Origin of the sequence: Cognatishimia sp. WU-CL00825, assembly GCF_040364665.1 — a bacterium.
GTDB lineage: Bacteria > Pseudomonadota > Alphaproteobacteria > Rhodobacterales > Rhodobacteraceae > Cognatishimia.
In genome coordinates this window covers 114128-170009 of sequence record NZ_BAABWX010000003.1, presented here as the reverse complement: position 1 = coordinate 170009, position 55882 = coordinate 114128, and the positions used below count along the sequence as shown (strand labels likewise).

Sequence of the window (55882 nt, the reverse complement as noted above, 5' to 3'; positions counted from 1 at the left end):
GCATGATCCGCCATTTGGCGAAAAACAAATGGGGTTTAACGATTGCAGCGGCCAATGTGCGGTATCGTCGGCGCATTGTGATGTTTGAAAAATTTGAAATGCGCAGCCGGGCAATTGGCTGGGACGATAAGTTTTTTTATATGGAACAGTCGATTTGGAAGCAAAGCGGTGAATGCGCCAATCATGCAATTTATCGAACGGCGATTATCAGCAAAAAAGGCATGGTGCGCGCGCCCTTGGTGATGCAAAGCTTTGCACCTGATCTGGCGGCCCCTGTTTTGCCAAAGTGGGTGCAGGATTGGATCGCTGCCGAAGAAATCCGCCCTTGGCCGCCCATGCAAGAAAACCTCAACCCACAATTGTCTGTAGTGAATTCCTAGGAAAGCCTTGCGTTGATCGCTTGCCCTTGCGTAAGTCCCCCAAGACATTGGGGATTGTCATGACACATTCTGTTGAACGCCGGCGTATTTGGGGCTGGTTCTTTTTTGATTGGGCCAGCCAGCCATACCATACACTTTTACTGACCTTTGTTTTTGGCCCCTATATCGTTGGGGTGGCCGCAGACAGCTTTCTTGCCGAAGGTTTTGCCGAAGGCGAAGCCAAAGCCAAGGCGCAAACGCTTTGGTCTTATATGTTGACCATAGCTGGTTTGATCATTGGCTTTTCGGCACCACTGCTGGGGGCACTCGCGGATTCTGCGGGGCGACGCTTGCCGTGGATACTGGCGTTTTCAGCGCTTTATGTCATCGGTGCCGGGTCATTGTGGTTTGCACTGCCTGACGGTTCCAATCTCACCCAAACTTTGGTGATGTTTGCGATTGGCTTTATTGGCGCAGAATTTGCGCTGGTGTTCGTGAATGCGCAATTGCCGTCGCTTGGCAGCGACAATGATGTTGGCGAGATCTCTGGATCTGGCTTTGCGTTTGGATATTTGGGCGGTATCGTCTCGCTGGTAATCCTGTTGCTGCTGTTTGTCGAACAGGGCAATGGCAAGACGCTGATCGGGTTGGATCCTGCCTTTGGATTGGACGCAAGCCAAAAAGAAGGCACACGGGCCGTCGGCCCGATTGTGGCAATCTGGTTTGTGGTCTTTATGGTGCCTTATTTTTTGTGGGTGCGCGAAGACACAAGCAAAAAACGTCGCCCCAGTCTCGGCATCGCCATTTCAACATTGGGCGGCACGCTCAAAGCGTTACGTCACCGCGTTTCGCTCAGTTCCTACCTTGGGTCGTCAATGTTTTACCGCGACGCGCTGGGCGGGCTTTATGGGTTTGGCGGCACCTATGCGCGGCTGGTGTTGGACTGGACCATCGTCCAGATCGGTGTTTTTGGCATCATCAGCGCCATTGCGGCGGCGATTTTCAGTTGGATTGGTGGCAAGCTTGATCGCAAATTTGGCCCCAAGCCCGTTATCAAATACGCAATCTGGGTGCTGATTGCTGTCTGTATTGTTGTGGTCAATATGGACCGCACGCAGTTTTTTGGCATGTCCCTGACCGAAGCCTCCAAACTGCCTGACATGGTGTTTTATGGCTGTGGCATCCTGATTGGCGGCATCGGCGGCATTTTGCAATCGGCCAGCCGGTCTTTAATGGTGCGTCACTGTGATCCGGCCAACCCAACAGAAAGCTTTGGGCTGTTTGGTCTCTCGGGGCGCGCTACATCGTTTCTGGCACCGGCGGCCATTGGCGCAGTTACAGCGGCAACAGGCAGTGCCAGAATTGGCATTTCTCCGCTGATCGTTCTTTTCCTTTTAGGATTGTTCCTGCTACGCTGGGTGAAACCAGAAGGGGACCGGGCAGTATGGGACGCACCCTCGCAATCATCGCAGCAATCACCGTATTAGCCGCGTGTAAATCACCACCAGAAACCGCGCGCGTGTCGTCCAAGCAGGCGATTCCAGCTGCGATGCAAGGCGTAGAGGCCAAGCAGCTATTTGGCGCGCATGGTCATGCATCCGATCAAAGTGCGGCCCCCTTTGGCGGCTATGCCAAAGGTTGTATAGCTGGCGCAGTGCAATTGCCCGAAACCGGCCCAACCTGGCAAGCGATGCGCCTGTCGCGCAATCGTAATTGGGGGCATCCTCAAACCGTCGATTTCATTCGCACGCTTTCGGCTAAAGCCGCCAAACAGCCCGGATGGGAAGGCCTGTATATTGGCGATATGAGCCAGCCTCGTGGTGGCCCTATGCTCACCGGCCATCGCAGCCATCAAATTGGCATGGAAATCGATGTATGGATGCTGCCCCCAAAGCGGCTTGATCTGAGTGCCACCGAGCGTGAAAACATCAGCTCTATTTCGATGCGCCGCGCCAATGGGGCCTATGTGAATTCCAAATGGACGCGCCAGCATCACAATGTGCTGAAAGCCGCGGCCCAAGACCCTCGTACAGCGCGCATTTTTGTTTTTCCTGGGGCCAAAGTGCAGATGTGTAACGACGAAAAAGGCGATCGCGCTTGGCTGAACAAGATCCGCCCATGGTGGGGCCATCATTACCATTTTCATGTGCGGCTCAATTGCCCAGACGGCGCTGCGGGCTGTGTGAACCAGGCCCCCCCACCCGCTGGGGATGGTTGCAAAGATGCCGAAGTTTGGGTGAATAATATTTTGAACCCTCCCCCTCCGGATCCAAATGCGCCAAAACCCAAACCACGTAAAGAACTCACAATCGCGGATCTGCCCAACCAATGTATAAACGTCTTGCAATCGCGCTAAGCGCGGCATTGGTCCTAGGTTTGCAAGTGCGTGCAACCCCAACAGGGGTGGCGCAATTTGTGTCCGAAACCAAATGGCAACAAAACGAGGACTGGTTTGGCGGGTTTTCTGCCATCGAAGTGCTGAATGATGGGCGGAAATACATTGCCTTGACCGATCATGGCCGACTGGTGCAGGGCAGGATGGTGCGTGAAAACCAAGATCTGCAATCTGTGAAGATTGACTCGTCAACCGCACTGAATAACAGCAAGGGCATAGCGCCAAAAAATCAGCGTCAAGACACCGAGGGCCTTGCGGTGCGCCGCGATGGCCAATTGTTCATTTCGCTTGAGGGCATCCATCAGGTGCGCGCCTATGCGCGGGCAAGCGGCAATGCGATGGAATACCCACGCCACGCCGATTTTGCAAAGCTGCAAGACAATGGTTCTCTCGAAGCCCTGGCGATCGATGACAGAAACCGGCTTTATACCCTACCGGAATCGTCCGCGACGGATGCCCGCGGCATGCCGGTCTATCGCTTGGAAAATGGGGTCTGGAGCCAACCCTTCTTTTTGTCGCGCAGCCGCCGATACGAGCCAGTTGGCGCGGATTTTGGGCCTGATGGAAAATTCTACCTGCTGGAACGCAAGTTCACACTCTTTGGATTTCGCTCGCGTATCCGCAGTTTCGTCTTTGACGCCAACGGGGTTGCATCCGAACAAGCTGTTTTAGAAACCGCAGCTGGCGAACATGATAACCTCGAAGGCCTGTCGGTTTGGCGCGATGACACAGGCGCGTTGCGCCTGACAATGGTTTCCGATGACAATTTCATGTTCTTCCAAAGCACCGAAATCGTCGAATACCTGGTTCCGGGAAAAGCTTGATTTAGCGGCAATGCCACTATAAAGACCCTTTGTCTTGCCACGATGGCAGGGCCGAGTCGCCGCCACCTTGTAAAACGGTTTACAAAATGAAAACGATCTATCTTCCTGGCATTCTTGCCATGGCCGCTATTGTGGTGGCCTCAAATATCCTTGTACAATTCCTGTTTGGTAACTGGCTGACCTGGGGGGCGTTCACCTATCCGCTGGCCTTTTTGGTCACAGATGTGATGAACCGCGTCTATGGCGTCTCGGCCGCCCGTCGGGTGGTGCTTGTGGGCTTTGTCGTGGGCTTGCTGTGTTCCTTTGTTGGCACGCAAATTCAGGGCGATTTTGGTCCGCTGGTGACCCTGCGCATCGCGCTCGGCTCTGGTCTGGCTTTCCTGACCGCGCAAATGCTGGACGTTTCGCTGTTTGATCGCCTGCGCGGCGGCGCATGGTGGCGGGCCCCCTTGGCCTCGACTTTGATTGGCTCTTCTGTGGACACTGCCCTGTTCTTCACCATTGCCTTTTCTGGCGCTTTGACTTTCCTTGAACCGGTAAATGACGTAAGCTGGGCCGCAGATATGTTGCCCTTGTTGGGCGCAGGACCCGTGGTGCCGCTTTGGGTCTCTCTTGCAGTGGCTGACTGGCTGGTGAAACTTTCGTTGGCATTGCTTGCCCTAGTGCCTTTCCGCATCATCGTGGGTAAACTATCTGCACAAACCACATGATTTTGTTTTGACTTCTAGAAAATTTATGGCACGCTTTCCTTACGCGAAACAAATTGAAGGGAGGTGCCCATTGTCTAGAGAAGTCATGGAGAGCGGTGTCGGAACAGTTTTAGTAGAAGCAGCGCAGGCAGTCCTAAGCTGACAAGAAACTAAAATTGGTTGCTGCCTAACCGGCGCACCTCCCTACATCTCGAAGGGCTGTTCCCGCGCGTGGAACGGCCCTTTTCGTATCTGAAATGAACATTTGATGATTGTTGTTAACGAACAAATCACCCTGCAGGACTGGGAATTGACCGAGCAATTCATCCGCGCTTCTGGGCCGGGTGGCCAAAACGTCAATAAAGTTTCTAGCGCCGTTGAACTGCGTTTTGAAGCGGCCAGATCCCCGCATATTCCAGACCCGGTAAAGAGCCGCCTAAAGCGCCTTGCCGGACGGCGCTGGACCAAAGACGGGGCGATCATCATCCAATGTGATGAAACCCGTAGCCAGGCTCGCAATCGCGATATCGCGCGGGATCGGCTTGCTGACCTGATCCGCAAAGCCCTGGTCAAACCCAAACGCCGCATTGCCACAAAACCCACCTATGGCAGCAAACAACGCCGCCTGAAGGCCAAGAAAGTGCGCGGCGAGGTGAAATCTCTGCGCGGCCGTGTGGAGGACGACTGAAGGTGTGGATTTGGGTATTTGGATCAAGAACAAATCCATAGTTGTGCTTGACATAAATACCCTGGGGTGAGGGTCGAAACTCTGTTTCGACGCGAGGGGCAACGCCCCTAAAGCACCCGGATGACCTCTTTGTCGATGCCCAGCATATAGCCGCGCCGGGCGATGTTTTTCACTAAGAGTTCGCTGACCATTTGATTGCCCAGACTGTCACGCAAGCGTTTGATGCGGGTGGCACCGGCGGCCTCTTCACAGTCGGTTTGCGGCTTGCCAGAAATCATCGCCTCGATTTCGATCCCCGACAACACATCGTCATCCATGCGGGCCTCGGCCAGAACAGACAAGGTCTCCAGCGCAGCATCGGTGAGTTTAAAGCCCATGTTGTTTAGATAGACTTTCTTTTCATCGCGGCTGATCAACAGCGAATTGACCTGAATGCCCGAACGCTCGATCTGCGCCATGCGCCGGTTCATAGTGATCAACATCACTAAAAAGATCAGTGCCGCGATCATCATGCCAGTGGCAAAGATCAGCAGCACAAAGATCACCATGCGATAGCTGACCAAAGTATCAGCGAAGGCGGTGCCTGATTGTGCTAGAATTTCCAGTAATTTCAGGTCGGCCTGCCGTGTCAGGTCATCGTTCTCGACAAACAATTGTTCGACGCGGTAGTTAAACGCATTGGCATCTGGCAAGGTCAGCAACAGCAAAGCGCCAGCACCCAGCAAAATGGCCACGATGGCGATGATACCAAACGTGACCACACGGCCGCCAATTTGGCGCGCCTCAATAGCGGAGGTAGAATTGTCCTGCATCGGCTTTCTTTCCCTCAAGGCCAGATCCGTCAAAGACTGACAGAACATTCAACAAAACCCAACCGCCTGATTTCAAGCGCGGCTGCAGATCGATTTCTGCGGCGGCTTTTGTGCAGGTGGCATTGATCTGGGCCACGCCATAATGCAGGCGCAGGGGATTGTTTTGTTTGGCTTTGTAATCGGCATAGCAATTCTCGGCCAGAGCGGGCGAGGCCAGCAGCAAGCTGAGTGCAATCAGGGATATGTGGGCTGTTATACGCATGGGCTCACTCTGCGGTGGTTTGCGCAGATATTCAATAACAACAGGCGTTTCCACCGATGTTATTGGATAACAGCGCCGCGTTATTGCCTGACTTTCGGCGCTTGGGCCAGTCTGAGGTCATCAGCCTTGCCCTCAACGCAGGCCACAAGAATCGCAACCTTAGCCGCAGAAAGATCATGCCATGTCCCGCAAATTCATCTCGTCCATTTTGATCGCCGCCGTCACTGTCACAGGGATCTCGCTCTCTGCGGCCCCAGCCAAGGCTGGAAATGATGATCTGGCAAAATTTTTGTTTGGCGCAACAGCGCTGATCATCATTGGCAAGGCCGTCAGCAACAACCGGGCCCATGCAACACCGCGCCATGAACCACGTGTTGTGCGGCCTCAGCCCCGGCATCGCAAAGCGTTGCCATCAAGCTGCCTGCGTTTACATCACACTTGGGATGGCCGCGTGCGCATGATGAGCAATCGCTGCCTTGAGCGCAAATACCGCCATGTGGACCGGTTGCCGGCAACCTGCAAAACCCGCCTGCGGACAGATCAGGGGCTGCGCAAGGGATATAAGATGCGTTGCTTGCGTCAACATGGCTATCACATCGCTCAGAGTTAATCAGTCGAGCACAGGGGCATAAGTGCATCCCCAGCCGCCCCGGAGAGCCGGCGCCCGTTTAGTGGGTGCCGGTTTTTTCTCTTGCAGCCATGATGGAACTGCGCTTTCTGAGGCCATGACACATCCAAATTATGATCTTGAAACGGCGGCCTTGACGCAGGGTGCAACCATGGTTGCCGGCGTTGATGAAGTTGGCCGCGGCCCTTTGGCCGGGCCTGTGATGGCGGCGGCAGTGGTTCTGGACCCCGATAACATACCGGCCGGGCTGAACGATTCCAAAAAGCTCACCGCAAAACGCCGCGACGCGCTTTATGATCAAATCCTTGAAATGGCCCAAGTGGGGGTAGGGTCTGCCAGCGTGGAAGAAATCGACGAGATTAACATTCTGCGTGCCAGCCATTTGGCGATGTTGCGGGCAGTGGGCAACCTGCCCACGGTGCCAGATTTTCTGTTGATCGACGGAAATATGATCCCGCGAGACTTGAATGTTTCAGCCGAGGCGATTGTCAAAGGTGACGCAAAAAGTGTTTCAATTTCAGCGGCTTCAATTGTGGCAAAAGTGCGGCGCGATTGTCTTATGATGGCTTTGTCGCAACAGTATCCGGGCTACGGTTGGGAAAAAAACCAAGGCTATCCGACGCAACAGCACCGAGATTCTATCCACAGGCTGGGGATAACCCCACACCATAGACGTTCATTCAAGCCAATACACAACATCTTGTATCAAGCTAAAAACCTAACATCCTGATTCAAAAAAGAAATTGACCTCGAATTGGCTTTAGTTGATCCTGTGGATAACCATAGAGCACATAAGTGCCGGTTATATAGAGCGCATAAGCGCCGCACATACTGAGGCAGTAAAATGACGAATAAACCAAAGAAAAAGGGCTCGCCAGAGCTCCCTTTAAACACGATCCTTGCTGGTGACTGCATCGAAATGATGAACAGCCTGCCAGAGGAGTCCGTTGACCTAATCTTTGCAGATCCCCCTTATAACCTGCAGCTCAAAGGTGATCTTCATCGCCCTGACAATTCCAAAGTCGATGCGGTTGACGATGAATGGGATCAGTTTTCTTCGTTTGCAGCCTACGATAAATTCACTCGAGAATGGCTGAAAGCCGCCCGCCGTTTGCTCAAGCCAAACGGTGCGATTTGGATGATTGGCAGCTATCACAACGTGTTCCGCATGGGAGCCGAGCTGCAAAACCAAGGGTTCTGGATTTTGAACGACGTGGTGTGGCGCAAATCCAACCCCATGCCGAACTTCCGTGGCAAACGGTTCACGAACGCGCATGAAACCATGATTTGGGCGTCAAAATCCGAAGGTGGCAAATACACCTTTAACTACGAAGCCTTAAAAGCGCTGAACGAAGGCGTGCAAATGCGCAGCGACTGGGTTTTACCAATCTGCACCGGCCACGAGCGTTTGAAAAACGATCAGGGCACCAAAGCGCACCCGACACAAAAACCAGAATCCCTTTTGCATCGCGTCTTGGTTGGCTCGACAAATCCGGGTGACGTCGTGCTTGATCCTTTCTTTGGCACAGGCACCACCGGTGCAGTGGCCAAGATGCTGGGCCGCGAGTTCATTGGCATTGAGCGTGAAGAAGAATACCGCAAGGTGGCTGAAAAACGCATTGCCTCTGTGCGCAAATATGACCGTGAAGCGCTGGAAGTCAGCACATCCAAAAGGGCGCAACCCCGTGTCCCTTTCGGGCAACTTGTCGAGCGCGGTATGCTGCGCCCTGGCGAAGAGCTTTGCTCGATGAATGGCCGCTATACCGCGAAAGTGCGCGCCGACGGCACATTGGTGGGCAAAGACGTTAAAGGCTCGATCCATCAGGTCGGGGCCGCCTATGAAGGCGCGCCAAGCTGCAATGGCTGGACCTATTGGACATTTAAGAAAGAAGGCAAGCAGGTGCCAATCGACTTGCTGCGCCAGGAAATTCGGGCCGAAATGGAAACAACCCGCCCGAACTAGGGTTTCAGAACACAGAGATTACGGGTCAGCAGGCTGCTGGCCCAAAGCCGAGGTACCGCCGGTGCCTGTGGTCTGACTTTCACATGGCACCATAACTATCCCCCGCCTTTTGGCGGGGTTTTTTTGTCGCCTCACAGCCGCGCTTCACCTGTCTACGCTTCGGGTATGTCGCCGCGTTTTATGATCTCCCTCGAGAAATCCGCATAGGCCTGTGTCCAGGCCTCGCGCACCTCATCGTTGAATTCATGGCCAAGGGTGCTAGCAAGCGTGTCCATCAGCGCCACGCCCATCGGAGCAAAATCTTGGACTTTGACCCCCAATGCGCGATGGCCAGCACCCAAATACTTGTATCGCTGTTCCATGGATTCTGGCGCGTGCAGATTACCGACAATCGCCCCCAATGTGGACATGAACCGCATGCCTTGTCCTGCCATATCATCTTCGCGAAACATGGGTTTTAGATGCGGCGCATGTTCAAACAAAGATTGATAAAACGCGATTGATTTTGGCTGCAAGTCTCCGCGCAGCTTTTCAAAACTGTCGCGGATCAAATCCATTTGGTGTTCGCTGAGTGGCATAGGCAGCTCCCCGGTCTAAAACCGTTCGCGCGCAATAGATTATAGCATATTTTCAGAAATTTGCGACATGCGTCATCTCGGAGCAGGATTGCTGGCTTTGTTGTAAGCCTGCCAGTCTTCGATTTGAGGATAATAGGTGCGGCGCCACTCCCGCACGCGCGGGTTCATAAAGCGCCGCCATAGCGGGGGCACCATCGCGACCATTGTCATGATCGGGTAGCCATAGGGCAATTGCGGAGCCTCATGGGCATCATAGTTCTGCAGCAAAGGGAATCGACGGTCAGGTTTGTAGTGGTGATCAGAATGGCGCTGCAGGTTGATCAACAACCAGTTGCTCGCCTTATGCGCCGCATTCCAACTGTGATGCGGTTTGGTATGTTCGTATTTGCCTTCCCCCAAATGTTCGCGGGTCAGCCCATAATGTTCAACATAATTGACGAGTTCCAGTTGCCATACCGCGATCCAGGCCTGCCAGACAAACAAGCCAACACCGGCCCAGCCGCCAATCACAAAGGCCAGTAACAGCATGCCGGCCTGCAACAGCCAATACTTAAAAAACGGGTTGCTGCGGTGGGTCCATGGCAGATCTTTGCGCGCCAACATTGCCTTTTCCGCCCGAAACGCGCTGAACCAGCTTTGGCGTAACACCCGCGGGAAAAAGCGGTGAAAGCCTTCGTTATAGCGGGCAGTCACCGGGTCTTTGGGGGTCGCAACATAGCGGTGGTGCACCAACAGATGTTCGCTGCGAAAATGCGAATACAGCACCATGGCCAGCAAGAAATCACCCAGCCCGCGTTCCCATTTGGGCTTTTGGTGCATCAACTCGTGGCTGAAATTAATCCCCACTGTGCCGGTGATCACGCCGATGCCAAAAAACAGACCAACCCGTTCCCAAAACACCAAATGGCCGGCGTTCAGCGCATAGGCCATCAGCCCAAATAAGGTGATGAATTGCAGTATGGGCCAAACCAAAGTGATCAAACGATACCAAAACAACTCAGATTCGTCGGTCTGCGGGTCATTATTGGCCAGATTCAACCCAATGGCTGCGTCCAGAATCGAAAACAAATACCAGGTGCACAGCGGCACGCTCAGCAACCACCAACCGCCTTGCATGGCGCTGAACCAGATCAGCGGCACCAATAACAAGGGCAATGCAAACGGCAATGCATTTCTAAATTCCGCGGTGGGGCGTGACCCTGGCATTCTGCTCTCCAAAACTTTGGCTTTTCCAGCGCGTTCCCGGGCATCATGGCGCGCAAAGTTTGCAGGTGCAATGATCGCTTAGCTTAACGCCAGGTCAAAGGCTTTGCGCATGGCCGTTGGCAAATCAGAGCGGTCAAATTCCGATATTGGAATAAACTGCCCTTGATTGGGGGTGCGGTCCATTGGCACCAGCGCGGTTTTGATGTTCAGGCGCAGATGAAAATGCGTGAACGTGTGGCGGGCCTCACCTGCAACGTCTTTCCATTCTGCGCGAATAGGTGCGTCGTGATCGGCAACCAAGCCTTCAACCCAGTCAGATCCGGGCCATCCCAGCATGCCCCCCAACAGCCCCTTGTCCGGGCGGCGTTCCAGCAAATAAGCCCCATCTACGCGCCGCGCGATATAGACCGTTCCCAGCCGAATGGGTTTGGGCTTTTTGGGGGTCTTTTTGGGCAGCAGGGCGGCCGTGCCCTCGCGCCGCGCCCGGCAATTGTCACGCCAAGGGCATATACCACAGGCCGGATTCTTAGGTGTGCAGATCGTTGCCCCCAAATCCATCACAGCCTGCGCATAATCACCGGGGCGCAGATCGGGTGTCAGGGCGGCAGCTTTTTCAGTCAATTCCGGCTTGGCCGTCGGCAAAGGCGTGTGAATGTCATAGATCCGCGCCATCACCCGCTCGACATTGCCATCCACAACCGTGGCCTTTTGATCAAAAGCAATCGACGACACTGCGGCGGCCGTATAAGGCCCGACACCGGGCAGGTTCAGCAAGCCTTCTAGAGTGTTAGGAAACACGCCACCGTGGGCTTGAGCCACCACACGGGCACATTTCAGCAAATTCCGCGCCCGCGCATAATAGCCAAGCCCGGCCCAGGCCGCCATGACATCGTCATCCTTGGCTGCGGCCAGATCGACCACCGTGGGCCAACGCGCGGTGAATTTCAGAAAATACGCTTTGACGGCGGCAACAGTGGTCTGTTGCAACATGATTTCCGACATCCAGATCCGATAAGGATCAGGTAATATGCCCGCCGCGCGATCAGCCGGCCCGACGCGCCAGGGCATTTTACGCGCATGTCTATCGTACCATTCCAGTAATTCAGCGGCTTTCGGCTCATCACACAAGTGTTATATCCTCGACATCATGTCTCGCTGGTCACAGCAGTTTAAGGCACTAAGATAACGCCAAACGAAAGGATGCAAGTCCCCATGCGCAGAAGGTCCTACAAAGGGTTCCAACGCACCTCGTCTTTGCTGCGTGATAAGATTCGCAAAGCAGGCGAGACCCGAGGTTTTGCCGTGACCCGCGTGTTGACCCATTGGCCCGAAATTGTTGGCGAAGAAACCGCCGCTATTTGCAAGCCAGTCGACGTGAAATATGGCCGCAAAGGCTTTGGGGCGACCTTGACCGTTCTAACCACCGGTGCCCATGCGCCGATTTTGGAAATGCAAAAAGAACAGCTGCGCACCAAGGTAAATGCCGCCTATGGATATAACGCCATTGAACGGCTGCGCATCACCCAGACAGCACCAATCGGGTTCGCAGAAGGTCAGGCACAGTTTCAACCCGCGCCCAAAAAGGCCCCCAAACCTGTAAACCCAGCAGTGCAAAAAGAGGCCAATCAGATGGCTGCCCCAGTTAAAGACGAGGGTCTTAGACAAGCGCTTGAACTGCTGGCCAATAACGTTCTATCAAAAACAAAAACCTGAGGACACTTTCCGCAATGAACCGTATTATTCCAATCGCCCTCGCGGCCGTGGTCGCCATTGCAGGCGGTATCTATTACTTTAGCAAAAGCGGACCAACAGCGCCGGTGCAAACCTCGGTTGCCACGCCCCAGGCTTCGGATGTTGATACCACAGGTATCCCCGATATGATTCTAGGCGAGGCGAGCGCCCCAATCACCATGATTGAATACGCCTCTTTCACCTGTCCGCATTGCGCCAATTTCCATGCCAGCACCTATCCAAAACTCAAGGCGGATTTCATCGATACCGGCAAAGTCAAATTTGTCTTCCGAGAAGTCTATTTTGACCGTTTTGGCCTTTGGGCTTCGATGATCGCCCGTTGCGGTGGCCAAGAGCGGTTCTTTGGCATCACTGATCTGCTGTTCAAAGATCAGGCGCATTGGTCCGGCGCCGGTGATCCGGTGGCAATTGCCGACGCGATCCGCAAAATTGGCCGTTTGGCTGGTCTGGGTGACGAGGCCCTGCAATCATGCCTGAACGATCAGGAAAACGCCGAAGCTTTGGTGGCTTGGTATCAAAACAACGCTGCGGCTGACGAAGTCACGGGCACCCCGTCTTTTGTGATCAACGGCAGCAAATACAGCAATATGAGCTACAGCGAACTCAAAGACCTTTTGAACGGCATGCTTTAAGAAAACCAATTCTGACAATCCCCAAGGCCCGTTCAACAGAGCGGGCCTTTTGTGTTCTGATCTGCGGTCTATGAATGATCTGGTTGCGGCAAGATTTGGTGCAATGCCGTATCAAGCGCCGACCAATCCGCGATGTTCAGACGCACCGGCAGGGTCAGAACAGATTGCCGATAGGCGGCGGGCAACCGCACCGCGTCTTTTTCAGTGGTCACCAGTTGCGCGCCCAAACGCCGGGCATCGGTATCCAGCCTTGCCAACAGACTTGCAGAAAGTGGTTGATGGTCATCCAGCGCATGGGTTTGCAGCAAAGTTGCGCCCAGCCCGCGCAATGTGCTGAAGAACTTTTCGGGATACCCAATGCCTGCAAACGCAAGGAACGGCGTGCCTGTCCAGTCCATACCGGTTTCTAGCGGCGTAACTTGTCCGATGACATGCGGCACAGAAATCTTATTGGCCCAGTTCTGGGCAAACATATCCTGCGCCTTTTCCGCGCCGATCGACAGCAATATATCTGCCCGCGCCAGTCCCTGCTCGACTGGCTCACGTAACGGCCCTGCTGGAATGCAGCGCCCGTTTCCGAACCCACGCTGGGCATCGACCACAACAATCGACATATCCTTGTGCAGGCTGGGGTTCTGAAACCCATCATCTAGCAAAATAACATCAGCCCCGGCCTTTTGGGCCGCGCGCGCCCCAGCCGCGCGATCCTTGGCAACCCATGTTGGGGCAAAAGCCGCCAGCAACAATGGTTCGTCGCCAACATCTTGGGCACTGTGGCTGCGCTCTTGAACCAGCATTGGTCCGTTTAGCGTCCCGCCATAGCCCCGCGACACAACATGTGGCACCAGCCCTTTGGCTTGCAAATGCATCAGCAGCGCCATTGCTGTGGGGGTCTTCCCAGTGCCACCCGCATTCAAGTTGCCGATACAGATCACCGGCACATCCGCGGCAAAGGGCGTGGCGCGCGCCAGACGTCTTTGCGTGGCCCGCCCATAAAGCTTGCCAATCGGAGACAAGACGCGGGCTTGCCAAGTCGGCTTGTCGACCGACGTATTCCAAAACAATGGCGCGCGCACTACCGCTCTCCCTTTTTGTCCAAGGCGTCGCTCACCTGGTCGACAATCCGGTCCACGACCAATGCCCCTTCAGACACAGTCTCCCATCCAGCGTGAACCATCTGGGCGACTTTGTCAGGTGCCATCAGTTGCGCCAATGCGGCAGACAGGGTGTTGGTGTCTTTTACAATCCGCGCGGCCCCAGATTTGGCAAGCCGCGTATAGGCATCCAGATGACGGCGCACACCGGGCCCATATAATATGGCAGAGCCCAAAGCGGCGGGCTCTAGCGGATTACGCCCCCCCTGGCCAGCAACCAAGGAACTGCCCAAAAAGGTGATCGGTGCGATGCGGTAAAACAAGCCCAGCTCCTGCGGGTTTTCCGCCAGTAAGATCTGGGTTTTTTCCTCTGGCAGATCCCCGTCATCCCAACACCCCAGTCGCCAACCCTCGTCCTGACATTTGTCCCGCAATGCGGCCAAATTTGCTGGATCATCCGGCACAAGAATCAGCAACAGACGCGGCGATAAACGACTGGTGTTGCGATGGGCATTCAGCAACAAATTGACCTCATCTGGATGCACCCGCGCAGCCAACCAAACGGGCCTGGTCTTAAGACATTCGCTCAGCTCATCCAGATCGCTTTCATTGCAGCTCAAGGCCGGGCTGTCCTCTAACAAGGGGCCACTGTCCTCAACAACCGTGTCGTTGCCAACCGCCTTACGCAGACGAAATCCACTGGCGGCATTGCGGGCAAATATCTGGGTGAACATTGGCAAAGTGGCGTTCAGAGAATCCGGCAACCACCGCCAACGCTTGTTTTCCAACCCAAGCTCATCGGCATCAATCAAAAACAACGGAATCTTGCGGCGCTGCGCTTCGAAAATCAGCGCCGGGCGCACCCAGGGGCCAATCCACAGGCCCACATCTGGGCGCCAATGGGCCAAAAACGAAAGAATGTCAGCAGGGTTTTCCGAAGGAGCCTGCACCAAAATCACTCCATCAGGCATGGGGTTGCTTTGAAAACGTCCAGGAGACAAGCTCAGAACCACTTGATGATTGCCGCCGCGCTGCGCCGCCAAACGCAAACCAAGCTGCGCCATGGCTGTGGCACGCGCCGGGTCTGCGCAATGCAACCAGATCACAGTGCCCGCAGGTCTTGGCTCTCGTTGGATTGGCGCGCTCAAAGGTTCGCGCCGTGCAAAGGCCAAATAGGCGGTCAGGGAAAGCGAAGAGGCCATTTTGTCAAATAATTCAGTCGGTTCGGGCCAAGCTTTGGCATTGGACGCACGCGGGCGTTGCTGCAAATTAAGCCTTTAACGAAGCCTCTACAAGGGTGCGCCGCGACGTCGTTTTTCGCAACAGTTGACCTGAGCGCAGCGATCGGGCAACCAAAGGCATAATCTAGGTGGGAAAGAAACCGATGAAGCCTTTTTTGATCTTGCAATTGCGCCCCGAACCAGAGGTGAGCGACAATGAATTTCAGGCGATTTTGGACAAGTCGGGCCTTGCCCTCGAAGAGACCCACCGCATTCAGTTAAATGCGCAAGACCTGCCGCAGGATCTGGATCTTGAAAGCTATTCTGGCATTATTGTGGGCGGTGGTCCGGGCTGCGTCAGTGATGCGCCCGAAAACAAGTCAGCGGTTGAAACCAAAATCGAGAACGCCATTCTGGCCCTGTTGCCGCGTATCACTCAGCAGGATTTTCCATTTATGGGCTGTTGCTATGGCATCGGGGTTCTGGGTCACCATTTGGGCCGGGTTGTGAACAAAGATAACTATGCCGAAAGACCTGGTACCGCAGATTGTCAGCTGACCGAGGCTGGCAAGATCGACCCGGTTCTACAGGGCCTGCCGGATCAGTTCCAAGCCTTTGTCGGTCACAAAGAAGCCATGCAGCAACTGCCCAAAGGCTGCACCCATCTGGTCAGCGCGCCAACTTGCCCGTTTCAAATGGTTAAGTTTGGCCAGAATGTGTATGCCACGCAATTTCACCCCGAAGCTGACGCCGCGGGCTTTGAGGTGCGGATCAATGTTTACAAACACAAGGGTTATTTCGCACCCGAAGATGCCGAGGCCCTGATCAAAATGTGTGAAGCCGCAAATGTGTTTGCACCGGAACGCATTCTCAGAAATTTTGTCGACCTGTATCGCGGTTAGGCAGCCACCTAGATCAGTGCGTCCAGAATCTGGCCATGTAAGGCCCCATTGGCCGCCACCATACCGCGCAGGCGTGGGTCGGGATTATTGAAAATCAACGGTCTGCCAAACTTGTCTGACGTGCTGGCCCCAGCCTCGCGCAAGATCAAATCCCCCGCTGCAATATCCCATTCCCAAGTTTTGCGCAGTGTCAGCATGGCGTCATAACGCCCCTCAGCAACCAACGACAAACGATAGGCGAGCGAGGGGCGATGATGCCGTGAAATCTCGGGAAGTGATTTCCAGTTCTTGGCCTCCATTGCCGGGCGCGCGGCCAAAACATCCGCGCCGCTCAGGTCCGCGCGTGACCCAACCGTCAACGCGCCATCGTTCAAAAACGCGCCCCGCCCAGCCTCTGCACAATACAGCTTGTCACACATGGGCAAATAGACAACCGCCGCCGTGACCTTGCCTTGCCTGGCAATCGCCAATGAATGCGCCCAGGTCGGTGCCCCGGCGATAAAGCTGCGGGTGCCGTCAATGGGATCAATGATAAAAACCCGGTCCGCGTCCTGGCGCGCGTCGTTGTGGGCGCTTTCTTCTGACAACCAACCATAGTCAGGCCGTGCCGTCAGCAGCTCCGCTTCCAACATCTTGTTCACCGCCAAATCAGCTTCGGTGACCGGGCCAGCGCCGTCTGGCTTGTCCCAAACCTGCGCAGTTGGCCCACTGAATTTGGTGGCAATACGCCCAGCCTCTTTGGCCGCCTCTATCAAGAGCGTCAGGTCAGCTCCCGGCAAGGATCATATCCTCGATCAACAGGGACGGCACCACGCGGCTCAGATGTGCGCGGGCGTCGTTTGCCGGAATGATCCGCCGCAGCATGTCACGCAGATTGCCCGCGATCGTGCATTCGTTCACCGCATGGGTGATTTCGCCATTCTCTACCCATAGCCCCGATGCCCCGCGTGAATAATCGCCAGTATTGGGATTGATCGTGGATCCCATCATAGAGGTCACGATCAGGCCGGTTCCCATATCTTTGATCAGCGCCGCGCGGCTTTGATCTCCTTGGGTCAGGGCAATATTCCAGATGCTCGGCGAAGGAGGGCCGCCGACACCACGCGCCGCATTGGCGGTGCTGTCCATGCCCAACTTGCGCCCATTTGCCAAATCAAGCGTCCATCCGGTCAACACACCATCCTGCACAATCGCGCGCTTTTGGGTCGCCAGACCTTCGGCGTCAAAGGGCCGAGACCCCGACACGCGCGCGCGATACGGGTCTTCGATAATTGACAGATGCTTGGGCAATACCTCTTGGCCCAAGGCGTCCAGCAACCAGCTTGATCCGCGCGCCACCGAGGCCCCGTTGGCGGCGCCCAACAGATGCCCGATCAAAGAACTGGAAATGCGCTCGTCAAACAATACCGGAAACGTACCGGTTGGCGGCTGCTTGGCATTCTGGCGCGCCAAAGCCCGTTCCGCGGCGCTGCGGCCAATATCGCGTGCGGCGCGCAAATCAGACTGAAAGATCCGGCCATCGCCATCGTAATCTCGCTCCATTTCGGCACCCGTGCCAGCAATGGCCACGCAAGAGGTCCCTCGATCTGTGCGGGCATATCCGCCGGAAAACCCATTGCTCGCGGCCAAATGCACCTGTGTGGCCCCATAGCCCGCAGAAGCAGACTGAACCTGTGAAATGCCGGCAACAGAAAGTGCGGCGGCTTCTGCTTCTGCCGCATCGCGCTGTAACGCTTCCGGTGCAGGTTCGGGGGCTGGATCACACAGTTCCAGCGCATCAAGATCCCAGGATTTTACCAACTGGCCGGGGTCAGCCAAGCCGATATGTGGGTCTTCGGGGGCTTCCTTGGCCATCGCTACTGCGCGTTCGGCCATGGTGGTCAAGGTTTCGTCGCGGGTGTCAGAGGCCGACACATTCGCTTGTCTTTGGCCAACGAAAACCCGCAAGCCGATATCTGTTCCTTCGGAACGTTCTGCGTTTTCTAGTTTGCCGGCACGCACGTCTATAGACACCGAAGTGCCCTGTACCGCCATCGCGTCAGCGGCATCTGCGCCAGCCAATTGCGCCGCCTTCAAAAGTCGCTGCGCCAAGTCATCCAAAGTTTTGCTCATCCTGCCTCCGCGGATTTCTTGCTCTTCACGTAGTCTGCAGCCTCTTACAAAGCAAGCCCACGCAAAAAATTGGGCCACCCAACTTACAGCAAGGCAGCCCAAACATCAGTCTTCTAAGCGCTTATTTGATACGCTGCCCATTGGCCAAAACATGCCCTTGCTCGTTCACTTCGATCCGTGAATTCAGCTCGTCTTCGGCTGGTCCAGCAGTGGCAAACAAGCCCATCATCATCCGCGCACCCATCGCATCTTGTTCTGCGACAAAACCCATCTGGATCAGCTTATCCAACAACCCGTTGCCGCCCATCAAACGGAACGCCGCCGCCCCCAGTGGACGTGGCAAGCCGTCAAAGCTTTCCATGTCGCTGTTGTCAAAGGTAAAGTCACCTGATCCGGTCAGATCAGCTCCGGCAACCGACACTTGCAGATCGCTCAGGGTCAAAGCGTTCAATTCACCCGGAAACTCATCTGCCTGTTCAATTTCAGGGTCCACTAGGTCTGTCATCAATGTGGTCTTGCCGGTCACGTCAAACCGTAGGGTTGCAGGATCACGCGGCAATACATTGGCCGGATCAAACAGGTTCCACAACACATCAGGCACAGCCAGCCCACCCAGGTTGATGCCCAGTCCAAAGTCTTGCGCATCAGCCTTGGCCAAAAGCGGCATCATCAATTTATAGCCAACCTCCTGCATTTCAAACGACAGGGGGAAGGGGATATCAGCCCCTGCAATATTGACGGTCAAGCCTTTGCCCCCGCCGTCATAGCGCAATGCACCCTCTGTCAGCCCAATTTCGACTTCGCCAGACGCAGATGCGATCTGTGCGCTAAAAGGCTTTCCATCATCCGAGCCGGTGACCTCTGTTTTTGAGGCACCCTGACTGAATTTCCCTGCAAAGTTAGCACCGCCTTTGAAGAAATTCGCCGGGTTCTCCGTATCCATCACAAGCGGCAAAAGGCTTGTGCCATCAAACACGATATCTTCGCTGCTGCCTGTGACAACCAGGCTGCCCTCTTCGTCGGGCACAACAACGCGTAAATCATAGCTCAGTGTTTCCGCGCGAATTTCTTGTGAAATATCGCGCATATCGGATTTTTTCATCGCGGTATTGCCGCTGATGTCGCCAAGGTTCAGGCTAAAGCTGATGTTCCCCATCACCTCTTCATCAACCACCAGCTTTTCCAATGTGATATCCGCAGAGGTTGCTTGATAATCAAAAACCATATTATTCGGTTCGCCTGACGCAACATATTGCGCCGTGCTCAGATCCACAGAAACACTGGCTTCGAAGTCCTCATCGTCCTCGGTTTCGATATCCAGCAAGACGTGCGCGATCTCGGGGACCTGCACCAGAACTGTGCCATTGCCTTGATTGGTCAGAGTCAAGGCGGGGATCTGCATCATGACCCGACCTTCGTTTTCCGGTATCTCCATGGCCAGCTTCAAATCAGCAACGGTCAGCGTGTCACCAGATGTGGTTTCCGTCGCGGTCACTTGATATCCATAATCGGTAAGATAGCTGCGCCAATCGCTCCAGACATCCTGTGCTGTGACATCAGCGCTTGCCGCCGAAGCCCAAAAAACGCAGCCCAATGCCGTGGTCCCTGCAAATTGAGTCCAACGTGTCATAACAAACCCTTCCAAATAAATTCTAAAGTAATTTCGGTGCTGCGGTACGGCGGGTCAAGGGTAGACCCGAGCAATTCCTGTCTTTACCAAGGTTTCAAACACAGGTTTTTGGGGTGCTTATGACAAATATGCAGGGAAAAACTGTTCTCATCACCGGTGCGAGCCGCGGGATCGGAGCAGCTTGCGTGCGGGTTTTCGCCGAGGCTGGGGCCAATGTGGCTTTGGTTGCGCGCGATCACGAGGCGATTGCGGAACTGACAAGCGAACTGGGCAACAAAGCCATGGCGATTCCCTGCGATGTCAGCCGTTATTGGGAAGTGCAAAAAGCGGTTGATGCCTGCATGCAGGCCTTTGGCGGCCTGGACGTGCTGATCAACAACGCGGGTATCTTGAAACCAATCTCGCATTTGTCGACTGTTGATCCTGACGATTGGGCGCATGTGATTGACGTCAATCTTAAGGGCGTGTTCAACGGCATGCGCGCCGCCCTTCCAGCTATGATTGAAAACGGTGGCGGTACAATACTAACCATCGGCTCTGGGGCCTCTGAAAAACCCTACGAAGGTTGGAGCGCCTATTGCGCCTCAAAAGCCGGCGCATTGATGCTGACAAAATCGGTGGATGTCGAAGCACGCGCCAAAGGCATTCGCGCGATCAGCCTGTCGCCGGGCACGGTTGCCACCCAAATGCAGCGCGACATCAAGGTCAGCGAGATGAACCCAGTCAGCCAATTGAACTGGGAAGACCACATTCCGGCAGACTGGCCCGCCAAGGCGCTTTTGTGGATGTGTGGCCCCGGCGCAGACCCCTATTTGGGCGGTCAAGTGTCCCTGCGCGATGAAGCCATTCAGAAAATGGCAGGCCTGGTATGATTGCCCTGAGCAAACCAGAAGACGGCGTTTGGGTGGTCACGCTTGATCGCCCTGAAAAAGCAAATTCTTTGACCGAAGCCATGTTGAGCGAACTGGCAGAGATCGCCGAAGCTGCCACCGAGGTGCGTCTGTTCATCCTGACAGGCTCTGGCAAAGTGTTTTCGGCCGGCGCGGATCTGGACGCGGCCCGCGCCGGCCTTGCCACCAGCCCGCTTTGGGAGCGCTTATCCGTCGCCATCGCAGAGCTGCCCGGTCTTACCATTGCGGCCCTAAATGGCACTCTGGCAGGCGGGGCCATGGGCATGGCGCTGGCCTGTGATCTGCGCATTGCCGTGCCAACCGCCAAAGTGTTTTATCCAGTTATGAAACACGGGTTTTTACCGCAGCCTTCAGATCCCAAACGTCTAGGGGCCTTGGTCGGCCCCGCTCGGACAAAACTGATACTGATGGCCGGGCAGAAAATATCGGCCCAAGAGGCGCTGACATTTGGGCTGGTCGACCGGATTGTGGCCCCCGAAGACCTGATGCAAACAGCGCTGTCATTGGGTGCAGATACTCTGTCGGCCCGGTCAGAGATCGCGACTGCGATCAATGCCATGTGCCGTTAAAGCTGTTGTTGCCTGGGGGTTTCACCCCCAGACCCCCAGGGTATTTAGATCAAGAACAAAGTGGACCTTTGCGCCTGCGGCGGGCATGAGGGAGAGCAGTCGTTCAGTGTAAGAGGGTGGGCATGGAGCAGTCCGAAATAATGCAACAGGCGCTGGCCTATGGGCAGCAAGGCTGGGAGATCGCCAAAGGCTGGCTGTTAAGCCCAGCCGCATGGTCGCAATTTGCGCTTTTGGTAGCGGCGTTTCTGGTGGCGCTTTGGGTGACCCGCCGGCTGCGCCCTATTCTGACAAAACTTTTAACGCCAGCCGAAGATCAACAGGGTCTGCTGGCCAAGGCCCGGCGGTTTATTCTGCAATTTGTCCCGTTGCTGTTGCCTTTGCTGGCCTATGGGCTGACAGGCGTCGGCGAGAATATCACCCGCAGTGTCTTTGGGTCTGGGGCTGTGATCGCTTTTGGCAATCGGTTGATCTTGTTTTTGGCGGTGCGCATTCTGGTCAAAGACGTGGTGCAAGACAGCTTTTTGAAGGTCTTGGGCAAGTATCTGTTGCTGCCAGTTGCCTTGATCCACGCGCTGGGTTTGTTGGCCCCGACCATGGCCAAACTGGATGCCACGGTTATTCCGCTGGGCAATCTTAGTTTTTCGCTGTTGTTTCTGGTGCGCTTTGCCATCGTTGGTGGGGCCATCTTTTGGCTGGGCCGCTGGTCAAATGCGCAATCAACCGCGCTGATCCAAAGCCAAAAAGAAATGCGTCCGGCCATGCGCGAATTGGCCACCAAAGCCGCAGAGATCGTGATTTTTGGCATCGCCTTTTTGTTGCTTATGAACATCATGGGCATATCGCTGACCTCGCTGGCGGTGTTGGGCGGTGCGATTGGTGTGGGGCTTGGCTTTGGTCTGCAAAAGATCGCGTCTAACTTTATCTCGGGTGTGATCTTGTTGTTGGAAGGTCAGGCCACCGTGGGTGATTACGTAGAGCTGGATGGCGGCGAAGCGGGTACAATTGTGAAAATGACCGCCCGCGCGGCAATCCTTGAAACCTTTGATGGCCGCTGGATTGTGGTGCCCAACGAAGATTTCATCACCACCCGCGTGGTGAACTATTCAGACAGCGGCTCTGCCAACCGTTATGAGGCCCCGTTTTCAGTTAGCTATGACACCGATATCAACTTGGTGCCGGATATTATCGAGGCGGCTGTAGCCAAGCTTGATTTTGTGCTGCAAGACCCCGATGGCCCCGATTGCGAGTTGCGCGGCTTTGGCGACTCTGGCATCGATTTTGCGCTGGAATTCTGGGTGAACGGCATTGACGACGGCAAAAACAAATTCACGCCCAAGGTGTTGTTTGCCATTTGGAACGCGTTGAAAGAGCACAATATTGAAATCCCCTATCCGCATCGCACAGTTGAACTGCGTGGCGAATTGACAACGAAATCTGGGTGAATTCCGCATGAAAACCGCGTTGATCATTGGGGCTGGGCCCGCAGGGCTGATGGCCGCAGATGTGCTCTCGGCCAAGGGCCATCGCGTGGTGGTAGCCGAGGCCAAGCCAAGCGTTGGGCGCAAGCTGTTGATGGCGGGTAAATCCGGCCTGAATCTCACAAAGTCCGAAGGGTTTGACGCCTTTCTGGCCGCTTATGCAGAGGCCGCGCCAATGCTGCGCCCGATGCTCTCGCAATTTGGGCCCCAGCAGGTGCAGGACTGGGCGCAGGGTCTGGGCCAAGAGGTGTTTACCGGATCTACCGGCCGCGTGTTTCCCAGGGCGATGAAAGCCTCACCGCTGTTGCGGGCCTGGCTGACCAGATTGGCGGCGCAAAGCGTAGAGATTCAAACGCGGATGCGTTGGATTGGCCGCTCTGATGGATTTCAGTTTGACACCCCAGAAGGCACGCGCTCCCTGACGCCAGATGTCTGTGTGTTGGCTTGCGGCGGCGCAAGCTGGGCCAGGTTGGGCTCTGATGGGGAATGGGCAAAATACGCTGACGCGCCGGTTGCGCCCTTTCAACCCGCCAATATGGGGTTTCTGGTGGATTGGTCCCCGCATATGGCCAAGCATTTTGGCAGCCCGCTCAAAGGCGTGGCGCTCAGTGCCGGGGGGCTGCACAGTCGCGGAGAATGCGTGGTGTCGCGCGCGGGACTGGAGGGCGGCGGGATCTATATGGTGTCGCGTGCCATGCGTGATGGCGCAGGCTTGTTGATTGATCTGTTGCCAGACCTGTCCTTGCCAGAACTGCGCCGTCGCTTGGCGCGCCCGCGCGGCAAGGCAAGCCTGTCAAATTTCCTGCGCAAAGCCGCCAAACTTGACCCGGTGAAACAGGCGCTGTTGATGGAGTTTGGACGGCCTTTGCCCGACGATCTTGCCCCTTTGATCAAAGCTTTGCCGCTCCAGCATTTGGGGCCGCAACCAATGGATCTGGCAATCTCGACGGCGGGTGGATTGCGGTTTGATGCGCTGGACCAAACCCTTATGATCCGTGATCAGCCCGGGGTATTTGCTGCAGGCGAGATGCTGGATTGGGAGGCCCCAACCGGCGGCTATTTATTGACCGCCTGTCTGGCAACCGGCCGCTGGGCCGGGCAGGGGGCGGCTGCCTTTTTGGATCAAAGCTAAAGCTGCCAGTTAACCTTAGGCCCTACCGGGACAATTCCCAGCGGGTTGCGCAGCGCAGAGGGGGAATAATATCCGCCTTTGATGATGTCAAAATCAACAGTGCTTGCCACGCCCGGCATCGCATAGATACGCCGCGCATAGGCCCATAGATTTGGGTAATCAACCAGACGGTGGATATTGCATTTGAACGCCCCTACATAGGCCACATCAAACCGCGCCAGCGTTGGAAATAACCGCAGGTCGACCTCTGTCATCTGGTCGGACACGATCCAATCGCGATGTGCCAAATGCGCTTCTAGGTGATCGAGTGTTTCAAACACCTGGGTGACACCCGTTTCATAAGCCTCTTGGCTGCGGGCAAACCCGGCACGATAGACGCCGTTGTTCAAGTTTTTGTAAATCAGCGTGTTCCATTGATCGATCTCTGCTTGATGCTGAGCTGGATAAAGATCGGGCACCCCTGGGAAGACCCCTAACATGCGTATGATATCAGCGCTTTCATTTGAAACGATTTGTTGGCTGTCCTTATCCCACAAAACGGGCACAGTCAGACGCCCGGTAAAGGCAGGTTTTTGTCGGGCATATAATTCGTGAATGGCGGCAATGCCGTTCAAGGGATCTGCAAAGCGTCCCTCGGGCGCAAAGACCCATCCTTGATCGGTGCGGCGCGGGGCGGCAAAGCTCACACCGATGTCGTCCTGCAAGCCCAGAATGACGCGCGCCAACAAGGCCCGGTGCGCCCAGGGGCAGCTCCAGGCGGCATAAAGATGATAGCGTCCCGATGCGGGCGGGAAAGCACCGTTGTTGGCTATCCAATTGCGGATGGTTGTTGTTTCCCGTTGATACGCGCCGCCGGCAGAGGTTTCTGGTCCGGGATCTTCGCTGTGATAGTGGCCTTGAACCATAACGCCCATACTGTCGCGCTCCTGTGTTGATGCACCACAGGCTAGCCAATTTGTGCCTGTGTGTCTTGTGGCCCAGCGAACAGCAGCTGCGCATTTGTGTGAAGGGCAATGCGCGTGCTGACAGAAACTGGCACTGGCCTAGGCTAGATAGGGAACATCGACCTCAAACAAAAGGAATGTGTTATGTCTGTAACCGGGGCCTGCCTGTGTGGTGCGGTGCGTTATACGCTGAAAGATAAGCCCAAAGAGACCGGCGCGTGTCATTGCGATATGTGCCGTCGCTGGAGCGGCGGTGTGTTTATGTCGGTCAAATGCAAGGCCGAAGAGGTGACGCTGGACGGGCAAAAGCACATTGGGCGCTTTAAAAGCTCTGACTGGGCAGAGCGGTGTTTTTGTAACCGATGTGGCAGCGTGCTGTTTTACCGGGTGACCGCGTCAGGTCCCTATCATGACGATCATCACTTTGGCTTTGGCACGCTGGACAACCCAAATGGCATCCCCATGACCAGTGAAATCTATATTGATAAGAAACCCGATGGCTTTGCCTTTAAAGGCGATCACCACACAATGACCGAAGCCGAAGTCATCGCGATGTTTGCCCCGAAAGACTGATTTTAGAGGTTTGATTTTTGAGTATTTTTAGAAAGATGAAGAGGAGGTGTTGCGCGGCCTTTTTAGCGTTTTGCCAGCATTGAGAGCCTGAGAAAGGCGCGTTCGACCAAGGCCATGGCGGGGGCGGTTTGACCGGCGCTGCGCAGTTGCAGATCAGTATCGGTCAGGATGGTCAGAGCTTGTTCCAGTTTTGCTGCGCCCCAGCCCTGGGCCTGGCGCAACATACGGTCGCGTCTGGGACCAAAGATCGGCGGGCGCATGCGGGAAATGCCCTGTGCTGCGCCGCCGGGATCAGAAGCCGCCGTATACAGCGCGCGAAAATGCCGGGTGGCCCCAATACACAGCCCCACCGGCTGCGTGCCCTGGGCCTGAAGTTTTGCCATCACCGGGCCGATTTCCTGCGCCCGTCCTTCGGCCACAATATTTAACACATCATCCAGAGCGGCCTCGGTAGAGGTGGGCGCACAGGCGATTACGTCTTCTGAGGTGGCCGGACTGTCGTCTTGGTATTTATACAGGGCAAGTTTTTCGATGGTCTGTCTGAAATCACCGGGGTCCAGCTCGCGGGCCAGGTTGCTCAGATCCGTCATCGCCTCGCGATCGATATTGCGAAGGCCAGCCTTGGCCAGATCGGCCTCGATTTCATCGCGGCTGGGCGGATCATTATAGATCGCGGTGGCATAGGCGTTGGCATGGCTTTCAAAGGCCTTGCGAATTTTGGAGCTGGCTTTGAGCTGACCCGCGGTGACAATGATTTGCGCGTCCTCTTGTTGCCAGTCTTCAAGGGCGGCCAATATCGCCGGGGCAGCGGTGTCATTTGCGTCTTCGACAAAGGCCACGCGCGGGCCCGGAAAGAAACTGACGGCTTTGATGGCGTCGATCAGTTGGGCGGGGTCTTTGCGCAAAGATGCCGCCGGAATGCGGGTCAGACGCATTTCCTCTTCGCCCTGAGGACCAATGAGTGCTGTGATCACCTCTTGGCGTTTCAGCGCCACACGCATGGCATCGGGCCCATATATCAACAAACCCGTGCGGCTGGGATCCGGTTTGCTGAAATACCGGTTGGCGTCGCGGGTCGCCAGTTTCATGCGGGCAGGTCGCCGGCGCGCGCCAAAAGACGGTTGGTGATAAGATCTGCCAGAATCACCATCAACCGTCGGCGCGCATCCCGTGCCGCCGCCAGTTCTGACACCGTAGACCCAGTTGTAGAGTAGCCAGTGAAGCTGTCCACTTTGCCGCTGATCACCACGGCTTTGCTGTCCAGATCACGCAGCGCATAGGTGGCGGTGCCGATGACCTCGCGCCGGGTTGTGCGGTTGTCAGAGGTCAGCGCCACACCTTCTTCGGTGGTGATCAATCCCAGCGACAGCCCATAGCGCGGCAGACCCGGTTGCCCCAGGCGATATTCCAGCTGGCGCACCAGTTCGAACCCATCGCTGTCTTCGGGGGCATCCACTGCAATCTGGCCGTGCAGGCGATGGCCCGACCCGTTTGGACCATAGACAGGGGTAAAGCCGCAGCCCGCCAGCAAAAGCGGGCCGGCGGCCATCATCAAAATACTACGGCGCTTAAACGACGACATTCACAATCCGACCGGGGACAACGATCAATTTCTTGGGTTGGGCCCCATCCAACACTCGAACAACAGCTTCGTTTGCCAGAACCAGTTTTTCAACCTCTTGTTTGCTCATATCTGCTGGCACGCTGATTTCCGCGCGGCGTTTGCCGTTGATTTGGATCGGCAAAGTCACCGAGGCCTCAACCAGCATCGCCGCATCAGCCACCGGCCAGGGGGCGTCCACAATCAGGCCCGCACCGCCTTGGTGCGCCCAGATATCTTCGGCCAGATGCGGTGTCATTGGTGACATCAGCTGTGCCAGGGTCATGATCGCCTGCTTTTGCGCAGCGGCCCCGGCTTTGGATTTCGTCAGGGTAGCGGTAAAGCCATAAAGCTTGGCAATGGCTGCGTTAAAGCCAAAGCTTTCAACCCCCAGCGTGACATCCCGGATCGCCTTGTGCATTTCACGCCGCAGATCTTCGTCGCCTTTGCCCTGCGCATCAGGGTCCATCGCGGCTATCTTGTCACACAGGTTCCAAACGCGGTTCAGGTGTTTATGCGCCGCCTCGGCACCGGATGCTGTCCATTCCACATCCCGTTCCGGAGGGCTGTCAGACAACACAAACCAACGCGCCGTGTCAGCGCCATAGGCGGAAATAATCGCCAGAGGATCCACCACGTTGTTTTTGGATTTCGACATTTTCGCCGATGGGATCACTTTGATCTTTTCACCGGTTTCTTTGACAACCGTCTCGCCATCGCGTTCTTCGACTTCGTTCGGGTAGTGGTATACAGCCCGGCCATTGTCATCGGTGCGCTCGGCGTTTTTGTAAATCGCGTGGGTCACCATGCCTTGGGTGAACAGCGCGTCAAACGGCTCTTTGCTTTTCTCTGGCAAATGACCCGTGATGTTCATCGCCCGCGCAAAGAAGCGCGAATAGAGCAGATGCAAAATCGCGTGTTCAATGCCGCCGATATACTGGTCAACGTTCATCCAGTATTCCGCATCTGCCATATCGGTTGGCGTATCTGCACGCGGTGCTGTGAAGCGCGCGAAATACCAAGAGGAATCGACAAAGGTATCCATGGTATCAGTTTCGCGCTGCGCAGGTTTGCCACAAGACGGGCAAGCGCAATCGCGCCAGCTTGGGTGGCGATCCAGCGGATTGCCGGGAACCGAGAAATCAATCGGCTTGCCGCCTTCGTCATAAGGCAGTTCGATCGGCAGGTTTTCTTTCTTTTCAGGCACCACGCCGCAGGCATCACAATGCACAACTGGGATTGGGCAACCCCAATAACGTTGGCGGCTTAGGCCCCAATCGCGCAGACGATACTTGGTCACGCCCTGACCCCAGCCCGCCTGTTCAGCCGCATCCACAGCCGCATCTACCGCCTCTTCGCCAGTGGTCTCGCCATCAATGCCAAAGCCTTTGACATAGCGCACCCTGTCGGTCTTGCCCGGCACATAAGCGCCCTTGGCCGCTTCGCCGCTCACCGCTTCAAACACCGGTACAATCGGCAATTCGTATTTGGTGGCGAATTCAAAATCGCGTTCGTCATGCGCTGGGCAGGCAAACACCGCGCCAGTGCCGTAATCCATCAGGATAAAATTCGCGATCCAAACCGGCAGTTCCCAATCTGGGTTCAGCGGGTGCTTGACCTTAATTCCGGTGTCAAAGCCCAGCTTTGGCGCGGTCTCAATGGCTTCTTCAGTTGTGCCACCTTTGCGGCATTCAGCCACAAACGCCGCCACATCCGCATTTTCGGCTTCCAGCTTTTTGGCAATCGGGTGATCCGGCGAGATCCCCACAAAAGACGCACCCATCAGCGTATCGGGGCGGGTTGTGTACACCTCGATGGCCGCTTCGCCATCCACCCGATCAAAGCCAAACTGCAAACCTCGCGACTTGCCGATCCAGTTTTCCTGCATCAGCCGCACTTTGGCAGGCCAGTTGTCCAGATCATCCAAGGACGCAAGCAATTCTTCGGACATGTCCGAGATCTTAAAGAACCATTGCGTCAATTCGCGCCGTTCCACCAGCGCCCCCGAACGCCAGCCGCGGCCACCTTCGACCTGCTCGTTGGCCAGAACGGTCATATCAACCGGATCCCAGTTCACCACGGCGTTTTTGCGGTACACGAGGTCTTTGTCCAGCATATCCAAGAACAGCGCCTGCTGCTGGCCATAGTATTCCACGTCACATGTGGCAAACATCCGTGACCAGTCCAGCGACAGGCCCAGCGGTTTCATTTGCTCGACCATCGTGTCGATGTTGGAATAGGTCCAATCCTTTGGGTGACCGCCCGACGCCATCGCTGCGTTTTCGGCTGGCATACCAAAGGCGTCAAACCCCATTGGGTGCAAAACATTGTGGCCCGTGCTCATCTTATAACGCGCGATCACATCGCCCATCGTGTAGTTGCGCACATGGCCCATGTGCAGCTTACCCGACGGATAAGGGAACATCTCCAGCACATAATACTTGGGCTTGTTCACATCGCGAACAGCCTTAAACGTATCAGCCTTATCCCAGGCCGCTTGCCACTTTGCTTCGATTTCCGCGGGGGTATAGCGCGTCATGCGGGAAAACCCTTTCAATTCCTAATTTCGCCCAATCAAAGGCGACAGTCGCGAAAGGTGATAGGCCGCTGTGGCGACATGGTCCAGTGCCATGACCCATACATCGGTAAAAAATGCGGTTTCGAGCGACAATCAGACATGTCTATATAGGGGAAATTGCATTTCAGGACGCCCTCGCATGAAAATTCTGTTCATTCACCAAAACTTTCCGGGCCAGTTTAAAAACCTTGCACCGGCTTTGGCCAAACAGGGGCATACCTGCGTGGCTTTGACGTTGCGGGTCAAAGAGCCAACCAAATGGAACGGTGTTCAGGTGTTGCCCTACGCAATCAAGCGCAATCAGGGCGGCGGAATTCACCCCTGGGTCACCGACCTAGACACCAAGGTAATTCGCGGCGAAGCCTGCATGAACGCGGCGCTGGAGCTCAAAGCCAAGGGCTTTACGCCTGACGTGATTGTCGCCCATCCCGGTTGGGGCGAATCGATGTTTCTGCGCGATGTCTGGCCCGAGGCGCGTATCGGGCTGTTTTACGAGCTGTTTTACCAATCCGAGGATGGCGACAACGGGTTTGATCCGGAATTTTCATCAAAACCCAGCATCCAAGACCGTGTGCGCCTGCGCCTAAAGAACCTGAACAATGAACTGCATTTCCCACTTGGCGACATGGGTCTAAGCCCCACAGAATACCAAGCCAGCACATTCCCACAAAAATACCGCGACCGCATCAGCGTGATCCATGATGGCATCGACACCAAGCACGCGGTGCCCAAGCCCGACGTGGAATTTAAGGTTTCAGACGATCTGACGCTGACCCGCGAGGACGAGGTGATCACCTTTGTGAATCGCAATCTTGAACCCCATCGCGGCTATCACATCTTTATGCGCGCATTGCCTAAGCTGTTGAAAACCCGCCCCAATGCCCAAGTGGTGATTGTCGGCGGTGACAGCAATTCCTACGGGGCCGCCGCGCCCAAAGGCAAAACATGGAAGCAGATTTTCATCGACGAAGTGCGCGGACAAATCCCAACCCCAAATTGGAACCGCGTGCATTTTGTTGGCCATTTGCCCTATGAAAACTTTATGCAAATGCTGCAAGTCTCGCGCGTGCATGTCTATTTGACTTACCCATTTGTCCTCAGTTGGTCGTTGCTCGAATCCATGAGCTGTGGCGCATGTATCCTCGCCAGCGACACCGCGCCCTTACGCGAAGTCATCAATCCAGACGAGACTGGCCGCTTGGTGGATTTCTTCGATGGCGCTGGTCTGGTCGAGCAACTCAACGATCTGCTGGACAGTCCGGAAACCCGCGCCCGACTTGGGGCCAATGCCCGCAAACTGGTGCAGGATCGCTATGATCTGGAAACCGTCTGCCTGCCCAAACAGCTTGATTGGATCCAGCAGCTGTATAATGCCAAAGCAGGCGGCACCGCGCTTTAGTTAACAGGCCAGACGCAGATATTGACCGGGCGTGACACCATATTGGTCTTTGAAGCGGCGAATGAAATGCCCTTGGCTTGAAAATCCGCAGGCCAGCGCGATCTGGGCCATCGACTCTGACGTCAGCATGTCTTTGGCCCGCATCAGGCGCATTTGTGTCACCCAGGCATGCGGAGCCATGCCGCAGCTTTGCCGAAACATCCGGTGAAAGTGAAATTCAGACAATCCTGCCAATTGCGCCAGATCGCTCAGTTTAATGTCTTCCGCGATATGGGCGTTGACCCAATCGCTGACCTCGCGAATGGCCCGCCGGGTAAGACCGCCTTTCAACGCCACAAGCTGGTGGCCCAAAGCCGCAACCAAATCAGCAAAACCGGCTTCTGCAGACATAATATCGCCAGTCAAAGTCGCCTGCGCCATCGCGCGCATCGGTTGCTCTAGCGCGCCGGGGTCAACAAAAGTGCGTTCGTCTATATCCAACTGACGCGCGTCTTTTTCGTGGACCTGAGAGAACGCACTGCGTAGCAGCTCATCGGCAACATACAGATGCACAAATCGAAACGTCTCGTTGATTTGCCACTCTGATGAATGCCCTTCCGGGAACACACATAGTGTCGCTGGCGCACCTGACTTAACCTTCCCGTCAACGCGGCGCGTGCCGCTGCCGCCATTAAGATACAAGCTGAACACATGCCCGCGCGTGGCACTGTACTGAATTTCATCATGGCTGTTCTGCCAAACCGCCAGTTGCCGCCCGCGCCCCATTGGCAGGTTGCCCAACCTTTGCGTCCGTTCAGACGCAGATAGAAATTCATCAACACGGTGTCTCACGAAAACACTCCTTCAGCTCAATCTACCGCCAATAAGCTCGATGTCACGCCGCGCCGTGAACTAAACCGCAAGATTGTGCAATCCCGTGCGATTCTTTTGACCTAAGCACCGCCCTGCAAAGGAGCGCATATGCAAAACAGTCTACTTTTCGCCGCCACGGTTTTGATTTGGGGCACAACATGGATCGCAATTGCGTGGCAAATCGGAACCGTCGATCTCGTTGTTTCGGTTTTCTACCGCTTTGGTCTGGCAGGACTCATATTTGTACTGGGGCTTGCAGCCTTGGGCCGCCTAGAAAAGCCCAAAACATGGCGCTTTGTAATATTGCAGGCGTTTTGCTTGTTTAGCTTCAATTTCATCTGCTTTTATCAGGCCACATTCTTTATGCCCTCAGGCTTGGTCTCGGTGATTTTTTCGTTGGCAACCATCTTCAACGCGGTGAATGCCCGGCTTTTCTTTGGCGAAAACCTGCGCCCCAGAACGCTCGTTGCCGGCATAATCGGGGTTCTGGGGCTTGTTTTGCTGTTTTGGCACGACCTCACCATTTCCTTTGACGTCAATGTGCTCTTGGGCATGGCTTGGGCAACGGCGGGCACGGTCTTCTTTTCCGTTGGCAATATGATGTCGCGCAAAAACACCCAGCATGGTGTCACACCGATCATCGCCAATGCTTGGGGCATGTGCATCGGTGCCCTGATCCTGTTGGCGCTGGTGATTCTGCGCCAAGCTCCCCTGACACTACCCCCAACTTCAAGCTATGTTTGGGCTCTGCTCTACCTAGCCCTTGTGGGGTCTGTTGTGGGCTTTACCACCTATCTGTTACTGGTTGCCCGATTGGGGTCAGACCGGGCGGCCTATACAACAGTTCTGTTTCCCGTCGTGGCGCTTTTGATGTCCACATTGTTTGAAGGATACCAATGGCACACCACCTCGGTGCTCGGGGTCGGCTTGACGATTTTGGGCAATCTGGTGATGTTCTCAAAATGGCACCCAAGACGGGGTTTCAGCCACGCCTAAACACTGCCCGCCTTTTCAATGACCAAAACGCGGGCTACTCCAACCGGATGCACGACATGTTTGTCCCCATCCTGAGCACAAAAAAAGGGCCCCAATGGGACCCTCAAATCGCGCAAATTTCTGTAGGCCTAGAATCGCCCATCCGCGATGCGCAGCTGCCGCGCCCGCGCCAATATAGCGTCTTCAACAGCCCGCACCGTGCTGGCATCCACTGCACGACCACCACGAGTTTGCATCGCCAGATGCAAAGACCGCGCATCCAAAGCAGGATCACGCACCAGTATAGTCGCGCGATAGGCGCGGCCGCCATTTGGAGGCGTGCCATATCCGGTCACGATCACGCCGGAAAAGGGGTCAACAGACTCGACGGGCAAGAAATCCAAAACTTCCAGCGACGCCGTCCAGATGTATTTGTTCACTTTGACAGTGATGTCACTGTTATCTTTCTTGAAAATATCCCAGATCGTGGTTTCACGATCCTGAACCTTTACCGCATTATTGCTGGCAGTCGACGTCCCGCTCTGCCCATAAGTGTCGGCATCACCGCGCCGGCCACCGAAACTGCCGCACGCCACAAGCGCTGTCAGCGCCACAATGCAAAGTGCCAATCTTGCTGTAGATTTGATTGTCATAATCCCGCCCAAACGACCCAGTTCTGTATCGTCCTATCCAAGCCGCGTCTGCAGAGCAAGCTTTTTACCCACTATATATACGCGCGCTGTGACGGGCATTTAGCAGCAAAATCCCGCCTCAGACCCGTTGCACCCCAGCGAAGTGTGACAAACATGCATCAATCAGAACAGCCATTAACATCCATTGGTTTGCTTTGCTTGCAATGTGACCCCGAAAAAAGAGAAACACTCCTCATACCCTTTCTGGATTCTCCGGCTAGGGCGATAATTTGGTAATCCGAGGGAAAAGACTATGAAAAAGGTTCTCTTTGCATCCACCGCGCTGGTTATGACCGCAGGTGTAGCAGCAGCAGAAATTAACGTAACTGGCGGCGCTTCTTTGGGCCTGATGTACAACGGCACAACTACTATCGTCATCAACGAAATCGACTTCAACATCGTTGGCTCCGGCGAAACAGATGGTGGCGTTGCATTTGGTGCATCCGTTGATCTGGACTCCGCGCATCAGAACTCCGTGACAACTCAGGCCGCTTTTGGCGACCCAGAAGTGTTCATCTCTTACAACGGTCTGAAACTGACAGTTGGTAACATCGACGCAGCGATGGACCAAGGTGGTCTGGCAGACATCGGTTACAACGGTGTTGGCGTAGACAACATTGCTGAAATCGACGCACAAGGTTCTCACGACGTTCGCGTTGACTATGCAATCGCAGACATCAACGTTGCAGTATCTGTTGACTCTTCCAACAGCGACTGGTCCATCGGTGGTAACGCTTCTTTCGACGCGTTCACAATCGCTCTGGGTTTCGGTGAAACTGGTGGTGCAGACCAAATGCGCGCGACATTGGGCTACACAGCTGGCGCAATCGGCGGTAAAGTATTCTTCGCAGACAACAGCGTAACAGACGCAATGGGTGTTGAAGTTTCCTACACTTCTGGCGACGTGACTGTAACTGGTGTTTACACAGACAACGGCGCAGCTGACGCGTTCGGTATCGACGTTGCATACGACATCGGTGGCGCAACCGTTCAAGGTGGTGTTGCAGACGTTAACGGCACAACAATGGCCGATCTGGGTATCTCCTTCGACTTCTAATTTTAGAAAACGAAGTACCTAAGTTAAGGGTGGGTCCTCGGGCCCACCCTTTTCTTTTGCGCCCAAATGATGTTCTTTGCCCCAAACCGCAGAACACAGGGCCACATTATGTCTCTCTCCGAAATTCAGGCGCGTATCGCTAAAGCCGAAAAGACAGCCAACCGTGCACCTGGCAGTGTGCAATTGATTGCCGTCTCCAAAGTCCAGCCCAACGACCGGGTCGAGGCTGTCTTACAGCAGGGCCACAGGCTTTTTGGCGAAAACAAAGTGCAAGAAGCGGCAGGCAAATGGCCTGCCTTCAAACAAGCCTATCGCGGCGTGCAAGTGCACCTGCTGGGACCGCTGCAAACCAACAAGGCCCGCCAAGCCATGGAGTTGTTTCAGGCGATCCATTCGCTTGACCGTCCCAAACTCGCAAAGACCCTCGCGCGTTTGGCGCAGGAACTTGGTCACTGCCCAACGTTGTTCATTCAAGTTAACACCGGAGAAGAGCCGCAAAAGTCAGGGGTGCTGCCCGCTGACACCGACAGCTTTGTAGCGGAGTGTCGCGCTCTGGATCTGCCGATTGCGGGTCTGATGTGTATCCCGCCAGTAGACCAAGAAGCCAGTCTGCATTTTGCCCTGTTGGGAAACATTGCCAAACGCAATGATCTGGTCGGTCTGTCGATGGGCATGAGCAGCGATTTTGAAAAAGCCGTAGCGCTTGGGGCTACCCACGTGCGGGTGGGCTCGGCGATCTTTGGAGCTCGTGACTATAGCTAAGCGAATCGTACGTTTCGCGGCTTGAAACGTACAAATTGTACAATGAGCAAAAGATTAAGGCAGCGTTCCATGGGCGTTTGGAATGACAACGGGCGTGCCCAGTTGGACACGTTTGGCGATCCAGTGCAGGTGATCCCGCCGCAGCGCGATGCAGCCTTCTGTCGGGTACCCAGGGCGGCGGAATTGATGCAAGAAAATGGCTGATCCGCGTCCCGGTTTTGCGTTTGGCCAGTTCCAATCTGTAATGAAAACAAGATCATACAGCGGATCTGCGCGGCGTAGTTTTTCGTGGCTATGGGCATAGGGAGACGTGACCAGGTGGTTGTAATCCGGTTCACCTGAAGCGTCTGACCACAGGTCGGTGTTGCCAATTGCGCGGGCCCAGGGTTGCGGAGGATGCAGGCGATCTGGGCGATAAAGCATGCCAACAATTTTGAGCGCCCCAACAGGGGTGGCACCATCACCCTCTTGTTTTTTAAGGGAAATTCCCCCTTTTCCAATGGTGCACGGAAACCGTTTCCCCGCGAACCGTAGGCCCGTCGGTGTCAAAACCAGCGGTGTCACAAAAGATGCCCGGATTTCTTTGCCTTGGTCGCCAAATAGGCCGCATTATAGGCGTTTTCACCCACTTGCAGCGCCACCCGCTCGGTGACCTCAACGCCGGTATCCTGCATCATCTTGATTTTCTTGGGGTTGTTTGTCAGTAAGCGTACCGACGAGAATCCAATTTTTTTCAACAAGTTAGCGCCGATCCGAAAGTCGCGCTCATCATCTTCAAACCCCAGACGGTGATTGGCTTGCACCGTATCAAACCCTTGATCCTGCAAACTATAGGCGCGCATTTTGTTGGCCAGGCCAATCCCGCGACCTTCCTGGTTTAGGTATAATAAGACCCCAGCCCCCTCTGCGCCCATCTGCGCCAAAGCACCGTTTAACTGCGGCCCGCAATCACACTTCAAAGAACCCAGAACATCACCAGTAAAACAAGCGGAATGAAGCCGCGCCAAGACAGGCGCTTCCCTGGAAGGTTGTCCAATTTCAATGGCATAGTGCTCTTCCTCGCCATTCTCAGGTCGGAAGATATGCAGCTTCCCAGCCTCTGCTGCACGTATTGGCAAGCGTGCATGCACCACTTCGTTCATCGGGCTTGCTGCCGACATATAGGGGGCTGCCAGTGCCTCTGGAATCACCGTAAGCCCATGTTCCAACGCGAGTTTCGCAGCGTTTTCAGGTGCTTTTATTACAGCAGCCGGCAAGAGTTGTGCAGATTTCATCAGTTTTAAGGCCAGTCGATGTAACGAAACATCTCCGCCACGTTGCGTTTTAAACGGGCCTTTCATGGGGTTTTTAAGGTCACCAGCGGGGTCTGAAACACACCCGACCCAGCCCTTTTTGGCATCTGCGGGCATCACAATGCGCGCCAGTTCGGTGTCATAGGCGCGTGCCTTAAGGGTTTCCGCGCGACGCGCTGTAATGACCAAAACCGTTTCCCCATCCAGCGCTTGAATGTCCTTAAGTCTTTGTTCTGCTATGGTTTCTGACGAGGCCACCAAGATTGACTGCCCATTTCCGGTCACCACAATTGGAACGCCCATGCGCAGATCGGCGCGGGCGCGGGCCAAGCGTTCTTGTATGTCAGGGGAAAAACTCATGCGGTCCTCATACACTGCAGCGTGTCAGATGTAGCGGCTTTTGTCGCAATGTGAAACATTTACACACGCATTTACACGACGGCGTGAAATTATTGCAGCATACCTTGAGATTGTGGCTCAGCACGCGCAAGTCTTGTGAAACAGAAAACGGAGACCCAGATGGGACAGCTCAAAAAAATCTTATTGGTTGATGACGACGATGACCTACGCGAAGCTCTGTCTGAACAGTTGGTGATGACCGAAGACTTCGATGTCTTTGAGGCAGGCAACGGTTCCGAAGCAATGGCCCGCGCCAAAGAAGGTCTGTATGATCTGGTGATTTTGGATGTGGGTCTGCCCGACACCGATGGTCGCGAGCTTTGCCGTTTGATGCGCAAGCAGGGTGTCAAAAGCCCAATCCTGATGCTGACTGGTCATGACACTGATGCAGATACTATATTGGGTCTGGACGCTGGGGCGAATGATTACGTGTCTAAGCCCTTCAAATTTCCCGTTCTTTTGGCGCGTATCCGGGCGCAATTGCGTCAGCATGAGCAAAGCGAAGATGCGGTTTTCACCCTTGGACCATATACGTTCAAACCAGCTATGAAGCTGTTGCTGACCGAGGACGAACGGAAAATCCGTCTGACCGAAAAAGAAACAAATATTTTGAAGTTCTTGTATCGCAGCACCGACGGTGTGGTCGCACGGGATGTTCTGTTACACGAGGTTTGGGGCTATAACGCGGGCGTAACCACCCATACGCTCGAAACCCATATCTATCGTCTACGCCAAAAGATTGAGCCTGATCCCAGCAATGCACGCCTGCTTGTAACCGAGTCCGGTGGGTATCGGTTGGTTGGCTGACAACCAAAAGATGAGTTCTCCCGGCAACAGGCCGGGATGAAATAATTTAGTAACATTGACCTTGCATGTGGTGCCGTGAGAGTTTGAGTTATCAGATAATGAGTTCCCGCGCATATCCGGGTGACGATATGTACCTCCCTGTTGGACTGGTCCGGACATTGTCCGGACCTTTTTTTATGCACTGTGGTTTCTTGTGGCGCAGCTTTGGTTCCTTGGTTAGGTTGGCACAAACCATGAACTTTGGAGCGCGACATGTCTTTTACGATTGCCACTTGGAACATCAACTCTGTGCGGCTGCGCGAGCCGATTGTATTGAAGTTGATGCAAGATGAAGCGCCCGATGTTCTGTGCCTGCAAGAATGCAAAAGCCCCGTCGACAAGATCCCTCTCGAGGGTTTCAAAGCCCTAGGCTATCACCACATGGTGGCGCGCGGGCAAAAGGGTTACAACGGCGTTGCAATTTTTTCCAAGATCCCAATGGTCGAAGCCGCAAGCGAAGATTTTGCAGATCTGGGCCACGCGCGTCATATTGCAGGTAAGCTGGAAAACGGCGTCACAATTCACAATTTTTATGTGCCTGCTGGCGGCGATATACCGGACCGTGAAAAGAACGAGAAATTTGGGCAAAAGCTGGACTACCTTACTGAAATGCGGGACTATTTTTATGCTCAGAAACCAGAAAAATCTATTCTGGTTGGCGACCTGAATATTGCGCCGCGCGAAGATGATGTATGGGATCACAAGAAACTTTTGAAGATTGTCAGTCACACCCCGGTCGAGATTGACCACCTAGCCGAGACCCAAGCGTCGGGTCAGTGGGTTGATGTGACCCGACAAGACATCCCTGAGGGCAAGCTTTACAGTTGGTGGAGCTATCGTGCCAAAGATTGGGATGCCGCTGACAAGGGGCGCCGTTTGGATCACGTATGGGCCACGGCCGACATCTCTAATGCAGGCCACAGCAGTCGCGTGCTGCGTCACGTGCGCGGATGGGAAAAGCCCAGCGACCACGCACCCATTTTTGCGCAATTTGATCTATAAAGAACGCCGGTTAAGATTGGGCAATGTGCGGGCGCTAGGCGCGGGTCATCTTCTGCACTGCGAAAATCCATTTGCCGACTGACCTTGGCATAGCAGGATTGGCAGTCCATATAGAGCACAAATCGTAATTTTTCGGGAAGCCAGACATGCTTGAATTTGGACAGGGCAACGCCGCCCCCGCCGCCGCAGACCTTATCAAGGACGTAACGGAAGCCACATTTATTCAGGATGTGGTCGAAGCCTCGATGAAGGTTCCGGTTATCGTCGATTTCTGGGCCCCTTGGTGTGGTCCGTGTAAGACGCTTGGTCCAGCGCTTGAAGCGGCTGTCACAAAGGCCAAGGGTGCTGTCACCATGGCCAAGGTCAACGTGGATGAAAATCAGGCGATTGCAGGCCAGATGCGCGTTCAGTCGATCCCAACGGTTTATGCGTTTTACCAAGGCCAACCGATAGATGGATTTCAGGGCGCCGTACCAGCAAGCGAAATTGACGCTTTTGTCGCCAAGGTCGTCGAGCAAGGAGGCGGTGAAGTGGATGGCGGTCTGAACGACGCGCTAGAAGCCGCCCAAGAGATGTTGGACAACGGTGAAGCCGCAGATGCGGCGCAAACCTTTGCGGCGATTTTGGAAGAAGACCCCAACAGCGCGATTGCTTTTGCGGGTCTCGCAGCGTCCCATATCGCATTGGATGAGGTGGATGAAGCAGAAGCAATACTGAACGGCTTGCCCGCTGAAATTTCTGATGCTGTTGAATTGGAGGCGGTGCGCGCCCAGATTGAGTTGGCGCGTCAGGCTGCAAATGCAGGACCGCTAACGGAATTGCGCAACGCGGTCGCGGAAAATGCCGATGATCACCAAGCGCGTTTTGACTATGCGCAGGCCCTGCATGCCGATGGTAACGCCGAGGCGGCCATTGAGGAATTGCTAGAATTGTTCCGCCGCGATCGTGAGTGGAATGACGCTGCAGCCAAGGCGCAGTTGTTCACCATTTTTGATGCGCTCAAGGCAGAAGATCCGGTGGTTTTGAATGGGCGTCGTAGACTTAGCTCGATGATATTTGCCTAATTCGAAATTCGCGCTAGAATTTTCAGCATGTTCAAATCTGCTGATCTGCCTGATGTTTTGCCTGTCTTTCCATTGCCGGGCGCGCTGCTGTTGCCACGTGCTCGGTTACCTCTGCATATTTTCGAACCACGCTATCTGGCGATGTTAGATGATGTTCTGAAAGGGCCGAGCCGGCAAATTGCAATGGTGCAGCCAGTTCCAAATCAAGCCGATGACAGTGTTTTACACGGTGTTGGCTGCGCAGGGCGTGTGACTCATTTCACAGAAACTGAAGACGGCAGATACATGGTCACCTTGACGGGGGTTTCTCGTTTTCGCGTTGTCAAAGAAGTTTCTGGCTTCCAGCCCTATCGCCGTTGCCGCGCTGATTGGGGTGATTTTGCACGCGATTTGGGGCCTGCGGAACACGATGACCAGTTTCAGAGGGAAGGTTTTCTGACGCTATTACAGCGGTATTTTGAGGCGCAATCCCTTTCGACAGATTGGGACAATCTGCAAGAAGCTGACAACGAATTGCTTATAAATTCGCTATCGATGTTGCTGGATTTGCCACCGGAAGATAAACAAGCCTTGCTAGAGGCTTCCTCGTTGCAAGAGCGTCGTGAAACCCTGGTGACTTTGATGGAATACAGCGTAAGAGGCGGAAACGTCGAGGACCGGATGCAATGACCGAGAAACCAAAATTTGACCGCCGCATGTTAGACACTTTGATTTGTCCACAGTGCCAGGGGCTGTTAGAATACGACGCCAAACAGCAAGAGCTTGTTTCTAAAGGTGCCAATCTGGCTTTTCCAATTCGCAACGGCATCCCGATCATGTTGATCGACGAGGCACGCGATTTGTCCTAAGGCATCAGCGCATCAATTTGGGCAGTTCGCCGGTTAGCCCCGCGGCTTCTCTGATAAACCTGCGCCGTAGTCCGGGCATGGCATTGACCACACCCATTCCGATGTCACGCCCAAGTCGCAACAATGGGTTATCGTTGGAAAACAGTTTATTAGTCAGGTCTGTCGCGGCAACAAGCGTGGCGGTGTCAAACCTACGCCATTGCTCATAGCGGTCTAAAACCAGCGGTCCTGCGATGTCTTCGCCCCGTGATTTGGCCTCGCTGAGTACCTGAACCAAAGCCCCTACATCACGCAGACCAGCGTTTAACCCCTGGCCTGCGATGGGATGCATTCCATGTGCAGCATCGCCGACCAGGGCAAGCCGCTCGGCGACAAAGCGATTGGCGACGGACAGAGTTAAGGGATAGGAAAAACGGGCGCCTGCCAGAGAAATCCCCCCGAGAAAATCGCCAAACCTAGGCCGCAAGACATCAAGGTAATCCGCGTCACTTAAAGCCTGAATCGCCTTGGCGTTTTTATCAGTTTCACTCCAGACAATTGAGCTGCGATTGCCGGAAAGCGGCAAAATTGCCAAGGGCCCAGGCGGCATAAAGAATTGATGGGCGACCCCATCGTGCGGTTTTTCGTGATCGATGGCACAAACCAAAGCGGTCTGCCCATAGGCCCAGCCAGTCCGTTTAATGCCAGCTCGTTTCGCCACGCCACTTTGTCGACCATCACAGCCAACCAGCAACTTTGCATAAAGTGTTTTACCAGATGCCAGGCCGACTTCGACACCCTGGTCTGAAATCTTTTGGGCGACAACACTGTCTTCGGAAATCACCGAAATTCGATCTTCGTTCTGAACCGCATCCAAGAAAGCACGATATAGATAGCGATCTTCAAGCATGTAGCCCATCGGGCCTTCTTCAAGCTCGGCCTGATCAAAGTGCAAAAAGAAGGGAGAAGGCCCTTCTCCTGCGCGCCCATCGCTGACCTTAACGTGCAGCATGGGCTGTGCGTCCTGACTGACCGCAGACCAAACCCCAATTGCGTCCAAAAGGCGCTTTGACGCGAGGGCCAGGGCATATCCCCGCCCATCAAAATTGCTGTCAGCCCTGGCGCGAATCGGTCTTGCGTCGATCATGGTGACCGAAAAACCTGCTTGGGCCAGTCCAAGCGCAAGAGCGGGGCCGTTTAAACCACCGCCGGCAATTAAGATATCGCTGTCATAATTCATAGGTCTTACTATGCTTTTGGCTTCGGGATTGTCCATGCGTTGCATGGACGCTAACGTTCACAAATTGCATTTTGGAGAGCGACCATGTTTGATTGGCTAAAGATGAGCGCGGCAAAACTGGGTCGTAGCATTGGCGAAGGCGCAATTGATCCGGTTGCGTTGACGCAGGCTTTCCTTGGGGCAATCGATAGTCATGATCATGGGGCTAGAATATATGTAGAGGTCACGCGAGATCGAGCGTTGGCCGAGGCAGAAGCCGCAGCAGAGCGCGCCCGTGCGGGTGCGCGGCTTTCGGCATTGGATGGGGTACCCATAAGCTGGAAAGATCTGTTTGATTCCGCACATACCCCGACTCAAGCGGGTTCTGCGCTGCTCAAAGGTCGAACCCCCGACCGCGATGCTACGGTGTTGAAAACCGCTTCTCAACTGGGTTTGGTTTGTTTGGGCAAAACCCATATGTCTGAATTGGCCTTCTCGGGACTTGGCTATAATCCCGTCACCGAAACGCCACCCTGCATCAACGATTTGAATGCTGTTCCTGGGGGGTCTTCCTCTGGTACGGCGACGTCAGTTGCGTTTGGTTTGGCAGCGATTGGGATTGGGTCAGACACCGGTGGCTCGGTGCGTATTCCGGCCGCCTGGAACGATCTGGTTGGTCTAAAAACCACATGGGGGCTTTTGCCTGACGACGGTGTTGTGCCTCTCTGCAAAAAATTTGACACCGTTGGCCCGATTTGTCGCACTGTCGAAGATGCAGCGCTTTCCTTGGGTATCCTTGAAGGTAAATTAGCGGTCGATCTGGCAGGCAGCACTCTTAAGGGCAAACGGTTCGCCATATTGGAAACCGCCGCATTTGATGACGTGCGTGAGGCACCGCTTAAGGGATTTGACACTGCGATTGAGCGTTTCAAAGACGCGGGGGCAGAAATTGAGCGCTTTCAATCCCCCGAGGTTGCACGGGCACTATCGCTAAGTGCGCCGTTGTTTACAGCCGAGGCCTATGGTTTGTGGCGTGATGTGATCGAAGCAAACCCCGATTTGATGTTCCGCGAAATACTGGCGCGGTTTAGATCAGGAAGCGGGTTTTCCGGCCCCGATTATGTTTCCGCTTGGGCAGAATTGGAAGATTTACGCAAACGCTGGCACGCCCAAGTAGCGCGGTTTGACGCGGTTCTGTGCCCTACCGCGCCAATCTTGCCGCCCAACTTGAAACGTTTGGAAAATGATCACGACTATTATCTGACGGAAAACTTGCTGGCCTTGCGCAATACGCGCATCGGTAATTTGCTTGGCCTATGTGCCATCAGCTTGCCCACAGGTATTCCAAGCTGTGGTGTTATGATGATGGGCACGCCATTTGGCGAACAACGCTTGCTGCGGTTGGCTCATGCGGCAGAGCGAGCCTTGGTGTAAAGAGCTTGGCGCAAATGCCACAACCTTAGGGAATCTCCGGGTTTTTCTGGACGAAATGGCTTTGCTTGGCTAGGTTATCCACAAACGGGGCAAAATGATCCCGACAACTGAGGCAGTACTATATGTTCCCCGAGCGGTTTTCGAACCTTCCGGCTTATGCGTTTCCGCGCTTGCGGAGCCTTCTGGACTCTCATGAGCCCGGCGGTGATGTCGTACACATGACAATCGGCGAACCAAAGCACACTTTCCCCGATTGGGTCTCTCAGATTATTGCTGACAATGTCGCAGGGTTTAATCGCTATCCGCCAAACGACGGTACGCCAGAATTACAACAAGCGATTGCGGATTGGGTCAAGCGCCGTTTTGATGTCGCACTCGATCCTGCAACACAGGTTATGGCGCTCAATGGAACGCGCGAAGGGCTGTATAACGCCGCGATGGCGCTGTGTCCTGAGACAAAGAATGGCGAACCACCGCTGATCTTGCTGCCCAATCCATTCTATCAAGTCTACATGGTGGCGTCGATTTCTGTGGGGGCCGAACCGTACTTTTGCGCCGCGACGGCAGAGACTGGGTTTTTGCCAGACTATGCGTCGCTGCCCGAAGAGGTGCTGAAACGTGTGGCGATTGCCTATATTTGCTCGCCATCCAATCCACAGGGCGCTGTGGCCAACAAGGCTTATCTGACCAAATTGATTGCGTTGGCAGAGCAATACGATTTCAAAATTTTCGCTGATGAGTGCTATTCCGAAATCTATCGGGGTTCAGCGCCTGACGGAACGTTGGCTGTGGCCACAGAAATGGGCGCAGATCCCGAACGCGTTTTGATTTTTCACTCGCTTAGCAAGCGCAGCAATCTACCCGGATTACGGTCGGGGTTTGTTGCCGGTGGGCCAGAGTGTCTAAAGCGTATCAAACAACTGCGTGCCTATGCTGGCGCGCCTTTGCCTTTGCCCCTGCAGCGGGCGGCAGAAAAAGTCTGGGCAGATGAAGCGCACGTCAAAGAGAACCGCCGGCTCTATGCCGAAAAGTTTGAGATCGCGGATAAGATTTTTGCTGACATCCCCGGCTATACCAGCCCAGTTGCAGGTTTCTTTTTGTGGTTGCCGGTCGATGATGGCGAAACGGCTGCGCTGAAACTTTGGAAAGAAACAGGTGTGCGGGTGCTTCCAGGCGCATATCTCAGCAAAGACAGCAACGGGGACAATCCCGGCAAAGCATATATCCGGGTCGCTTTGGTGGCCCCAAAAAACAACGTTGAGGCGGCGCTGAAAACCATTCGCGCCTGTCTGTACGAATAAGTCGAGGTAAGAGATGGCATATCAGGCACGCGGTCGCGATCCGCTTCTGGACAGCAACATGCAGGCAGCGATTGAAAAGCGCGGCAAAGAGCTGATTGGCATTGCCCTTTTGTTGGTTGGTGCATTGGTCGCAATGATGCTCGCAACCTACACTCCTGACGATCCAAATTGGATTTTGGCTACAGATGCGCCGGTTCAGAATTGGTTTGGGCGGACTGGAGCAACGATCTCAGCAATGTTAATTTTGGTTTGGGGTTTCGGAAGTTGGGCAATTGTTCCTGTAGCCATTGCTTGGGGATTGCGCTTTGCCTTCCATCGCGGAGAAACTTTAGTCTGGCGTGCTATCTTTTCACCCATCGCATGGTTTTTGGGAGCTGCATATGCCTCTACATTAGTACCGCCTGAGGGTTGGACCGGCATTCAAGGACTAGGTGGATTTTTTGGCGATACGTTTGTTGGAGTAACTCTGAACATTCTTCCGATCAGTGCGCTGATAGGGTTAAAAATCATCTCTTTGGTACTCGGCCTGGGTACTCTTGCTCTGATCCTGTTTGTCATGGGGTTCACACGCCCAGAATTGAATTTTATTGGCCGTTTTCTATTGGTCGGGGTCATCATGAGCTATGCGTCGTTAATGACGCTACTTGGGCGTGGTGCCACTGGGGCCGTCAGCGCAGCGCAAACAATGCAAGCAAGACGAAACGAACGTCGCCTGCTGGCCCAAGAAGCCGCCGCAGCTGAGGCAGCCCATGCCGAACCTACGTCTAGCCCGAAGCGCATTCGTCATGCGCAGACCGAAGATCAGTATTCAAATGCATATGCAGAGCCCGATCCAGTGTTGGAAGAGGCCCCCAAATCGAGCCTTTTGGCCCGCGTTCCAAATCTTATAAAGCGCGCAGAGCCGATGCCAGAGCCGGAATTGATTGTTCAGGATAGCGTTGCCGATGTCCGTGATATGCCAGGCGATGATCGTATCAAAGCCAAAATTGCGGATGTCATCAAAAGCCGGGTGCGCAGCAATAAGCCAGTCTACGCACCAGATATCGCGCCTGTTACCAAAGGGTTGGGACGTGGACCACAACCGCTTGTTCTGCAGACACAAAGCGAAGGTGAACTGCCCGCGGAACCGCCATTGACGGCACCCGCAGCTGTGCCCATTCCCGCAGAGCCGCCTTTGACTGCACAGCCACAAACACAGGTGCCGACGCCCGAAGACTTTGGGCAAGCCGCCCCTTATGTTGAGGCAATCGAAGAGCCTGAAACGGCGACCGTTGTGCCGTTGCAGCGTGTGATGCCCCAGACACCTGCGCCGGCTGCACCGAAAATTCCTGTAGCAGAGCCGCGCAAAGTTGTTCAACATCAGCCGCGCAAGCAAGTACAGCCTTCTGCACGCGCCAAAGCCGAAGCTCAGCCTCAGCTGGCATTTGATGAAAAAGCAACGGCTTTTGAATTGCCACCTCTGAATTTGTTGGCCAGTGCTGATAGCATCGAGCGACGCCCACTTAGTGATGATGCGTTAGAAGAAAACGCCCGCATGCTGGAAACAGTATTGGATGACTATGGGGTTAAAGGCGAAATCGTTTCGGTCCGCCCAGGCCCTGTCGTTACAATGTACGAACTTGAACCCGCGCCGGGTCTGAAAGCCAGCCGTGTCATCGGGCTGGCTGATGATATCGCACGTTCTATGTCAGCGCTTTCAGCACGGGTCTCCACCGTGCCTGGTCGTTCTGTAATTGGTATCGAATTGCCAAATGATCACCGGGAAATGGTGGCCTTCCGCGAAATTCTGTCGTCGCGGGATTATGAATCAGGCAATCGCAAACTTCCGCTCGCCCTGGGAAAAGACATTGGTGGTGATCCAATTGTAGCCAACCTCGCGAAAATGCCTCACCTCTTGATCGCCGGGACAACGGGTTCGGGTAAGTCTGTGGCGATCAACACAATGATTCTGTCATTGTTGTACAAGTTGACCCCCGAAGATTGCCGCATGATCATGATCGATCCCAAAATGCTGGAATTGTCGGTTTATGACGGAATTCCGCACTTGTTGTCGCCCGTTGTGACGGATCCCAAAAAAGCGGTTGTTGCGCTGAAATGGACCGTTGGTGAAATGGAAGATCGCTATCGGAAAATGTCAAAAATGGGTGTGCGTAACATCGACGGCTATAACAGCCGCGTTGCAGATGCCCTGAAGAAAGGCGAGACCTTTAGCCGTACGGTGCAAACTGGTTTTGATGACGAGTCCGGTGAACCGGTCTTTGAAACCGAAGAGATCATTCCAGAAAAGATGCCGTATATCGTCGTTATTGTCGACGAGATGGCTGATTTGATGATGGTGGCTGGCAAAGAAATCGAAGCCTGCATCCAGCGTCTGGCGCAAATGGCACGTGCATCTGGCATTCACTTGATCATGGCGACGCAGCGCCCTTCGGTTGATGTTATCACTGGGACAATCAAGGCCAACTTCCCAACCCGTATTTCGTTCCAGGTGACGTCGAAAATCGACAGCCGCACGATTTTGGGTGAGATGGGCGCCGAGCAACTATTGGGCATGGGGGACATGCTGTATATGGCCGGTGGTTCAAAAATCACCCGTTGCCACGGCCCATTTGTCAGCGATGAAGAAGTCGAAGAAATCGTTAATCACCTTAAGAGTTTTGGTGAACCAGAATATGTCGGTGGTGTTGTGGATGGCCCCAAAGAAGGCTCAGCAGATAACATCGACGCTGTGCTTGGTCTGGGTGGCAACACAAATGGCGAAGACGCGCTGTATGATCAGGCCGTGGCCATAGTGATCAAGGACCGCAAGTGTTCGACGTCTTATATTCAACGCAAATTGGCGATCGGCTATAACAAGGCTGCGCGTCTGGTTGAGCAGATGGAAGACGAAGGTTTGGTTTCGGCAGCCAATCATGTTGGCAAACGCGAGATCCTTGTGCCCGAACAATGATTTGAGCAGATAAAGGCCGAAAATTGAATAAATCTAAGGGGGCGGGATGTAACCGCCCCTAATCTTTCCTAGGTTAAGTTTATGAAACCGATGAAACTGTTCTTGACCCCAGCCCTTTTGGTCCTGATGGCAACGCCGTCTTTGGCTGAAAAGCTATCACTTGACGAAATCTCTGCCTACTTGAACACGCTTAAGTCCGCAGAGGTGAGCTTTACGCAGATCAATGATGACAATTCAATTTCCACCGGGCGGCTATTGTTAAAACGCCCCGGGCGCGCGCGCTTTGAATATGACCCACCCGAGGCTGCCCTCGTCATGGCTGGCAGCGGGCAGGTGGCAATTTTTGACAAGAAGTCCAATGAACCCCCAGAAAACTATCCTCTGCGGCAGACACCTCTTTGGGTCATTTTAGAGCCGAATGTTGACCTGAAGCAACGCGATATGGTTGTCGCCCACAGCTATGATGGCACGGCCACTACCATAACGGCGCAGGACCCCAAACGCCCTGATTATGGGTCTATTGATCTGGTTTTCACTGGCGCGCCGGTAGAGCTGCGCCAATGGGTGATCAAAGATGGCAACGGTGGGGCGACCACCGTGATTCTGGGTGAAATGAACCAGAATGTTAAACTTGCAAACCGCCTGTTTAACATCGAACGATTGAAGACCCTTCGTGCGCCAAATGACGAAGATTAGGCAAAGAGAAAGAGCGCCGATGGCGCTCTGACTGTTTTATCGATAGCGACGACAGTTTGAGAGTTGGCGTTTATATGTCACCGATCGGTTGGCGACTTCGCCGGAAACGCGCACAAGCCATGCTTTATTGCGATAGGTGCCGCGTGCAAACCCTGTATGCCCCTCGTGATAGGCCAAGTATTGATTACGCGCATCGGTCAATGCGATGCCATTCTTTTCGCGGGTTTGGTTCATATACCAACCAATAAAGTCGGTTGCGTCGAAAATATCATCGCGGTCAGCGCCTCTACGCCCGGTGTCGCGCTTGTAGCCCTCCCAGGTTGCATCCAGCGCCTGCGAGTAGCCATATGCACTGCTTTGGCGACCCATCGGTAAAACGCCTAAGGCAAAACGCAAAGGGGTTCTGGCGTTCCCGACAAATTTGCTTTCTTGGTAAATCGTCGCCATTTGCACATGCGCTGGGACCTTCCAACGCCGTTCAGCGGCTTTAAAGGCGCGAGCGTATTTGGGGCGCTGCTTTAAGATCGAACATGCATCATTTAAATTTCTGGGCGCCGAGAAATTGCCTCCGCCGCAGGCCGCGACAAGGAGGAAAAGCAATAGGGCGCGAAAGGGTCTGCTCATAGGGCTCTCGCATATGTTGTTTTTCTCTATCATACGCGTAATTCGTGATTTTTGAAATCACAATACATCGGGTTTGCCGCAGGCTGTCAGCAAGACTTTGCCTGTGTGCGTCTGCTTGACTGTTATAAGGGCGTCCACAGTCTGTTTCCGCAAAAATGGCCGCAATAAATGGACAAAACCCCCTTGAAAGCGCTAGATTTGACGGGTAAGGGCTGCAACTTATGAACACATCACGCGCGAAATATCATCTTGGCCAGATTGTACGCCATAGAAAACACCCCTTTCGCGGGGTGGTTTTTGACGTAGACCCTGAGTTTTCAAATACCGAAGAATGGTATGACGCGATTCCCGAAGAGAGTCGCCCGACACGGGAACAGCCGTTTTACCATTTGCTGGCTGAAAATGATCAAAGCTATTACGTGGCCTATGTGTCCGAACAGAACTTGATTGCCGATTATTCAGGTGAACCGGTTGATCACCCTGATATCAGCGATTTGTTTGGCCCATTTGAAGACGGCCAATATCCGTTGCATTTCAACATGAACTAAAACAGGCCGTGTCTTTAGTACCCTAAAGCACAGCCGTCTTTGCGCGGATCAGACGCACCTTCTAGAACACCATTCTGATGGATTGTGATCGACTGAGCGCCGCCAATGGGAGACTCTGGTACTGTGATGTCGTGCCCCATCGTTTCTAGGGTTTGCATCACATTTGCCGCATAGCCTCTTTCGATGTTCAGTTTGCCATTTTCAAAAAAGCAGCGCGGCGCGTCGATTGCGGCTTGTGGCGATAATCCAAAGTCCAGCATGTTTGAAATAAGCCGTGCATGACCGGTGGATTGATATTGGCCTCCCATGACACCAAAAGGCATAATCGGTTTTCCAGCATCGGCAAGCATACCCGGAATGATAGTGTGCATTGGGCGTTTGCCTGCGGCTAGCATGTTTGGATGCCCCTCTTGTAGCGAAAACCCTGCTCCTCGGTTTTGAAACAGAATGCCAAATTTATCAGAAGCGATGCCAGACCCAAAGCTATGGAAAATGGAATAGATCAGCGAAACAGCCATGCGATCTTGGTCAACAACCGTGATGTAAACTGTGTCCTTGTGAACATCCTCTGCCAGAGATGTCGTGGGGGTCATCGCATTTTTCGGGTCTATCAGCGCAGCAAGTTGCTTGGCCAGGCCCTCTGACAACATATGGTCAAGTCGGGTAGTGTGGTTGGGATCTGCCATGAAGCGGTTACGCGTGTCATAGGCTAGTTTTGTGGCTTCGGTTTCGATATGGGCGCGCATCGCTCCGAAAGGATCCATCGATGCGATGTCAAAGTGCGAGAGAATATTGAGAAGCAAGATTGCCGTTGCACCCTGCCCATTAGGTGGATGTTCGAATAAAATGCGTGTTTTGTAACGCCCTGATATCGGTGTAGTTGCAAAGGAGGCCGCGGTCTCAAAATCCTCAAGTGTATGTACGCCGCCAAGCGCTTGTAGGCTCTGCACCATGTCATCGGCAACTTCGCCGCAATAAAATCCATCGTGACCCTGTTGCGCGATGCGACGCAGCACTCTGGCCTGACCAGGCGCGCGGAAAATCGCACCGGTATTGGCAGGTGCACCATCAATCAGATAATGAGATCTGGCATTTCCTTGCAGAAATTGTGCGGCATTTGTCCAGTCATGCGCAACGCGAGGGGCTACAGGCACGCCAGTCTCTGCATAATCGATGGCGGGGGCCAGTATCGCCTCTAATCCCAATTTGCCCCATTCTTCAGACAGCTTGCAAAAAGCTGCAACTGCAGTGGGTATAGTAACAGCGTCGGCACTGTGGGTTGGAACCGCAACATGACCCTTGGCCCGCAAGGCAGCTGCAGAACTATTTTTGGGCGCTGTTCCTGATCCATTATGCGCCAAAATTTCATCAGATCCAGCCGGTGAAAACAGCGCAAAACAGTCTCCGCCGATACCCGTCATTTGCGGCTCGCAAATGCCAAGCAGGACTGCCCCAGCAATCGCGGCATCCATCGCGTTTCCACCCTGGCGTAAAACTCCTATCGCAGCCTGCGCGGCAAGTGGGTGCGAAGTTGCGCACATTCCATTTTGGCCAAACACCTCTGACCGACCTGGAGAGTGAAAATCGCGCATCTTGTCTGTCCTTGCTTGTGATAGCTAAAACTTATGCGTGAAAACTCAATTTGCCAATCGCTCTATTTGGAAATGATAATTGGAATACGGTAAGTGACGTGATTAATGTGATCTTTGCGCAAATAGGTTAGGTTTTCAGCCAAAGCGTGCACAAGTGACCAGCCCCATCCGCCCTCTGGCATCTTATGAAGTGGTCGGTTTATGTTTGGCGGCAAACCTAGTGGCAACGTGCCGTTGGGCATTGCTGTACCATTGTCGCGGATATGAAATTGCAGCACCGATTTACCAGTCCTGCATTCAATGCAAAACCAGCCATCTGGCCTGTGGCCAATGCCGTGTTCGACAATGTTGTTTAAAATCTCCGCCAATACGATTTCCATAGAGGAGACGGTAAGTTTATTGATGCCGGTCGCGTGTAATTCACTCCGAAAGACGCACAGTGCTTTGCGCACATCAGCAATCTGAGCATGAGGAAGGGAATGGTAGTTTATTGTGGCGATTTTTGGCATGCGGATTTTTTCTAAAGCCTAACAAAACTTGGTCGCATCTGGCTAGGCGCTCAACGCGATATCCAATGTGCCGTAGATGGTAAAAACTGTATCCATGCGCGTAAGTTGAAACACTTTTTTAACTGCTTTTGACAAGCCGACCAATTCAAACGGACGGGCTTCGCCATTTTGTTTCATCGCACCCACAATGGCACCAAGGCCACTGGAATCAACAAATTCCACCTGTGTCATGTCCAAAATAATCCGGTCTGACGCGACCTCTGTTTCAACGCGCATCGCCTCTTTGAATTGCAACGCAACAGATGCGTCAATGCGATTGGCTAGAATTGTGATCACAAGATCAGGTCCTTGGAAATTGCTTGATAACTTCATATTTACCCTCATTTTCTATGGCCATACCGAGAAAATACGCAGAAATTGTTACCATTCCGTGAGCGACGCCACGTCGTTTCCTTGTGACCATTCCCAAGTGAAACCGAGGTGCTTAAGACATAACGCAACGCAAAGCTATTGGCGCTGCTGACATCGCCAAAGCAAGTTTTTGACCAAGAGGCATGACATGAAATCAGTAATAATCGCAGGCGCGTCCCGGACACCGATGGGTGGTTTTCAAGGTGTTTTTGATGGTGTCGAAGCGTCTACTTTGGGCGGGGCTGCGATTGCAGCCGCGTTGAAAGATGCCAGGGCAACGACTGCAGATGAAGTTTTGATGGGTTGTGTTTTGCCTGCGGGTCAGGGGCAGGCTCCAGCGCGCCAAGCTGGCTTCAAAGGTGGACTGGGCGAAGAAGTTCCAGCAACGACGCTGAACAAAATGTGTGGCTCAGGCATGAAAGCGGCAATGATGAGTTTTGATCAGATTGCTCTGGGTCATGCTGATGTGATGATTGCAGGCGGCATGGAGAGCATGTCAAACGCGCCTTATGTTTTGCCAAAGATGCGAGGCGGCGCGCGATTGGGCCATCAGCAAGTGCTCGACCATATGTTTCTAGATGGTCTAGAAGATGCCTATGACAAGGGACGACTGATGGGCACCTTTGCCGAAGATTGTGCAGAATCCTTTCAGTTTACGCGCGAAGCGCAAGATGAATACGCGTTGAAATCTTTGTCCAATGCGCTTGAAGCGCAAAAATCGGGGGCCTTTGACGGCGAAATAGCGGCTGTAAGCCTTAAGACCCGCAAAGGTGAGGTTGTTTTTGTCGAAGACGAGCAGCCCGCCAAGGCCCGTCCGGAAAAAATTCCAGCATTGAAACCCGCGTTTCGCAAGGAGGGTACAGTGACGGCGGCCAATTCTTCATCCATCTCAGACGGCGCAGCTGCTTTGGTGGTCGCTTCTGAGGACGTGGCGCATGAACGTGGCATGAATATCCGAGCGCGGATAGTGGGACACGCTTCACACGCGCAGGCCCCAAATCTGTTTACCACTGCACCGGTTCCAGCAGCCCAGAAACTGCTCAAAGCAATCGGTTGGACAAAAGAAGACGTTGATCTTTGGGAGATCAACGAGGCCTTTGCAGTGGTTCCGATGGCCTTTATGCATGAAATGAATTTGTCGCGCGACATTGTGAACGTAAACGGTGGCGCATGTGCGCTTGGGCATCCTATTGGGGCCTCTGGAGCACGTATCATGGTGACATTGTTGAACGCCCTGGAAAAGCGTGGACTAAAGCGTGGTGTTGCAGCCATCTGTATTGGTGGTGGCGAAGGTACGGCCATCGCGATAGAGCGGGCCTAATTCTCGGTTGACCCTGGTAGCAATTGGCTGGCATTTAACCGCTCTATTAATTGGAGCTTCAAATGCCAGTGAATTATGACGACCTAAAAAACTCTGTTAATGCGCTCACGCACGGCGAAAATGACTTGGTGTCTTTGATGGCCACCGTTGCTTGTGAAGTGCACCATTCAGACTCCCGGTTTAACTGGACAGGGTTTTACCGCGTAGTGGCACCAGAATTGTTAAAGATTGGCCCCTACCAAGGCGGACACGGTTGTCTTGTTATCCCCTTTTCACGCGGCGTTTGTGGTGCAGCTGCGCGCACGGGCGAGATTCAAATTATTCAGGATGTCGAGGCATTCGCTGGGCATATTGCCTGCTCGACGACGACGCGCTCAGAGTTGGTCTTGCCGGTTCACAATAGTGCGGGCCAGCTCTTGGGCGTTTTTGATATCGATAGCGATCTTCCTGATGCGTTTTCCGAGAAAGATGCAAAACACTTGTCTGCGATTCTTGCCGAGGTCTTTCAGAACGTCGCTGGGCCAGCCCTTCAGAGCTGAATTTTTCTAAAAAAACGACAAGATTTCTGCGAAATACGCGAGCGGCAGCAGCGCGTGAAAATTTTGTTTGATTTTTCACCTAAATTGCCCATCATGAAAAAGTAACCAATTTTTTCACGAGACGGTAGGCGATCATGCTGCATAGTGACTTGGCCAAGGCAAAAACCTTAGGTGTCGATCTTCGAGCATTGCGAAAAGCGCGGGGTTTGACACTCAGCGATCTTGCCCAAATGCTCGGGCGGTCCGTTGGTTGGGTCAGTCAGGTCGAGCGGGACAAATCAGAACCCTCAATTTCAGATTTACGGGCCATAGCAAAATGTTTGGATGTGCCGGTCTCGATTCTATTTGGCCAGCAAAGCGCCCCTGCGCAAGAACAAGGCTATGTGGTGCGAGCACACGCCCGACGGGCGATGGGCCCTGGTGAAGAAGGGCTAACAGAAGAGTTATTATCTCCTGATCTTACCGATGATTTTGAGATGGTTCATTCGACCTTTCAGCCCCATTCAGTGATGCAATCTCAGGCAAAGCGACCAACGCAGGAAGTTGGATATATCATCTCAGGAAAGCTCGACCTGCTCATCGGTGATCAAGAATTCACAGTGGGGCCGGGGGATAGTTTTCGTATACGCGGAGAGACGTATCGCTGGATGAACCCCTATGACGACGCGGCTGTGGCCATTTGGGTTATCGCGCCGCCTGTTTACTGAAGAAACGCAAACCTTTGGGGCAACGTGCCCTGCAAATATTGAAATCTCGCTGCCTTTGGCAGCCCGTATCGGTGGTGTGATGCCACTTTTCTTGGAGGTCAAATGTCTAATTTTCCCAGCACGGCACGTGTTGTCATTATTGGTGGCGGAGCCATCGGCGTGTCTACACTGTATCATCTGGCCAAAGCGGGCTGGACCGACTGTGTCTTGTTAGAAAAGAACGAGTTGACCGCAGGGTCAACTTGGCACGCCGCGGGCAACTGCCCAAATTTTTCCGCTTCTTGGGCAGTTATGAACATGCAGCGCTATTCGTTAGAGATGTATCGGACGTTGGCAGACGACGTTGACTATCCGATGAATTATCATGTTACGGGTGCTTTGCGCTTGGGGCACACCAAAGAACGGATGCAAGAATTTGAACGCGTCGCTTCCATGGCGCGCTATCAAGGCTTGGAAATGGATATGATGACGCCAAAAGAGGCGCTTGATTACTATCCATTTATGGAGACACACGATTTAGAAGGTGTCCTATGGGACCCTCTGGACGGCGATATTGATCCGGCGCAGCTGACGCAGGCGCTTGCCAAAGGTGCACGTGATCTGGGGGCGAATATCCAGCGGTTTTGCCCAGCCACAGGTGTCAGCCGCGAAGCCGACGAATGGGTTGTGCATACGGAAAAAGGCGACATCAAGTGCGAGTTTGTTGTGAATTGCGCAGGCTATTATGCAAAACGAGTTGGCGAGTGGTTTAAGCCCTTCGGTGGACGCGATGTGCCTTTGACTGTTATGTCTCATCAGTACTTTCTGACTGAGGAAATTCCCGAAATTGAAGCCTGGACCAAAGAAAACGGTCGCAAGCTGCCTATGGTTCGTGATGTTGATAGTTCTTATTATCTACGTCAGGACAAACATGGTTTGAACCTTGGGCCCTACGAACGAAACTGCAAAGCGCATTGGGTGACCTCCGAAGACCCGATGCCAAAAGACTTTAGTTTTCAGTTGTATCCTGACGATCTTGACCGGCTGGAATGGTATATTGAGGACGCGATGGGACGGGTGCCGTTGCTTGGTACATCAGGCGTTGGCCGCGTGATCAATGGGCCAATCCCCTATGCGCCAGATGGTTTGCCGATGATGGGGCCAATGCCCGGTGTCAAAAATGCATTTGAGGCACATTCCTTTACATTTGGCATTGTGCAGGCCGGGGGCGCTGGCAAGACAATGGCCGAGTGGATCATCGAAGGTGAAACCGAATGGGATATGTGGGCGGTTGATAGCCGGCGTTATACGGCACATGCCGATTTTGATTTCTGCCTGAACAAAGCGCTTGAAA

The 55882-nt window shown here is 54.2% G+C and carries 58 protein-coding genes (2 of these 58 cut by a window edge); 35 read left to right on the top strand and 23 right to left on the bottom strand.

Going from position 1 to position 55882, the window contains the following annotated elements; genetic code table 11:
• The 6 genes from ABXG94_RS12990 to arfB form a co-directional block, all read left to right on the top strand.
• On the top strand, positions 1–380 hold the 3' portion of the coding sequence (locus tag ABXG94_RS12990; protein ID WP_353534775.1) for an acyl-CoA thioesterase. Its footprint begins 190 nt before the window's first position; the window shows 380 of its 570 coding nt (coding positions 191–570); its start codon lies beyond the left edge, outside the window; its stop codon occupies positions 378–380.
• 59 nt (positions 381–439) lie between these two features.
• The gene (locus ABXG94_RS12985) at positions 440–1846 is read left to right on the top strand and encodes an MFS transporter (protein ID WP_353534774.1); all 1407 of its coding nucleotides are present in this window, start codon (positions 440–442) and stop codon (positions 1844–1846) included.
• The gene (mepA, locus tag ABXG94_RS12980) at positions 1804–2715 is read left to right on the top strand and encodes a penicillin-insensitive murein endopeptidase (RefSeq protein WP_353534771.1); all 912 of its coding nucleotides are present in this window, start codon (positions 1804–1806) and stop codon (positions 2713–2715) included. Before ABXG94_RS12985 ends, mepA begins: the two co-directional genes overlap by 43 nt.
• Positions 2688–3578, top strand: a complete 891-nt coding sequence (locus ABXG94_RS12975) for an esterase-like activity of phytase family protein (RefSeq protein ID WP_353534770.1) — start codon at positions 2688–2690, stop codon at positions 3576–3578. The genes mepA and ABXG94_RS12975 overlap by 28 nt, the downstream gene beginning before the upstream one ends.
• Positions 3579–3664: 86 nt before the next feature.
• Positions 3665–4288 (top strand): queuosine precursor transporter, encoded by a 624-nt coding sequence (locus ABXG94_RS12970; RefSeq protein WP_353534768.1) that lies wholly within the window; start codon positions 3665–3667, stop codon positions 4286–4288.
• A gap of 247 nt (positions 4289–4535) precedes the next feature.
• Positions 4536–4955: an alternative ribosome rescue aminoacyl-tRNA hydrolase ArfB gene (gene arfB / locus ABXG94_RS12965; RefSeq protein ID WP_353534767.1), complete on the top strand. Its 420-nt coding sequence runs from the start codon at positions 4536–4538 to the stop codon at positions 4953–4955.
• Positions 4956–5062: 107 nt separating this feature from the next.
• On the opposite strand, the gene ABXG94_RS12960 is transcribed toward arfB, so the two are convergent.
• Together ABXG94_RS12960 and ABXG94_RS12955 are read right to left on the bottom strand one after the other, a co-directional pair.
• Positions 5063–5767, bottom strand: coding sequence for a winged helix-turn-helix domain-containing protein (locus ABXG94_RS12960; protein WP_353534765.1), 705 nt, complete (start codon positions 5765–5767; stop codon positions 5063–5065).
• Entirely contained in the window at positions 5739–6029 is a 291-nt protein-coding gene (locus ABXG94_RS12955; protein ID WP_353534764.1) for a hypothetical protein, read from the bottom strand. Before ABXG94_RS12955 ends, ABXG94_RS12960 begins: the two co-directional genes overlap by 29 nt.
• Before the next feature lie 181 nt (positions 6030–6210).
• Here ABXG94_RS12955 and ABXG94_RS12950 point away from each other — a divergent pair, with 181 nt between their 5' ends.
• The 3 genes from ABXG94_RS12950 to ABXG94_RS12940 all read left to right on the top strand — a co-directional run bounded on the left by ABXG94_RS12950 (position 6211) and on the right by ABXG94_RS12940 (position 8620).
• Complete coding sequence (locus ABXG94_RS12950) at positions 6211–6639, top strand: hypothetical protein (RefSeq protein ID WP_353534762.1); 429 nt, start codon at positions 6211–6213, stop codon at positions 6637–6639.
• A 115-nt stretch (positions 6640–6754) separates the two neighbouring features.
• The gene (gene rnhB / locus ABXG94_RS12945) at positions 6755–7387 is read left to right on the top strand and encodes a ribonuclease HII (protein WP_353534760.1); all 633 of its coding nucleotides are present in this window, start codon (positions 6755–6757) and stop codon (positions 7385–7387) included.
• A 114-nt stretch (positions 7388–7501) separates the two neighbouring features.
• Positions 7502–8620: a site-specific DNA-methyltransferase gene (locus ABXG94_RS12940; protein WP_353534758.1), complete on the top strand. Its 1119-nt coding sequence runs from the start codon at positions 7502–7504 to the stop codon at positions 8618–8620.
• A 152-nt stretch (positions 8621–8772) separates the two neighbouring features.
• Here ABXG94_RS12940 and ABXG94_RS12935 read toward each other — a convergent pair whose 3' ends face one another.
• From ABXG94_RS12935 to ABXG94_RS12925, 3 genes are all read right to left on the bottom strand, one after another.
• Complete coding sequence (locus ABXG94_RS12935) at positions 8773–9198, bottom strand: globin domain-containing protein (protein WP_353534755.1); 426 nt, start codon at positions 9196–9198, stop codon at positions 8773–8775.
• A 72-nt stretch (positions 9199–9270) separates the two neighbouring features.
• Positions 9271–10404: an alkane 1-monooxygenase gene (locus ABXG94_RS12930; RefSeq protein ID WP_353534753.1), complete on the bottom strand. Its 1134-nt coding sequence runs from the start codon at positions 10402–10404 to the stop codon at positions 9271–9273.
• 78 nt (positions 10405–10482) lie between these two features.
• Positions 10483–11472 (bottom strand): A/G-specific adenine glycosylase, encoded by a 990-nt coding sequence (locus ABXG94_RS12925; RefSeq protein WP_502901706.1) that lies wholly within the window; start codon positions 11470–11472, stop codon positions 10483–10485.
• Positions 11473–11616: 144 nt separating this feature from the next.
• Here ABXG94_RS12925 and ABXG94_RS12920 point away from each other — a divergent pair, with 144 nt between their 5' ends.
• Positions 11617–12117, top strand: coding sequence for a DUF721 domain-containing protein (locus ABXG94_RS12920; RefSeq protein ID WP_353534750.1), 501 nt, complete (start codon positions 11617–11619; stop codon positions 12115–12117).
• 14 nt (positions 12118–12131) lie between these two features.
• A complete protein-coding gene (locus tag ABXG94_RS12915) occupies positions 12132–12788 on the top strand; it encodes a DsbA family protein (RefSeq protein ID WP_353534749.1) in 657 nt (218 codons plus the stop codon).
• 68 nt (positions 12789–12856) lie between these two features.
• Here the strand turns inward: ABXG94_RS12915 and lpxK are convergent, their stop codons facing one another.
• A complete protein-coding gene (gene lpxK / locus ABXG94_RS12910; protein WP_353534747.1) occupies positions 12857–13864 on the bottom strand; it encodes a tetraacyldisaccharide 4'-kinase in 1008 nt (335 codons plus the stop codon).
• Positions 13864–15150 (bottom strand): 3-deoxy-D-manno-octulosonic acid transferase, encoded by a 1287-nt coding sequence (locus ABXG94_RS12905; RefSeq protein WP_353534746.1) that lies wholly within the window; start codon positions 15148–15150, stop codon positions 13864–13866. The genes lpxK and ABXG94_RS12905 overlap by 1 nt, the downstream gene beginning before the upstream one ends.
• Positions 15151–15266: 116 nt before the next feature.
• Here ABXG94_RS12905 and ABXG94_RS12900 point away from each other — a divergent pair, with 116 nt between their 5' ends.
• Entirely contained in the window at positions 15267–16004 is a 738-nt protein-coding gene (locus tag ABXG94_RS12900; protein ID WP_353534745.1) for a glutamine amidotransferase, read from the top strand.
• Between the two features lie 8 nt (positions 16005–16012).
• On the opposite strand, the gene ABXG94_RS12895 is transcribed toward ABXG94_RS12900, so the two are convergent.
• The 3 genes from ABXG94_RS12895 to ABXG94_RS12885 all read right to left on the bottom strand — a co-directional run bounded on the left by ABXG94_RS12895 (position 16013) and on the right by ABXG94_RS12885 (position 19746).
• Complete coding sequence (locus ABXG94_RS12895) at positions 16013–16783, bottom strand: 3'(2'),5'-bisphosphate nucleotidase CysQ (RefSeq protein WP_353534744.1); 771 nt, start codon at positions 16781–16783, stop codon at positions 16013–16015.
• Entirely contained in the window at positions 16770–18116 is a 1347-nt protein-coding gene (locus ABXG94_RS12890) for a TldD/PmbA family protein (RefSeq protein WP_353534743.1), read from the bottom strand. Before ABXG94_RS12890 ends, ABXG94_RS12895 begins: the two co-directional genes overlap by 14 nt.
• Before the next feature lie 121 nt (positions 18117–18237).
• Complete coding sequence (locus ABXG94_RS12885; protein ID WP_353534741.1) at positions 18238–19746, bottom strand: DUF2125 domain-containing protein; 1509 nt, start codon at positions 19744–19746, stop codon at positions 18238–18240.
• Positions 19747–19865: 119 nt separating this feature from the next.
• Between ABXG94_RS12885 and ABXG94_RS12880 the strand changes: the two genes are divergently transcribed.
• The 4 genes from ABXG94_RS12880 (at position 19866) to ABXG94_RS12865 (ending at position 23836) form a co-directional block, all read left to right on the top strand.
• Entirely contained in the window at positions 19866–20618 is a 753-nt protein-coding gene (locus ABXG94_RS12880; protein ID WP_353534739.1) for an SDR family oxidoreductase, read from the top strand.
• Entirely contained in the window at positions 20615–21226 is a 612-nt protein-coding gene (locus tag ABXG94_RS12875; RefSeq protein WP_353534737.1) for an enoyl-CoA hydratase/isomerase family protein, read from the top strand. The genes ABXG94_RS12880 and ABXG94_RS12875 overlap by 4 nt, the downstream gene beginning before the upstream one ends.
• Before the next feature lie 122 nt (positions 21227–21348).
• Complete coding sequence (locus ABXG94_RS12870; protein ID WP_353534735.1) at positions 21349–22668, top strand: mechanosensitive ion channel family protein; 1320 nt, start codon at positions 21349–21351, stop codon at positions 22666–22668.
• Positions 22669–22675: 7 nt separating this feature from the next.
• Complete coding sequence (locus ABXG94_RS12865; RefSeq protein WP_353534734.1) at positions 22676–23836, top strand: TIGR03862 family flavoprotein; 1161 nt, start codon at positions 22676–22678, stop codon at positions 23834–23836.
• Here ABXG94_RS12865 and ABXG94_RS12860 read toward each other — a convergent pair.
• The gene (locus tag ABXG94_RS12860) at positions 23833–24750 is read right to left on the bottom strand and encodes a glutathione S-transferase family protein (RefSeq protein ID WP_353534733.1); all 918 of its coding nucleotides are present in this window, start codon (positions 24748–24750) and stop codon (positions 23833–23835) included. The genes ABXG94_RS12865 and ABXG94_RS12860 overlap by 4 nt on opposite strands.
• Before the next feature lie 174 nt (positions 24751–24924).
• Between ABXG94_RS12860 and ABXG94_RS12855 the strand changes: the two genes are divergently transcribed.
• A complete protein-coding gene (locus ABXG94_RS12855; RefSeq protein WP_353534732.1) occupies positions 24925–25353 on the top strand; it encodes a GFA family protein in 429 nt (142 codons plus the stop codon).
• Between the two features lie 62 nt (positions 25354–25415).
• Here the strand turns inward: ABXG94_RS12855 and holA are convergent, their stop codons facing one another.
• Genes holA through leuS form a run of 3 tightly spaced genes read right to left on the bottom strand, consistent with a single transcriptional unit; the run spans position 25416 to position 29492 of the window.
• Positions 25416–26441 (bottom strand): DNA polymerase III subunit delta, encoded by a 1026-nt coding sequence (holA, locus tag ABXG94_RS12850; RefSeq protein ID WP_353534730.1) that lies wholly within the window; start codon positions 26439–26441, stop codon positions 25416–25418.
• Positions 26438–26935 carry an LPS assembly lipoprotein LptE gene (gene lptE / locus ABXG94_RS12845; protein ID WP_353534729.1) on the bottom strand — a complete coding sequence of 166 codons (498 nt, stop codon included), beginning with the start codon at positions 26933–26935 and terminating at the stop codon, positions 26438–26440. The genes holA and lptE overlap by 4 nt, the downstream gene beginning before the upstream one ends.
• Complete coding sequence (gene leuS / locus ABXG94_RS12840) at positions 26922–29492, bottom strand: leucine--tRNA ligase (protein WP_353534728.1); 2571 nt, start codon at positions 29490–29492, stop codon at positions 26922–26924. The genes lptE and leuS overlap by 14 nt, the downstream gene beginning before the upstream one ends.
• 178 nt (positions 29493–29670) lie before the next feature.
• Between leuS and ABXG94_RS12835 the strand changes: the two genes are divergently transcribed.
• Positions 29671–30930 carry a glycosyltransferase family 4 protein gene (locus ABXG94_RS12835; RefSeq protein WP_353534727.1) on the top strand — a complete coding sequence of 420 codons (1260 nt, stop codon included), beginning with the start codon at positions 29671–29673 and terminating at the stop codon, positions 30928–30930.
• On the opposite strand, the gene ABXG94_RS12830 is transcribed toward ABXG94_RS12835, so the two are convergent.
• Positions 30931–31761, bottom strand: a complete 831-nt coding sequence (locus tag ABXG94_RS12830; protein WP_353534725.1) for a helix-turn-helix domain-containing protein — start codon at positions 31759–31761, stop codon at positions 30931–30933.
• Positions 31762–31890: 129 nt separating this feature from the next.
• On the opposite strand from ABXG94_RS12830, the gene ABXG94_RS12825 reads away from it, so the two are divergent.
• Positions 31891–32778, top strand: a complete 888-nt coding sequence (locus ABXG94_RS12825; RefSeq protein ID WP_353534723.1) for a DMT family transporter — start codon at positions 31891–31893, stop codon at positions 32776–32778.
• A 128-nt stretch (positions 32779–32906) separates the two neighbouring features.
• Here the strand turns inward: ABXG94_RS12825 and ABXG94_RS12820 are convergent, their stop codons facing one another.
• The gene (locus tag ABXG94_RS12820) at positions 32907–33410 is read right to left on the bottom strand and encodes a DUF3576 domain-containing protein (RefSeq protein WP_353534722.1); all 504 of its coding nucleotides are present in this window, start codon (positions 33408–33410) and stop codon (positions 32907–32909) included.
• Between the two features lie 292 nt (positions 33411–33702).
• Between ABXG94_RS12820 and ABXG94_RS12815 the strand changes: the two genes are divergently transcribed.
• Together ABXG94_RS12815 and ABXG94_RS12810 are read left to right on the top strand one after the other, a co-directional pair.
• Entirely contained in the window at positions 33703–34506 is an 804-nt protein-coding gene (locus tag ABXG94_RS12815; RefSeq protein WP_353534720.1) for a porin, read from the top strand.
• 108 nt (positions 34507–34614) lie between these two features.
• A complete protein-coding gene (locus ABXG94_RS12810) occupies positions 34615–35268 on the top strand; it encodes a YggS family pyridoxal phosphate-dependent enzyme (protein WP_353534719.1) in 654 nt (217 codons plus the stop codon).
• Between the two features lie 54 nt (positions 35269–35322).
• On the opposite strand, the gene ABXG94_RS12805 is transcribed toward ABXG94_RS12810, so the two are convergent.
• Positions 35323–35832, bottom strand: coding sequence for a L,D-transpeptidase family protein (locus tag ABXG94_RS12805; RefSeq protein WP_353534717.1), 510 nt, complete (start codon positions 35830–35832; stop codon positions 35323–35325).
• On the bottom strand, positions 35829–36920 hold the full coding sequence (gene ribA / locus ABXG94_RS12800; protein WP_353534715.1) for a GTP cyclohydrolase II: 1092 nt from the start codon (positions 36918–36920) through the stop codon (positions 35829–35831). Before ribA ends, ABXG94_RS12805 begins: the two co-directional genes overlap by 4 nt.
• A gap of 159 nt (positions 36921–37079) precedes the next feature.
• Between ribA and ABXG94_RS12795 the strand changes: the two genes are divergently transcribed.
• From ABXG94_RS12795 to ABXG94_RS12775, 5 genes are all read left to right on the top strand, one after another.
• Positions 37080–37766 carry a response regulator transcription factor gene (locus ABXG94_RS12795; protein WP_353534714.1) on the top strand — a complete coding sequence of 229 codons (687 nt, stop codon included), beginning with the start codon at positions 37080–37082 and terminating at the stop codon, positions 37764–37766.
• Positions 37767–38018: 252 nt separating this feature from the next.
• Positions 38019–38807 (top strand): exodeoxyribonuclease III, encoded by a 789-nt coding sequence (locus tag ABXG94_RS12790; protein WP_353534713.1) that lies wholly within the window; start codon positions 38019–38021, stop codon positions 38805–38807.
• A 146-nt stretch (positions 38808–38953) separates the two neighbouring features.
• On the top strand, positions 38954–39871 hold the full coding sequence (locus ABXG94_RS12785) for a tetratricopeptide repeat protein (RefSeq protein WP_353534712.1): 918 nt from the start codon (positions 38954–38956) through the stop codon (positions 39869–39871).
• 27 nt (positions 39872–39898) lie between these two features.
• Positions 39899–40540, top strand: coding sequence for an LON peptidase substrate-binding domain-containing protein (locus ABXG94_RS12780; protein WP_353534710.1), 642 nt, complete (start codon positions 39899–39901; stop codon positions 40538–40540).
• Positions 40537–40719, top strand: a complete 183-nt coding sequence (locus ABXG94_RS12775) for a Trm112 family protein (protein ID WP_353534709.1) — start codon at positions 40537–40539, stop codon at positions 40717–40719. Before ABXG94_RS12780 ends, ABXG94_RS12775 begins: the two co-directional genes overlap by 4 nt.
• A 4-nt stretch (positions 40720–40723) precedes the next feature.
• Here ABXG94_RS12775 and ABXG94_RS12770 read toward each other — a convergent pair whose 3' ends face one another.
• Positions 40724–41938, bottom strand: a complete 1215-nt coding sequence (locus tag ABXG94_RS12770; RefSeq protein WP_353534934.1) for a UbiH/UbiF/VisC/COQ6 family ubiquinone biosynthesis hydroxylase — start codon at positions 41936–41938, stop codon at positions 40724–40726.
• Positions 41939–42022: 84 nt separating this feature from the next.
• Between ABXG94_RS12770 and ABXG94_RS12765 the strand changes: the two genes are divergently transcribed.
• The 4 genes from ABXG94_RS12765 (at position 42023) to ABXG94_RS12750 (ending at position 48298) form a co-directional block, all read left to right on the top strand.
• Positions 42023–43351: an amidase gene (locus tag ABXG94_RS12765; protein ID WP_353534708.1), complete on the top strand. Its 1329-nt coding sequence runs from the start codon at positions 42023–42025 to the stop codon at positions 43349–43351.
• 122 nt (positions 43352–43473) lie between these two features.
• Entirely contained in the window at positions 43474–44652 is a 1179-nt protein-coding gene (locus ABXG94_RS12760) for an aminotransferase class I/II-fold pyridoxal phosphate-dependent enzyme (RefSeq protein WP_353534706.1), read from the top strand.
• Between the two features lie 13 nt (positions 44653–44665).
• Positions 44666–47602: a DNA translocase FtsK gene (locus ABXG94_RS12755; RefSeq protein ID WP_353534704.1), complete on the top strand. Its 2937-nt coding sequence runs from the start codon at positions 44666–44668 to the stop codon at positions 47600–47602.
• Between the two features lie 81 nt (positions 47603–47683).
• Positions 47684–48298, top strand: a complete 615-nt coding sequence (locus ABXG94_RS12750; RefSeq protein ID WP_502901704.1) for a LolA family protein — start codon at positions 47684–47686, stop codon at positions 48296–48298.
• A 36-nt stretch (positions 48299–48334) separates the two neighbouring features.
• Here ABXG94_RS12750 and ABXG94_RS12745 read toward each other — a convergent pair whose 3' ends face one another.
• A complete protein-coding gene (locus ABXG94_RS12745) occupies positions 48335–48922 on the bottom strand; it encodes a transglycosylase SLT domain-containing protein (RefSeq protein WP_353534703.1) in 588 nt (195 codons plus the stop codon).
• 221 nt (positions 48923–49143) lie between these two features.
• On the opposite strand from ABXG94_RS12745, the gene hspQ reads away from it, so the two are divergent.
• The gene (hspQ, locus tag ABXG94_RS12740) at positions 49144–49470 is read left to right on the top strand and encodes a heat shock protein HspQ (RefSeq protein ID WP_353534702.1); all 327 of its coding nucleotides are present in this window, start codon (positions 49144–49146) and stop codon (positions 49468–49470) included.
• 14 nt (positions 49471–49484) lie between these two features.
• On the opposite strand, the gene ABXG94_RS12735 is transcribed toward hspQ, so the two are convergent.
• From ABXG94_RS12735 to ABXG94_RS12725, 3 genes are all read right to left on the bottom strand, one after another.
• Positions 49485–51062, bottom strand: coding sequence for a gamma-glutamyltransferase family protein (locus tag ABXG94_RS12735; RefSeq protein WP_353534700.1), 1578 nt, complete (start codon positions 51060–51062; stop codon positions 49485–49487).
• A gap of 62 nt (positions 51063–51124) precedes the next feature.
• Positions 51125–51571 carry an ATP-binding protein gene (locus tag ABXG94_RS12730; protein WP_353534699.1) on the bottom strand — a complete coding sequence of 149 codons (447 nt, stop codon included), beginning with the start codon at positions 51569–51571 and terminating at the stop codon, positions 51125–51127.
• 42 nt (positions 51572–51613) lie between these two features.
• Positions 51614–51943, bottom strand: coding sequence for an STAS domain-containing protein (locus tag ABXG94_RS12725; RefSeq protein WP_353534698.1), 330 nt, complete (start codon positions 51941–51943; stop codon positions 51614–51616).
• 187 nt (positions 51944–52130) lie between these two features.
• On the opposite strand from ABXG94_RS12725, the gene ABXG94_RS12720 reads away from it, so the two are divergent.
• The 4 genes from ABXG94_RS12720 to ABXG94_RS12705 all read left to right on the top strand — a co-directional run.
• Positions 52131–53303, top strand: coding sequence for a thiolase family protein (locus ABXG94_RS12720; RefSeq protein ID WP_353534696.1), 1173 nt, complete (start codon positions 52131–52133; stop codon positions 53301–53303).
• A gap of 62 nt (positions 53304–53365) precedes the next feature.
• Positions 53366–53842 carry a free L-methionine (R)-S-oxide reductase MsrC gene (gene msrC, locus ABXG94_RS12715; protein ID WP_353534695.1) on the top strand — a complete coding sequence of 159 codons (477 nt, stop codon included), beginning with the start codon at positions 53366–53368 and terminating at the stop codon, positions 53840–53842.
• A gap of 134 nt (positions 53843–53976) precedes the next feature.
• Positions 53977–54549, top strand: coding sequence for a helix-turn-helix domain-containing protein (locus tag ABXG94_RS12710; protein ID WP_353534694.1), 573 nt, complete (start codon positions 53977–53979; stop codon positions 54547–54549).
• A 102-nt stretch (positions 54550–54651) separates the two neighbouring features.
• Positions 54652–55882, top strand: the 5' portion of a protein-coding gene (locus ABXG94_RS12705) for a GcvT family protein (protein WP_353534692.1). 1214 nt of this gene lie beyond the right edge of the window; only the first 1231 of its 2445 coding nucleotides appear in the window; its start codon is at positions 54652–54654; the stop codon falls past the right edge of the window.

Coding starts and splice junctions, on each gene's coding strand:
- ABXG94_RS12985 (WP_353534774.1), top strand. CDS start 440: ATGACACATTCTGTTGAACGCCGGCGTATTTGGGGCTGGTTCTTTTTT.
- mepA (WP_353534771.1), top strand. CDS start 1,804: ATGGGACGCACCCTCGCAATCATCGCAGCAATCACCGTATTAGCCGCG.
- ABXG94_RS12975 (WP_353534770.1), top strand. CDS start 2,688: ATGTATAAACGTCTTGCAATCGCGCTAAGCGCGGCATTGGTCCTAGGT.
- ABXG94_RS12970 (WP_353534768.1), top strand. CDS start 3,665: ATGAAAACGATCTATCTTCCTGGCATTCTTGCCATGGCCGCTATTGTG.
- arfB (WP_353534767.1), top strand. CDS start 4,536: ATGATTGTTGTTAACGAACAAATCACCCTGCAGGACTGGGAATTGACC.
- ABXG94_RS12960 (WP_353534765.1), bottom strand. CDS start 5,767: ATGCAGGACAATTCTACCTCCGCTATTGAGGCGCGCCAAATTGGCGGC.
- ABXG94_RS12955 (WP_353534764.1), bottom strand. CDS start 6,029: ATGCGTATAACAGCCCACATATCCCTGATTGCACTCAGCTTGCTGCTG.
- ABXG94_RS12950 (WP_353534762.1), top strand. CDS start 6,211: ATGTCCCGCAAATTCATCTCGTCCATTTTGATCGCCGCCGTCACTGTC.
- rnhB (WP_353534760.1), top strand. CDS start 6,755: ATGACACATCCAAATTATGATCTTGAAACGGCGGCCTTGACGCAGGGT.
- ABXG94_RS12940 (WP_353534758.1), top strand. CDS start 7,502: ATGACGAATAAACCAAAGAAAAAGGGCTCGCCAGAGCTCCCTTTAAAC.
- ABXG94_RS12935 (WP_353534755.1), bottom strand. CDS start 9,198: ATGCCACTCAGCGAACACCAAATGGATTTGATCCGCGACAGTTTTGAA.
- ABXG94_RS12930 (WP_353534753.1), bottom strand. CDS start 10,404: ATGCCAGGGTCACGCCCCACCGCGGAATTTAGAAATGCATTGCCGTTT.
- ABXG94_RS12925 (WP_502901706.1), bottom strand. CDS start 11,472: ATGCCCTGGCGCGTCGGGCCGGCTGATCGCGCGGCGGGCATATTACCT.
- ABXG94_RS12920 (WP_353534750.1), top strand. CDS start 11,617: ATGCGCAGAAGGTCCTACAAAGGGTTCCAACGCACCTCGTCTTTGCTG.
- ABXG94_RS12915 (WP_353534749.1), top strand. CDS start 12,132: ATGAACCGTATTATTCCAATCGCCCTCGCGGCCGTGGTCGCCATTGCA.
- ABXG94_RS12900 (WP_353534745.1), top strand. CDS start 15,267: ATGAAGCCTTTTTTGATCTTGCAATTGCGCCCCGAACCAGAGGTGAGC.
- ABXG94_RS12890 (WP_353534743.1), bottom strand. CDS start 18,116: ATGAGCAAAACTTTGGATGACTTGGCGCAGCGACTTTTGAAGGCGGCG.
- ABXG94_RS12885 (WP_353534741.1), bottom strand. CDS start 19,746: ATGACACGTTGGACTCAATTTGCAGGGACCACGGCATTGGGCTGCGTT.
- ABXG94_RS12880 (WP_353534739.1), top strand. CDS start 19,866: ATGACAAATATGCAGGGAAAAACTGTTCTCATCACCGGTGCGAGCCGC.
- ABXG94_RS12875 (WP_353534737.1), top strand. CDS start 20,615: ATGATTGCCCTGAGCAAACCAGAAGACGGCGTTTGGGTGGTCACGCTT.
- ABXG94_RS12870 (WP_353534735.1), top strand. CDS start 21,349: ATGGAGCAGTCCGAAATAATGCAACAGGCGCTGGCCTATGGGCAGCAA.
- ABXG94_RS12865 (WP_353534734.1), top strand. CDS start 22,676: ATGAAAACCGCGTTGATCATTGGGGCTGGGCCCGCAGGGCTGATGGCC.
- ABXG94_RS12860 (WP_353534733.1), bottom strand. CDS start 24,750: ATGGGCGTTATGGTTCAAGGCCACTATCACAGCGAAGATCCCGGACCA.
- ABXG94_RS12855 (WP_353534732.1), top strand. CDS start 24,925: ATGTCTGTAACCGGGGCCTGCCTGTGTGGTGCGGTGCGTTATACGCTG.
- holA (WP_353534730.1), bottom strand. CDS start 26,441: ATGAAACTGGCGACCCGCGACGCCAACCGGTATTTCAGCAAACCGGAT.
- lptE (WP_353534729.1), bottom strand. CDS start 26,935: ATGTCGTCGTTTAAGCGCCGTAGTATTTTGATGATGGCCGCCGGCCCG.
- leuS (WP_353534728.1), bottom strand. CDS start 29,492: ATGACGCGCTATACCCCCGCGGAAATCGAAGCAAAGTGGCAAGCGGCC.
- ABXG94_RS12835 (WP_353534727.1), top strand. CDS start 29,671: ATGAAAATTCTGTTCATTCACCAAAACTTTCCGGGCCAGTTTAAAAAC.
- ABXG94_RS12825 (WP_353534723.1), top strand. CDS start 31,891: ATGCAAAACAGTCTACTTTTCGCCGCCACGGTTTTGATTTGGGGCACA.
- ABXG94_RS12820 (WP_353534722.1), bottom strand. CDS start 33,410: ATGACAATCAAATCTACAGCAAGATTGGCACTTTGCATTGTGGCGCTG.
- ABXG94_RS12815 (WP_353534720.1), top strand. CDS start 33,703: ATGAAAAAGGTTCTCTTTGCATCCACCGCGCTGGTTATGACCGCAGGT.
- ABXG94_RS12810 (WP_353534719.1), top strand. CDS start 34,615: ATGTCTCTCTCCGAAATTCAGGCGCGTATCGCTAAAGCCGAAAAGACA.
- ribA (WP_353534715.1), bottom strand. CDS start 36,920: ATGAGTTTTTCCCCTGACATACAAGAACGCTTGGCCCGCGCCCGCGCC.
- ABXG94_RS12795 (WP_353534714.1), top strand. CDS start 37,080: ATGGGACAGCTCAAAAAAATCTTATTGGTTGATGACGACGATGACCTA.
- ABXG94_RS12790 (WP_353534713.1), top strand. CDS start 38,019: ATGTCTTTTACGATTGCCACTTGGAACATCAACTCTGTGCGGCTGCGC.
- ABXG94_RS12785 (WP_353534712.1), top strand. CDS start 38,954: ATGCTTGAATTTGGACAGGGCAACGCCGCCCCCGCCGCCGCAGACCTT.
- ABXG94_RS12780 (WP_353534710.1), top strand. CDS start 39,899: ATGTTCAAATCTGCTGATCTGCCTGATGTTTTGCCTGTCTTTCCATTG.
- ABXG94_RS12775 (WP_353534709.1), top strand. CDS start 40,537: ATGACCGAGAAACCAAAATTTGACCGCCGCATGTTAGACACTTTGATT.
- ABXG94_RS12770 (WP_353534934.1), bottom strand. CDS start 41,938: ATGAATTATGACAGCGATATCTTAATTGCCGGCGGTGGTTTAAACGGC.
- ABXG94_RS12765 (WP_353534708.1), top strand. CDS start 42,023: ATGTTTGATTGGCTAAAGATGAGCGCGGCAAAACTGGGTCGTAGCATT.
- ABXG94_RS12760 (WP_353534706.1), top strand. CDS start 43,474: ATGTTCCCCGAGCGGTTTTCGAACCTTCCGGCTTATGCGTTTCCGCGC.
- ABXG94_RS12755 (WP_353534704.1), top strand. CDS start 44,666: ATGGCATATCAGGCACGCGGTCGCGATCCGCTTCTGGACAGCAACATG.
- ABXG94_RS12750 (WP_502901704.1), top strand. CDS start 47,684: ATGAAACCGATGAAACTGTTCTTGACCCCAGCCCTTTTGGTCCTGATG.
- ABXG94_RS12745 (WP_353534703.1), bottom strand. CDS start 48,922: ATGAGCAGACCCTTTCGCGCCCTATTGCTTTTCCTCCTTGTCGCGGCC.
- hspQ (WP_353534702.1), top strand. CDS start 49,144: ATGAACACATCACGCGCGAAATATCATCTTGGCCAGATTGTACGCCAT.
- ABXG94_RS12735 (WP_353534700.1), bottom strand. CDS start 51,062: ATGCGCGATTTTCACTCTCCAGGTCGGTCAGAGGTGTTTGGCCAAAAT.
- ABXG94_RS12730 (WP_353534699.1), bottom strand. CDS start 51,571: ATGCCAAAAATCGCCACAATAAACTACCATTCCCTTCCTCATGCTCAG.
- ABXG94_RS12725 (WP_353534698.1), bottom strand. CDS start 51,943: ATGAAGTTATCAAGCAATTTCCAAGGACCTGATCTTGTGATCACAATT.
- ABXG94_RS12720 (WP_353534696.1), top strand. CDS start 52,131: ATGAAATCAGTAATAATCGCAGGCGCGTCCCGGACACCGATGGGTGGT.
- msrC (WP_353534695.1), top strand. CDS start 53,366: ATGCCAGTGAATTATGACGACCTAAAAAACTCTGTTAATGCGCTCACG.
- ABXG94_RS12710 (WP_353534694.1), top strand. CDS start 53,977: ATGCTGCATAGTGACTTGGCCAAGGCAAAAACCTTAGGTGTCGATCTT.